Here is a 52,411-nt window from a genome sequence, read left to right as displayed (position 1 = left end):
CCGACGCGCGAAAGTGCGGTCGCCGAAAGCAGAAAGGCGCCTATCCCCGCGGCATGCGTGGTCCCCATTGTCGTCATTGCGAGGAGCGGACTGACGAAGCAGTCTCAAGCCATCGCCCTGCCGTTCCGATGGCTGGAGATTGCTTCGCTTCGCTCGCAATGACGCAATACGGATGCGAACGCGATAGGCGCCAAGCAGAAAAGGGTCGCCGGGGCTGGTCTCGCCCGGCGACCCTTTTTGCGGCCGGCGGGCCCCCGAGGCCCCGCCGATCCCCCCACCCGATCAGAAATTACTGATAATTGGCGGTGACGTTGAACGTCCCCGAATAGTCGCCCGACGCCTGGTTGGCACCGACGCTCAGCGTGCCGCCGACCTGGAAGCTGCCCCCCGTCGCGCCGAGCGTGACGCTCGTCACCGAATAGCTCAGGGATGACGTCATGGTGCCGCCGAGCGAGCCGTTGAGCGTGACGCTCGAATCGCCGCCGACAAGGACGACCGCGCCGTTGGTGCCCGCGATGTTGAAATTGGCCGCGCTCGTCGTCCCGGTACAAGTCAGCCCCGCCCCGCACGTCGCCGCACCCGCGGTCGACACCGCGACGGTCGACGCGGTCGCGCCGCTGATCACCGTCGCATATTGCAGGTCGCTGGTGTTGGTGAGCGTGATCTGGCGAAGGATCTTCGCCTTCGCGGTGCCCGTGGCCGACGCCGCATGCGCCGCCGAGGCGTTCATGGCGAAGGCGGCAAGTGCCACGCCCGTGAGGGCGCGCTTCATCAAGTCGATGCGCATATGATTTGGTCCCTTGGTCTGTACGGCAAACGGGAATCCCACCCCGTCCGCTGCCGCCCTTCTACCCACCACCCGTTCAGCTTTTGCCGACGTTCATGGTAAACGTCGCGTTAGCGATTGGCGCCGGAACCGATGCATTCACTTTCAAAATCAACATCTTGTGTCGATATCGCGCCGCCGTTTGCGGACCGGCTTTGCTCCCCTGCGGCCCGGATCGGCACAATTGCCGGCCTCCGGCCGAGCGATTCGATCAGATCGATTCGCCCGACAATCGCTGGCAGATCATGTCGAGCTGGTCGAGCGAGCCGAACTTGAGCGTCAGCGCCCCCTTGCCTTCGCCGGCATAGGTGATCGCAACCCCGATCCCCAGCAGTTCGGACAGGTGGCGTTCGACCGCGACGATATCGGGGTCGCGGTTGCCGTCGATGCTCTTGTACTCGAGCGGCGCCTTTTTTCCGCTGCCGCCCTTGCCGTCGCGCACCAGTGCCTCGACCGCGCGCACCGACAGCCCGTCCTTGACCACCTTGCGTGCGATCGCCTCGGCATCGGCCGCGCCGATCAGCGCGCGCGCATGCCCCATCGCGAGGCTGCCGTCGCCGACGAGCGCCTGCACGGTGTCAGGAAGGTCGAGCAGCCGCATCAGGTTCGCGACATGGCTGCGCGATTTGCCGACCAGCTTCGCCAGCGCTTCCTGGCTATGCCCGAAATCCTCGATCAGCTTGCGATACGCCCCCGCCTCTTCGATCGCGTTGAGGTCCTGGCGCTGGATATTTTCGACCAGCGCGATCTCGTAGGTCGCGGCGTCGTCGAGCACGCGCACCAGCGCGGGAATCTGGTGCAGCCCGGCACGCTGCGCGGCGCGCCAGCGCCGTTCGCCCGCGACGAGCTGATAGCCGTCGCCATCGGGCGCCGCGCGCACGATAATCGGCTGGAGCAGGCCCCTCGCGGCGATCGAATCGGCCAGCTCGGCGATCGCGCCTTCGTCGAAATGGCGTCGCGGCTGGCCGGGAAGCGGGCGGATCGACCCCACCGGCACATGCTGCACCGCGTCGCCCGCGGGTGCCGTCGCGGCCTTCGCCGCGCCGCCGGGGGTGGCAAGCACCGGCGCCTCGATCGCAACGTCGCCGAACAGCGCGTTCAGCCCGCGCCCCAGCCCCGATGGCCGCTTCTTCGCGGGAATCGCCGACCCGGCCCCGGTTTCATCTTCTTTATCAGTCATTTATGCAGCCTTGCGAATATTGGGCAGGCGGTCGATCAGCTCGCGTGCCAGCGCGATATACGCCATCGATCCCGTGCAGCGATGATCGTAGATCAGCGCCGGAAGCCCGTGGCTCGGCGCTTCGGACAGGCGGACGTTGCGCGGGATCACCGTCTGGAACACCACCGGGCCCAGCACCTCGCGGACATCGTCGGACACCTGGTCGGTCAACCGGTTGCGGCGGTCGAACATCGTCAGCGCGACGCCGAGGATCGTCAGCTTCTGGTTAAAACGCTCGCGCACGCGCTCGACCGTGGTGAGCAGCTGGCTCAGCCCCTCGAGCGCGAAAAATTCGCATTGCAGCGGCACGATCAGCGATTCGGCGGCGATCAGCGCGTTCAGGGTCAGCATGCCGAGCGACGGCGGGCAGTCGATCAGGCAGATGTCCCATTGCCCCGCCTCGGCGCCCGACAGTGCCTGCTGCAGACGGTGGAGGCGGTCCTGGAACTCGATCAGCTCGATCTCGGCGCCCGACAGATCGACCGTCGCGGGCACGATGTCGAGCCGCGGCACCGCGGTCGGGATCGCGCAATCGGCGATCCCGGCATCGCCGCGGAGCAGTTCGTAGCTCGAAAATTCGCGCTGCGCCTGCTTGATGCCCAGCCCGGTCGAAGCGTTGCCCTGCGGGTCGAGATCGATGATCAGCGTCCGCCACCCCGTCGCCGCGAGCGCCGTGGCCAGGTTGATCGCGGTCGTCGTCTTGCCGACCCCGCCTTTCTGGTTCGCCACGGCGATACGGATCATGCTTTTCCTCGCTTTTCGGGCGCGACGCGCCCCTTGCCGACCAGGATATGGCTGTCGCCATCGGTGCGGCTCTGTTCCACGTGGAACATTCTCTGCCATGGCTGCGGCAGCAACGCCAGTTCCTTAACCGCGTTTCGGCCCTTCGGCAGCAGCCAGCGCGTCGATTCGGTGGAAAAACGCGCGGACAAGTCGAGCAATTTGTCGAGCGGCGCAAAGGCGCGCGCGCTGATCGTCCCCGCCACCCGCGTCGCCACCGCCTCGAGCCGCGCCTCGGCGACCTCGACATGGCGCAGTTCCAGCGCGTCAGCGACCGCGCGCAAAAATTCGCAGCGCCGCCGCCGCGATTCGACGAGCAGCATCGGCCGATCGGACAGGATCGCGACGACCAGCCCCGGCAACCCGGGCCCGCTGCCCAGATCGATCCAGAGCCCCTCACCGTCCGGATCGAGCGCGAGCAACTGCGCGCTGTCGGCGATATGCCGCACCCAAAGCGACGGGATTGTCGAAGCCGCAATCAGATTCTGCTGCGCATTTTCGGCAACGAGCATCGTCGCAAAGCGTTCGAGAGCCGCCCATTGCAAGGCGGTCGGCGCAAACGCCTGTTTCAGCCAGTCGCGCGCAGCGCCTTCATTTTCCAATAGTTCGGCGTCCGCCACGTCGCTCTTTCACCTACCCCGCGAAGCGGGCTTGTTCTTCTTCGTGCCTTTGCGCCTTTGCGAGAGATTTTGAAAGCCTCACGCAATGGCATCGCTCGATTGCGAACCTCAACCCGTCCGTGCAATGTCCCGCCGATGAGCATTTCGGCTACGATAGCCCCAATATTCCTTTTGTGGTCTGGACCATTTGCCGATCCGCTGGAGACTCTCGCCTTTCCCAGCCCCGAATTGGCATCCCGGAACATCGTCCAGTGCGGCGCGGAGGCCGTTGAAATCCGCTACGACGACCTAGACAACTCCGACGGCTTTTCGCCGTCACCGATTCTCGTCGTTCATGGAGCGACCGAGGAGCAACTGCCGTGCATAGACAGGGCCGTTCGCTTTTACGATGTCGAGCTGCCACCCGAGCTGCAAAAGGGCTTCGATGCAATCAGGATGGCGCAATATATGGCGGCTTATCGCGCACGCGCCGCCGCGGCGCTGGCGGCGCGCGGTCTGCTGGACAAAGTGCCAAAATTTCGCGCCGGAGAAACAGATGCGATAGCATTCGCCCGGCAATTGGAAGCGATCTGTGGCCCTGCGGCTGCAGGAGCGCTGCAATCATCCTATGGTCCGCACGTCCTCAGTCCCGAATGGGTGAGCAGACTCACCCTACCATCCGGGCCCGAAGACGACGCGATATCCTGTCTGATGGCAGCCGCGTCCACCGCCGACTTCGAACTGAACCTCATCGGAAATGAAGCTATTTCCCAGTAGGATATGGGTCGATGAAGCGACCTCCCGGCTCCATCGACCTTCAGGCCGCCCGCCGCTTGCTATGCACCAGGATCACGGTCAGTGCCGCCGGGGTCACCCCGTCGATCCGACCCGCCTGCCCCAGCGTCTCGGGCCGCGCCTTGGTCAGCCGTTCGACCATCTCGCGCGACAGCCCGCCAATCGCGGCATAATCCATCGCAGGGTCGAGCAGGATCGCCTCGTTCGCCGCGAGCGAACGCAGCTCGGCCTCCTGTCGCGCGATATAGGGCGCGTAGTGCGCATCCTCGGCCAGCTCGGCGAGGATCGCGCCGTCGATCGCGGCGAGGTCGGGCGCGAGCGTCGCCAGCGCCGCCATCGTCACCCCGGGAAAGCGCAGCAGGTCGATCCGTCGCCGCGCCGCGCCGTCGCCGGGCAGCGCCAGTCCGATCGCGGCATAATCGGCGGTAGCCGCCGGCGCGGCGAGCAACGCCGCCGCGCGCGCGCGCTCGGCCATGCGTGCATCGAACAAAGCCGCGGTCGCCGGCCGCACCAGTCCCAGCGCGATCCCCTTCGGCGTCAGCCGCGTCGCGGCATTGTCGGCGCGCAGCCGCAACCGGTATTCGGCGCGCGCGGTGAGCATGCGGTACGGCTCGCTCACCCCCTGCAGCACCAGATCGTCGACCATCACCCCGATATAGCTTTCCGAGCGGTCGAGGATCAGCGGCTCGCGCCCCTGCACGCTGAGTGCCGCATTGGCCCCCGCGACCAGCCCCTGCGCCGCGGCTTCCTCATATCCGGTGGTGCCGTTGATCTGCCCCGCGCACCACAGCCCGCTTATCGCGCGCAGCTGCAAGGTCCGGTCGAGCGCGCGCGGGTCGATATGGTCATATTCGACCGCATAGCCCGGCACGACCATTTCGACCGTTTCGAGCCCCTCCATCGTGCGCAGCATTGCGAGCTGGACGTCGGCGGGCAGCGAGGTCGAAACTCCGTTCGGATAGACGAGATGCGTGTCGAGCCCCTCGGGCTCGAGAAAAATCTGGTGTCCGTCGCGATCGGCAAAGCGGTGGATTTTGTCCTCGATCGACGGGCAGTAGCGCGGGCCCGCCGCGCCGATCGCGCCGGTGAACAGCGGCGATCGGTCGAGATTGTCGGCGATGATGCGGTGCGAATCGGGGTTGGTGCGCGTGATCGCGCAGAAAATCTGCGGCACCGTGCGCGCATTGTTCCACGTGGAACAGGTCCAGGTCGCACCCTCGACGCCGTCCGACGGCTGCTCGGCGAGCCGCGCCCAGTCGATCGTGCGGCCATCGAGCCGCGGCGGCGTCCCCGTCTTGAGCCGCGCCATCGGCAGGTCGGCGGCGCGGAGCTGCTCCGCAAGCCGATGCGCCCCGGCCTCGCCGATGCGCCCACCGGCCATCCGCTCCTCGCCGCGGAACATCCGCCCGCCGAGGAAGGTTCCCGTCGCGAGCACCACCGCCGGCGCCGCCAGCGTCGTCCCGTCGCCGAGGATCAGCCCCGCGACGCGCGCGCTGTCGGCGGACAGGTCGAGTGCCGCCGCCTCGCCCGCAACGACGGTGATTCGCCCTTCGGCGGCGAGCAGCGCCTGGATCGCATTGCGATACAGGATCCGGTCGGCCTGGATACGCGGCCCCTGCACCGCCGCGCCCTTCGACGCGTTGAGCATCCGGTAATGGATCGCCGCGGCATCGGCGGCGCGCGCCATCCATCCGTCGAGCGCATCGACCTCGCGCATCAGATGCCCCTTGCCGAGCCCCCCGATCGCGGGGTTGCACGACATCGTGCCGATCAGCGCCGGGTCGAAACTGACGAGCGCGACGCGCGCACCGAGCCGCGCCGCCGCCGCGGCGGCCTCGGTCCCGGCGTGCCCGCCGCCGACGACGATGACATCGAAAGTTGCGCTGCTATGCATGATCGCGGGCGCGCATAGCTCAAAGCACCGCGCGAATCCATCCGGGGCGTGGCGCTGCATCCTTCAAATCTGCCGTCGCGCGATAAAATCTATCGTCGGCTTTCGACCGATTGCGGACGTTCCGTCCAGTAATCCCGTTCGTGTCGTTAGCCGTTGTCGCTGGATAGAATGACCGCCAACGACCGGTTGCGGTCAGTCGCTCCTCCCTGTCGCGCAGCGATGGGGAGGTGGCAGCGCGAAGCGCTGACGGAGGGGCTGATGGCGCAGCGTTACCGCCCCTCCACCACCGCCTGCGGCGGCGGTCCCCCTCCCCATGGCTTCGCCACAGGGAGGATTTAGATATCCGCTAATGACCGGTAGTTGCCGACAGAGTTGTGATCCCCGGCGAAAGCCGGGGCCCAGATTGCCGACGCGAAGCTTGCGTTTTCCCGCCATGGGCCCCGGCTTTCGCCGGGGTGCACAAGGGGCAGCTTCCCACCCCGAAACCACCCATCCCCGTCGCCCTTGCACCGCTCCCCGTTCCACGTGGAACATCATTTCCCGATGCAGAAACGCCCGAACAAGGCATCGAGCATATCCTCGACCCCGGCGCGCCCGGTGATGCGGTCGAGCGCGCCCGCCGCGAGCCGGAGGCGCTCGGCGAGCAGGATCAGGTCGTCCGCCTCGCGCGATCCCGCTTCGATGTCGAGCCACGCCCTCGCCTCGGCGAGCGCATCGCGCTGACGCCGGCGCAGCGCGGCCTCGCCCTCGCGCGGCAACAGCGTGCGCGCCATGTCGACGATATAGGCGTGGAGCCGGTCCATCCCCTCGCCCGTCGCCGCCGACAGGATCAGATCGCAACGAGCCGCTTCGGCCTCGGCGGCGGCGTCGCCCCGCCAGCGGTCGGCCTGCGCCGCGATCAGGATCGTCCGCGGGTGGTCGGGCGCCGCTTTCGGCGGACCCAGCCACAACAATATATCCGCCGCTTCGACCGCCGTCTTCGCACGGTCGATGCCGATCCTTTCGATCGCGTCGCCGCTTCCGCTCCGCAGTCCCGCGGTGTCCGAAAAGCGCATCGCGATCCCGTCGAGCGCCAGCGGGGTTTCGATCACGTCGCGCGTCGTCCCCGCCAGCGGCGACACGATGGCGAGTTCCTTTCGCGCTAATGCATTGATTAACGTCGATTTACCGGCATTCGGCGGCCCCGCGATGACAACCGAAAGCCCTTCGGCGATCACCTCCGCCGCGGGCCGTGCCAGCCATTCGCCGAGTTCGGCGGCAAGCGCTGCCATCCCCGCGACGACACGCTGCGCGACCCCATCGCCGGTTTCGACATCATCCTCGTCGGCAAAATTGAGCTCGGCCTCGACCCCCGCCATCAACGCGAGCAGCCGCTCCTGCCAGTCCGCCACCGCGCGCGATACATGCCCGCTCGCCATGCCCAGCGCCTGCACGCGCTGGCTCTCGGTCTCGGCCGCGAGCAGGTCGGCGAGACCCTCGGCTTCGGCGAGGTCGATCCGCCCGTTTTCGAACGCGCGCCGCGTGAACTCGCCCGCCTCGGCGCACCGCAGTCCCGGCATCGTGCCGAGCGCCGCCTCGACCGCAGCGACCACCGCACGGCCGCCGTGCAAATGGAGTTCGGCCAGATCCTCGCCCGTCGCGGTCGCCGGCCCCGGAAACCACAGAACCAGCGCGCGATCGAGCGGCGCGCCGGCCGCATCCTTCAATTCGGCCAGCACCGCACGCCGCGCTTCGGGCAAACGCCCGGCCAGCGCCGCCAGCGCCGCGCCCGCCTCCGGCCCGCTGACGCGCACGACGCCGATCGCCGCCGGCGGCATCCCGCTCGACAGCGCAAAGATCGTATCGCTTCGGCGCCCGGTTTCGGTCAGCTCTTGCGTCCCCGCGCGGGTTTGTCGCCCTCGCCAGCGTCAGCGGCCTTGGCGCCGCCGCCCATCAGCCCGCCGCCGAACTGGCCGAGCAGCGACTGGACCAGCCCCAGCCCGCTTTCGCCCATCGGCACCCAGCTCTTGACCATCGACTGGACCATGTCGGGGGTGATGCCCTTCGCCATCAATTCCTTGACGCGGTCGAGATAGATCGCGTGCAGCGGCTCGAGGTCGGGCAGACCGAACAGCCGCCGCGCTTCCTCGGGGGTGCAATCCACTTCGATATTGAACTTCATCGCCTGTCCTTGCCCCTTACGCGCTTGAGCCGCGCCGCCGCGGCCGCTAGCTTCGCGCTTTCACATCCAAGAAGCAAGAGTCAGGAGAACTCCCCCCATGTCCGCGACGAACACCACCATCCCCGCGCTCGACGGCGAAGGCATGATTCCCGCCTATGTCGCGCGCCCCGACGCCGATTCGTCGCGCGCGATCATCGTCATCCCCGAAATCTTCGGGGTGAACGCCGGCATCCGCAAGAAATGCGACGACTGGGCGGCCGAAGGCTATCTGGCGATCGCCCCCGACATCTTCTGGCGCTTCGCCCCCGGGGTCGAGCTCAGCCCCGATATCGAGGCCGAACTGCAGGAAGCCTTCGGCTATTTCGGCCAGTATGACGCCGACGACGGGGTCAAGGACATCGAGGCGAGCATCCGCTGGCTGCGCGGCGAAGGCGCCGAAAAGATCGGCGCGGTCGGCTTCTGTCTCGGCGGCCGCCTCGCCTATATGGCCGCGACGCGCACCGACATCGACGCCTCGGTCGGCTATTATGGCGTCATGATCGACCAGATGCTGAACGAAAGCCACGCGATCGCCCACCCGCTGATGCTCCATATCCCGACCGAAGATCATCTCGTCGACCACGCGGCGCAGAAGGTCATCCACGATGGGCTCGATCCGCATCCCAAGGTCACGCTCCACGATTATCAGGGGCTCGACCACGGCTTCGCCGCGACGATGGGCAATCGCCGCAACGAAGACGGCGCACAACTCGCCGACGGCCGCACGCGCGCCTTTTTCGCCGAGCATCTCGCATGAGCGGGCATGCGGGTCTCGCCGCCTGGCACGCCTATATGGCGGGTGGCGGCGACCCGCAGGCCTTGCGGGGCCTGCTCGCCGAGGATGCGGTGTTCCATTCGCCCGTCGTCCACACCCCGCAGGCGGGCGCCGACAAGGTCTTCGCCTATCTCCACGCTGCGAGCCATGTGCTCGGCGGCGAAAATTTCCGCTATCTGCGCGAAATCGTCGACGGCGATCAGGCAATGCTCGAATTCCAGAGTGAACTCGACGGCATCCAGATCAACGGCGTCGACATCATCACCTGGAACACCGACGGAAAAATAATTGATTTCAAGGTGATGGTGCGCCCGCTCAAGGCGATCAACAAGGTTTGGGAGAAAATGGCCGCGATGCTCGCCGCGCAGGCGGGCTGACGGACGTGCTTCGCGTCCCGCGCTGGATCGCCATCCCGGTCCTGATCGCCGCGATCGCGGCGGCGGGCTGGTGGGGGTCCGCGCGCTGGACGCTGATCCTGTCGGTCCCGCTGCTCGGCCTTGCACTTTACGACGCGCTCCAGCGTCACCATTCGCTCCGCCGCAACTATCCGCTGATCGCGCGCGTGCGCTGGCTGTTCGAGGCGCTGCGCCCCTTCCTCTACGCCTATGTCGTCGAAAGCCCGCTCGACGGGCGGCCCTTCGCACGCACCGAACGCGATCTCGTCTATGCGCGCGCCAAGGGCGATCTCGATTCGCATCCCTTCGGTACCGAACTCGACGTCTATTCGGACGAATATGAGTGGATGAGCCATAGCATGGCGCCGACGATGACGACCGACCGCGCCCGGCGCGTCACCGTCGGCAACAGCCAGTGCGCCCGGCCCTACGAGGCTGCGCTGCTCAACATCTCGGCGATGAGCTTCGGTTCGCTCGGTGCCAACGCGATTCAGGCGCTCAATCGCGGTGCGCGGCTCGGCGGCTTCTACCATGATACCGGCGAGGGCGGCTTCAGCCCCTATCACCGCATCCACGGCGGCGACATCGTGTGGGAGCTGGGCAGCGGCTATTTCGGTTGCCGCGACGAGGCCGGACGCTTCGACCCCGGACGCTTCGCCGCCACGGCGCAAGACGACCAGGTCCGGATGATCGAAATCAAGCTCAGCCAGGGCGCCAAGCCAGGCCATGGCGGGGTGTTGCCCGGACCCAAGGTCAGCGCCGAAATCGCCGCGACGCGCGGTGTCCCCGCGGGCATGGACTGCATCTCGCCCGCCGCGCATTCGGCCTTTTCCACTCCCGTCGAACTCGTCGAATGGGCGGCAAAGCTGCGCGACCTGGCGGGCGGCAAGCCCGTCGGAATCAAGCTTTGCGTCGGCCAGCCCCACGAAATCTACGCCGTGATGAAGGCGATGATCGAGACCGGCATCCGCCTCGACTATATCGTCGTCGATGGTGCCGAGGGCGGGACCGGCGCCGCGCCGGTCGAATTTTCGAACCGCGTCGGCATGCCGCTGCGCGAAGGGCTGATCTTCGTGCGCAACGCGCTCGTCGGGTGCGGGCTCAAGGAAGAGGTGCGCCTCGCCGCGTCGGGCAAGGTCCATTCGGGTGCTGGCCTCGCGGTCAATTGCGCGCTCGGTGCCGACTGGTCGAACGCCGCGCGCGCCTTCATGTTCTCGCTGGGCTGCGTCCAGTCGCTGCAATGCCACACCGACCGCTGCCCGACCGGGGTCGCGACGCAGCACCCCGGGCGCCAGCGCGGACTGGTGGTCGAGGACAAGGCCGAACGCGTCCGCCGCTTCCAGGCCGCGACCGTCGGCGCGCTGTGGGATATCACCTGCGCGATGGGGCTCGAAACCCCGTGGCAGATCATGCCGCACCATTTGCACGAACGGCTCAATTCGGCACGCTCGGATTCGATCGACCGCATCTACAAATTCTACGAACGCGGCGTGCTGCTCGACGATCCCGGCTCGGTGGCCAGCGCACGCTACTGGGCGATGGCGCGCGCCGACAGTTTCCGCGCAGCGCTCTAGATCAGGCTGAGCCCGGCAAGCTCGCGATAGAGCTCGGGCGGCAGATCGCCGATCCCACCGCCTTCGTCGAGGCCCTTCGGGGCATCGGCATCGGCCAGGTAACGCCAGCCCTGATGCGCGCGCTTCGGCTGCGGATGGATGCGCTCGAGGTTCGCGACGCAGACGATGTCGATCCGCCCGTCGGCACGCTCGTCGAAGCGGAGGATTTCGACGCGTCCGACGAGCATGTGCTTGACGATGAAGTGCAGCCTGCCGCCGATCAGCTCGTCGGCGCGCTTGGGTTTGAACCGCGTCGTGAAACGCACCTCGCCGCCCTCGGCGCGCATCGCAATCCGCTGTTCGAGGCTCGCATAGTCGGGGCAGCCGACGGCGACGCGGGTCATGTGGAGCGGCGACATGGCGTCCAGATGGGAAGCCGGCACGAAAAAGCCAGCCCCTCGCAGGGCTGGCCTTTCCTTGCCGTCAGAAAAACCTGTCAGCCGAACAGCGTGCCGATGCCGACGCTCGGGTCGATCCAGCCTTCGTAGATCATCTTGACCGCGACGTAGAGGATCACGGCAAGCCCGACATAGGCGATCCAGCGGTAACGCTCGATATATTTGGCGATGATGTTCGCCGCGACGCCCATCAGCGCCACCGCGACGATCAGGCCGACGATCATGATTCCCGGGTGGTCGCGCGCCGCACCGGCGACCGCGAGGACATTGTCGAGGCTCATGCTGACGTCGGCGACCGCGACCGCCCAGGCGGCGGCGGCGAAGCTCTTCGCGGGCTTCAGGCCCGAATGCTCGTCGCCCTCGATTTCGGGCGAGCCGGCCGAATGGGCACCCTCGCGCAGTTCGCGCCACATTTTCCAGGCCACCCACACCAGCAGCAGCCCGCCGACGAAGATCAGCCCGACGATGCCCATCAGCTGCTGGACGACCAGCGCAAAGGCGACGCGCAGGACCAGCGCGGCGAGCACCCCGATCACGATCACCTTGCGACGCTGGTCGGCGGGAAGTCCCGCCGCGAGCGCGCCGACGACGATCGCATTGTCGCCCGCCAGCACGATATCGATCATCAGCACCTGGAGGAATGCCGACAAAGCGGCGGGCGAACCGATATTGCTGAAGTCGTTGACGATATGTTGCCACATTTCGGCGGGCGAACCAAAGCTCGGCGCGGCGGCGGCCGCTTGCGTCAGAATATCCAATATCACAGCATGTCCCCGAAATAGCTGACCTCTGGAATAGGGTCATAAAAGCGATGCAGCAATGCCCGCCATTGTTGGTAACTATCCGACCGGCGGAACCCGTCGCGATGATCCGCGACCGACCGCCATTCCACTAAAAGCAGATAGGGCTGTCCGGTTCCTGTCGGGCGGCGAATCTGAAGCGACAAAAAGCCCGGCGACGCTTCGATCAGCGGCCGGGCCTCGGCCATGGCCGCCTCGAATTCCGCTTCGTTTCCCGCACGTACGGGCAGCAGCGCATGTTCGAGCACGGCCATGATGCCGGATTACTGGTTCATGCTGTCGAAGAAATCCTCGTTGGTCTTCGAATCCTTGATCTTGTCGAGCAGGAATTCCATCGCGTCGACGGTGCCCATCTGCATGAGGATGCGGCGCAGCACCCACATCTTGCTGAGCTTGTCCTTCTCGACGAGCAATTCTTCCTTGCGCGTCCCCGACTTGCCGACGTCGAGGCTCGGGAAGATGCGCTTGTCGGCGACCTTGCGGTCGAGCACGATTTCCGAGTTGCCGGTGCCCTTGAATTCCTCGAAGATCACCTCGTCCATGCGGCTGCCGGTATCGATCAGCGCGGTCGCGATGATCGACAGCGAACCGCCTTCCTCGATGTTGCGCGCGGCGCCGAAGAAACGCTTCGGGCGCTGGAGGGCATTGGCATCGACACCGCCCGTGAGCACCTTGCCCGAGCTCGGAACAACGGTGTTGTAGGCGCGGCCGAGGCGCGTGATCGAGTCGAGCAGGATGACGACATCCTTCTTGTGCTCGACGAGGCGCTTGGCCTTTTCGATCACCATTTCGGCGACCTGGACGTGGCGCGTCGCGGGTTCGTCGAAGGTCGAGGACACGACCTCGCCCTTCACGCTGCGCTGCATGTCGGTGACTTCCTCGGGGCGTTCGTCGACCAGCAGGACGATCAGGTAGACCTCGGGGTGGTTGTCGGTGATCGCCTTGGCGATATTCTGGAGCAGCACCGTCTTGCCGGTGCGCGGCGGCGCGACGATCAGCGCGCGCTGGCCCTTGCCCTGCGGGCTGACCAGGTCGATGACGCGCGCCGACTTGTCCTTGACCGTCGGGTCGACGGTGTCGAGCGACAGCTTCTGGTTCGGATAGAGCGGCGTCAGATTGTCGAAATTGACGCGGTGGCGCACGACGTCGGGGTCGTCGAAATTGACGCTGATCAGCCTGGTGAGCGCGAAATAGCGCTCGCCGTCGCGCGGCGCGCGGATTTCGCCTTCGACGGTATCGCCGGTGCGCAGGCCGTGCTTGCGGACCTGGTTCGGCGAGACATAGATGTCGTCGGGACCCGCCAGATAATTGGCGTCGGGCGAGCGCAGGAATCCGAAGCTGTCGGGCAGGACCTCGATCGTCCCCGATCCGATGATTTCCTCGCCCTCTTCGGCGAGTTCCTTGAGGATCGAGAACATCAGATCCTGCTTGCGCAGGGTCGAGGCGCCCTCGACGCCCAGCTCTTCCGCCATTTCGACGAGTTGTGCGGGCGATTTGGTCTTGAGTTCTTTGAGATGCATGGATGGAGTCCAGGTAGAAAATCGGGAGAAATTAATCGGTTGTCGGCGCACCGCGGCGGGTGCCTATCCGGCCGGGGGACGACCGTTCGCGATAGTCTCGGCGCAGGACGCACCGCCCGCGTGCGCGGGGTTGAATCGGCCCCTATCCCTCGCTCGCCGCCAAGTCAATCGCGTGCGCGACGCGGCGCGTTCAGGGCCGGACGACCGCCAATATCACGATGATCGCCGCGGCGACGCCGGGAACCTCGTTGAGCATGCGCAGCCGCTTTTCGGTCATCGGCCGCTCGCCCTTCGCGAGCTTCTTGTAGTGGCCGATCATCCAGCCGTGATAGCCCGACAGCGCGAGCACGACGGCGAATTTCGCAAGGAACCAGCCCTGCGTCCAGTAACCGCCGTTGAACGCGAGCATCAACCCCAGGATCCAGACGATGATGATCGACGGGTTGAGGATGATCCGTCGCAGCCGGTCCTCGCGCTCGATCCACTTCCTGTCCTCGTCGGACCCGACCGGGCACTGGCTGTGATAGATGAAGAAGCGCGGCATCATGAACAGGCCGGCCATGAAGAAGATCACGAAGATGATATGCGCCGCTTTGACCCAAAGCATCGTCGCCCCCAGAAAGCCTGCCAGTTCCATGCCTATCCCCGCACGCGCCGGATCAGATGCTCGACATGGGCGATCGGTGTGTCGGGCACGATGCCATGGCCGAGATTGAAGATATGGGGGCGCGTCGGGAAAGCCGCAAGGATGCGATCGATCGCGGCATCGAGCGCCGCACCGCCCGCGACGAGCGCGAGCGGGTCGAGATTGCCCTGCACGGGCAGATGCGCAGGCAGCATGGCGTCGGCCCAGGCGGGATCGACCGTCTCGTCCAGCCCGATCGCATCGACCCCGGTTTCGCCGGCATAGGCGCGAAGCTTGCCCCCCGCCCCCTTCGGAAAGCCGATGACCGGCGTGTCGGGATGCAGCGCCTTCAGCCGGCCGACGATTTCGGCGTTGGGCGCGATCACCCATTGCTCGAACTGCGCCGGCGACAGGCTGCCCGCCCAGCTGTCGAACAGCTGGACCGCCTCGACGCCGCTTTCGATCTGCCCCGACAGATAGGTGACGGTCAGGTCGATGATCGCGTCGATGATTGCCTGGAACGCCTGCGGGTCGCCGAACGCCATGCGCCGCGCCGCGGCCTGGTCCTTTGATCCCTGCCCCGCCACCATATAGGTCGCGACAGTCCACGGGCTGCCCGCAAAGCCGAGAAAGGTGGTCTCGGGCGGCAGCGCGCCCGCAACGCGCGTGACGGTTTCATAGACGGGGTCGAGCCGCTGCGGCATTGCCGCGAGCGCGGACAGCGCGCTGTCGACCAGCGGCGGCGCGAGCCGGGGGCCCTCGCCTGCCTCGAACCACAGATCCTGACCCAGCGCGTGCGGGATGACGAGGATGTCGGAAAAAAGGATCGATCCGTCGAAACCGAAGCGCCGGATCGGCTGCAGCGTCACCTCGGCCGCGGCTTCCGGATCGTAGCACAGCTCGAGGAATCCGCCCTTGGTCTCCCGGAGCGCCCGATATTCGGGAAGATAGCGTCCCGCCTGGCGCATCAGCCACAATGCGGGCCGTTCCTGCCGTGCCCCGCGCAACGTCGCGAGCAAGCTCTTCACTGGCGCCATGGCGCAGACCCTCTTTCTTTCTACCCAATCAATATATTGAAAAGATGGTGGTGGTTTGTTGGGGGGCGAATAACGCGGCTTTAGGCAGCGCCGCCGCCTTTGCCAACAGCTTGACTCCATCCCGGCCGATCTTTGCCGCGGAGTCGCGAACGCTTGTCCTCCTAATCCACAGCCTGTGGATAAAAAGGCGATGCTGTGGACAAGCGGCGGAACGGAATCGGCAGCGTCGGGGATGAAACCACTCCCCCCTTTTGCTCCCCCCGCTTGTCCCGGACTTATCCACAGCCGGTGCCGCGCGCTTCGCCGCTTGCCTTTTTCCGCGGCCTTGCGCCATGTGCGGCTATGGGCCGGCTCCACCTTCACCTCATATCCGATTCCACGGGCGAGACGCTCGAGAATATTGCCAAGGCGGCGATTGCCCAGTTCGACGATGTCGAGGTGGTGCGGCATTTCTGGCCGATGGTGCGCTCCGAATCGCATCTCGACCGAATCATGGCCGAAGTCGAGGCGAGCCCGGGCATGATCCTCTTCACGCTGGTCAACGGCGAGCTGCGATCCAGCCTCGAACGGCGTGCGCGAGCACAGGGACTGCCGACGGTCGCCGCGCTCGACGCCGTCACCGACGCGCTGTCGCGCATGCTCGGGCAGGAAGCCAAGGCGCGACCCGGCCGCCAGCACGCGCTCGACGCCGCCTATTTCGCGCGCGTCGAGGCGATCCAGTTCACCGTCGCGCACGACGACGGCATCGGCTGGGAAAATTGGGAACAGGCCGACATCGTCCTCGCGGGCGTGTCGCGCACCTCCAAAACCCCGACGAGCATCTATCTCGCCAACCGCGGTTTCAAGACCGCGAACATCCCGATCGTTCCCGAATCGCCGCCGCCCGACGCGCTGTTCAATCTCCGCCGCCCGATGGTGGTCGGGCTCACCACGGGGCTCGACCGGCTGGTGCAGGTTCGCCGCAACCGCCTGCTTGCGCTCAACCAGGCGCCCGAAACCCCCTATGTCGACGACGAACGCGTGAAGGCCGAACTTGCCTATGCGCGCCGCATGTTCGCCGACAATGGCTGGCCGGTGATCGACGTGACGCGCCGCTCGATCGAGGAAACCGCCGCGGCGGTGATCAAGCTCGTCGAGGATCGCAGCGCGGCATGACGCTGCTTCTCGCCTCGCAGAGCAGTGGCCGCGCCGCGATGCTGCGCGCCGCCGGGCTGACCTTCGAAACCAGCGCCGCGCATCTCGATGAAGAGGCGCTGACCGCGTCGCTCCTCGCCGCCGGCCAGACCGCGCGCAACATCGCCGACGCGCTCGCCGAGGCCAAGGCGGTCAAGATTTCGTCGCGGCTTCCCGGGGTGACGGTGCTCGGGGCCGATTCGACGCTGGCGCTCGACGACGGCGCGATGCTGTCGAAACCCGAAAGCCCCGAAGAGGCGGCAAATCATCTTCGCCGCATGGCGGGCGCCCGCCACCGCCTGTTCAGCGCGGTTGTCGCGGCGCGCGACGGTGCGCCCGTCTGGCGCGCGATCGGCGAGGCGAAGCTGTGGATGCGCCCCTTGTCGGACGCCTTCATCGCCGACTATGTCGCGCAAAACTGGGACAGCATCCGCTGGACCGTCGGCTGTTACGAAATCGAGGGAGCAGGCGTGCAATTGTTCGACCGGGTCGAAGGCGACCCCTGGACCATCATCGGCATGCCGATGCTCCCGCTGCTCGCCTGGCTGCGCGCGACCGGGCTCGCCCAAAAATGACTGAAAACATCATGAGTGCGCCCTCTGCCCCCCCTTATGCCGAAGTGATCGGGGACCCGATCGCCCAGTCGAAATCGCCGCTGATCCACGGCTTCTGGCTCGAAGCGCTCGGCATTGCCGGCGATTATCGCCGCGCGCATGTCAAATCCGACGGCCTCGCGGCCTATGTCGCGGAGCGCCGCGACGATCCCGACTGGCGCGGATGCAACGTCACCATGCCGCACAAGGCGGCGATCATGGACCTCGTCGACGATCCCGGCGCCGTGCGCGGCACGATCGGCGCGATGAACACGGTGGTGCGCCAGCCCGACGGGACGCTGATCGGGACCAACACCGACGCCGCGGGCTTCTATGCGCCGCTTGCCGAGCTCGACCTCGAAGGCGCGCCGGTCGTCGTGATCGGCGCCGGCGGTGCGGCGCGCGCGGTGCTGTTCGCGCTCGCCCGCGCCAATGTCGGGCCTGTGACCATCCTCAACCGCTCGCCGCTGAAGGCGATGGGGCTGCTCGCGACCTTCGGGCTCAAGGGCGATGTGGTGGCGCTCGACGCGCCGCTCCCGCCCGCCGTGCTGCTCGTCAACAGCAGCAGTCTCGGCATGACCGGCCAGCCGCCGCTCGACCTTGACCTGTCGCCGCTCCCTGCGGGGGCGATCGTCTATGATCTTGTCTATTCGCCGCTCCGGACCGGGCTTTTGCAGGCGGCCGAAGCGCGCGGGCTCGACACCGTCGACGGACTCGACATGCTCATCGGGCAGGCCGCGCTCGCCTTCGAGCTCTTCTTCGGCGCCGCGCCGCCCGAGGGGCGCGACGATGAATTGCGCGCTTTGCTGACCGCCGGGTGACCGCGACATGAGCCACTTCAAGCGACCCGCCTCGCGGCTGCGCCGCCCCTTTCTGCTCGGGCTCACCGGTTCGATCGGCATGGGCAAGTCGACCGCCGCGACGATGTTCGAGCGCGAGGGCATTCCGGTGTTCGACGCCGACGCCGAGGTGCACCGGTTGCAGGGCCCCGGCGGCGCGCTCGTCGCGGCGATCGAGTCCCGCTTTCCCGGCACCACCGGCCCCGGCGGCGTCGATCGGCAGAAACTCGGCGCGCGCGTGCTCGGCAACACGCACGAGCTCGCCGCGCTCGAGGCGATCGTCCACCCCGCGGTCGGCCGGGCGCAGAAACGCTTCCTCGCCAGGCATCGCGCGCGCGATCTGGTCGTGCTCGATGTGCCGCTCCTGTTCGAAAAGGGCGGCTGGCGGCGCGTCGGCGCGATCGCCGTCGTCTCGGCGCCGCTGTGGATGCAGACGAAGCGCGTGCTGCGCCGCCCGGGGATGACCCGCGCCAAGCTCAAGGCGATCCGCCGTCTCCAGGTCCCCGACCGCGTCAAGCGCGCGCGCGCCGATTTCGTGATCGAAACCGGCCGCCCCAAAAGCGAGACGCATCGCCAGATTCGCGCCATCGCCTCTTGTTTCCGCGCCCGATAGGGTCCAGATTGAAGCTTCAATGCGCGAGATTATCTTCGATACCGAAACGACGGGGCTCGATCCCAGGACCGGGGACAGGCTGGTTGAAATCGGGTGCATCGAACTGGTCGACCGCCGCGAAACGGGGCGCAGCTTCCACGCCTATTACAACCCCGAACGCGACATGCCCGCCGCTGCCGAGGCGGTGCACGGCCTCTCGATCCAGTTCCTGTCCGACAAGCCGCTCTTCGCCGACCGGATCGACGAACTGCTCGAATTTCTCGGCGACGCGCCTCTGATCGCGCACAATGCCGTCTTCGACTTCGGCTTCGTCAACGCCGAACTCGCGCGTGCCAAGCGCCCCATTCTCGACATGGCGCGCATGTGCTGCACCGTGCAGATGGCGCGCAAGCTCCACCCCGGCGCCAAGCACAGCCTCGACGCGCTCTGCACGCGCTACGGCATCGACCGCAGCCACCGCGTCAAGCACGGCGCGCTGCTCGACGCCGAACTGCTCGCGCACCTCTATATCGAAATGACCGGCGGACGGCAGATCGGCCTCGGTCTCGCATCCGAAGCGCCCGCGCCTGCTGCGGCCGCGGCGTCGGGCCACGCCCCCGCGGCCGCCCCGCGCGCGTTTCGCGAACCCCGTCCGCATGCCGCAACCCCCGCCGAACTGGCGCGTCATGCCGAATTCGTCGCCACGCTGAATCAACCGCTGTGGCACGATAGCCCGTGACGGCGGCTCCGGCCGCCGTCGCTGAGACCCTGGAAGGAGAAGAAAAATGGAAATCCGCGTCTCTGGCCACCAGATCGAAACCGGCGAAGCGCTGCAGGCGCATGTCGCGGACCGGATGAACGCGATCGCCGACAAATATTTCTCGCGCGCGATCGGCGCGCACGCGACCTTCGGCAAGGGACCGCACGACAGTTTCCAGTGCGACATCGTCGCGCATGTGATGCAGGGGCTGGTGCTCAAGGGGCACGGCCAGGCGCAGGACGCGCATGTCGCCTTCGAGGGCGCGGCCGAGCGGATCGAAAAACAGCTCCGACGCTATATGCGACGCCTCAAGGACCGGAGCGGCGGCGCGGCGCCGTCGCCGACGATCGACGAGATACAGGATAACGCCGGCTACACCGTGTTCGACGCCGGCGGCGACGAGGATGAAGCGGGCGATGCGCCGGCGATCATCGCCGAAACGCGCGTCGATATTCCGAGCAGCAGCGTGTCCGACGCGGTGATGATGCTCGACCTTCGCAACACCAACGCGCTGCTGTTCGTCAACAGCAAGACCGGCGCGCACAATATGGTCTATCGGCGCACCGACGGGACCATCGGATGGGTCGAACCGCAATAAGACTGGATTTTCTCCGCCATTCCGCCTAAGGGCCGCGCCCAACGATATCCCCGAAGCCGCTCGGGGCCGGGATGGCGGGGGACGCCAGACGATCCGTGATCGATGCCCGCAGGGGCGAACCGGCCGTGGGGCCGGGCTGTTTGAGATTTGACCAGACGCATGAACCTATCTTCTCTCCTCTATCCGGCGACCGTGCGTGCGCATGTTCAGCTCGATTCGAAAAAGGCGCTGTTTCCGTTCGTCGGCGACCTCGCGGCGCGCTCGCTCGGGCTCGACTCGGGCGAAGTGAGCGAGGCGCTGCTCGAACGCGAACGGCTCGGGTCGACGGGGTTCGGGCGCGGCATCGCGCTGCCGCACGCCAAGATGGCCGACCTCGGCGGGGTGCGCGGACTATTCCTCCAGCTCGCGCGGCCGATCGATTTCCAGGCGGTCGACGGGCTGCCCGTCGACCTGCTCTTCGTCCTGTTGTCGCCGCTCGACGCCGGCGCCGATCATTTGAAGGCGCTCGCGGGCGTGTCGCGCATGCTGCGGAACGAAAGCATCGCCGACCGGCTGCGCGGCGCGAAGAGCGACGAAGCGCTCTATGCGCTGCTCGTCGACAGCGAAGCGCGTGACGCGGCGTAGCGCGTTTCCCGGCCGCCCGTCGGGCAAGGCCGGATCTCATCGTCCGTGACGCGGCTCGCCAGCCGCTTCCTCGTCGACCTGCTGCTGCGCCGGACCGAAGCGGCGGGCGGTTTTGCGGCGATTCTCGCCGCGGGCGACGAGCGCGCCGGGGTGATCCTCGTCCAGTGCAGCGAACGCGGCGCGCCGGGGCCGCTGCTCGAACGGCGCTTTGCCGCCAACGGCGGCTATGTCTGGGAAGCCGTCGGACCCGGTGACGGCGACGAAAGCGCGCTTTCGGCCTATCGCGATCGCCGGAAAAAGGCCGATCCCGACCTCTGGATCGTCGAACTGGATATCGCGGATGCGCCACGACTCGTCGCCGAATGGGGCGAATTGAGTTGACATTGTTGCGGCGCACAATAGGTGGCGCGCACCAATAACGCGTAGGTCGTTCCGCGGGTTGCAGCGAATCTCTTTCGCATGGCGCCCGGCTCCACGGTTCGGACACGCAGTCGGATGATGACCGCAGGCGGACCGTGAACCAGTCTTCCGCCTGTCTTTTCCGGGTCCATCAGCCGCCCTTTTGACGGACCTCATGAGTCGCATTTTGACCACAGCCAGCATGGCTGCCGTTGGCATGACCGTTGCCGCCATGCTGCTGATCGCGGAACCCGGTTTCGCGAATGATCTGGGCGTCGATGCCCCGATCCCCGCCATTACCCTGCCGGGCGCCGATGCGCCGCAGACCGGGACGGTGGCCCCTTCGACCGACACCCCGGCACCGGTCGCCACGCCCGATCCCGTCACCGCCGAACCCGCCGCGCCGCAGCCGGTGCCGGTGACCGCCGAATCGCTCGCCGAACTCGTCGCCGAAACGCCCCGCCCGGCCAAGCTCGACGCCGAACTGCGCTGCCTTGCCGGCGCGGTCTATTTCGAATCGCGCGGCGAATCGCTCGTCGGCCAGCTCGCGGTCGCGCATGTCGTGATCAACCGCGCCAAGTCGGGGCGCTTCCCGTCCAGCCTGTGCGGGGTCGTCCATCAGAAGAGCCAGTTCAGCTTCGTGCGCGGCGGCAAGATGCCGAAAATCCGCGAATCGGGCGCGCTGTGGTCGAACGCGGTCGCCATCGCCCAGATCGCCCGCGACGGCAGCTGGAAGAATCACGCCCCCGGCGCGCTCTTCTTCCACGCACGCTATGTCTCGCCCGGCTGGCGCAAGACGCGCATCGCGCAGATCGACAACCACATCTTCTATCGCTGACCGGGCGCTGCGCGGAGCGCGCCGCACGCCGTCCCCGCGCCGCCGCGATCCGGGCCCGCAAAACGGGGCCATCCCGTTCATTGCCAAGCCATAATATGTGGCGCATGATGCGGGCATGAAGCTTCATTTTCCTGCCGCCCTGCTCTGCGCAGCGGCGCTGGCGCTCGGCGGCTGCGCGACGGCTGTCCCGCCGGTCGAGGTCACCCGTTTCCACGGCAATGCGGTTGCCGGCTGGGCGCCGGGCACGCGCTATGCCGTCGACACCGCGCCGCTCGGCGACGCCGCGGCGATGGTCGGCGCGGCGCAGCCATCGCTCGAATGGAACAGCTATCGCACCGCGGTCGAGCGCCAGCTTCAGCTCCAGGGGCTCGTCGCGGCGGAAAATGGCGCGTCGGCGCCGCTCAGGGTGCGCATCGGCTTCGATCGCAGCGAGCGTGTCGGCGGCGGCGGCAATTCGCCGGTCTCGGTCGGCGTCGGCGGCTCGACCGGCGGCTGGCGCTCCGGCGTCGGGCTCGGCGTCGGCTTCAGCTTCGGCGGCGGTCCGCGCAAGGTGCAGGATCTCCAGTTGTCGGTGCGCATCGACGATGCCGCCTCGGGCAATGCGCTGTGGGAGGGGCGTGCGATCGCCGCGGTGCCGGCCAAGGCACCCGCCGCACAGCCGTCGCTTGCCGCCGCCAAATTGGCCGAAGCCCTATTCAAGGACTTTCCCGGCGAATCGGGACGCACTATCAGCGTCCCATGACCATCAGCATCGACGCCGCCTTCGACAGCGGCAATATCGTCGTGGACTCGCTCGCCGGGACCACCGCCCGGCTCTCGATCCGCAAGGACCGCGAATCCGATTTCTTCCAGTGGTTCCACTTTCGCGTCGCGTGCAACGTTGGCGACGCGCTGGACCTCCGCATCACCGGGCTCGCCGATTCGGCCTATCCCGACGGCTGGTCCGATTATGCGGTGTGCGCCAGCACCGACCGCGAAAACTGGTTCCGTCTCGACACCGATTATGACGCGGGCACCGACGGCGGATCGCTGATCGTCCGCCACACCGCCGAAAGCCCCATCCTGTGGGTCGCCTATTTCGCGCCTTACTCGATGGAACGTCACCACGACCTCGTCGCGTCGGTCGCCGAATGCGAGGGCGTGACCTATCGCCGCCTCGGTCACAGCCTCGAAGGCCAGCCGATCGACTGCCTCGAAATGGGGACGGGCACGACGCAGGTGTGGCTCTATGCGCGCCAGCATCCGGGCGAGAGCATGGCCGAATGGTGGATGGAAGGCGCGCTCGAAAAGCTGACCGATCCCGCCGACCCGCACGCGCGGTCGCTGCTCCGGAAATGCCGCTTCCACATCGTGCCCAACATGAATCCCGACGGCTCGCGCCGCGGCCACCTGCGCACCAATTTCGCCGGGGTGAACCTCAACCGCGAATGGCACGAACCGACCGCCGAACGCAGCCCCGAAGTGCTCTGCGTCCGCAATGCGATGGACGAAAGCGGCGTCGACTGGGCGATCGACGTCCATGGTGACGAGGCGATCCCCGCGGTCTTCCTCGCGGGGTTCGAGGGCATTCCGTCGCTGAAGCCCGAACAGATGGAAAAATACAAGGCGTATGAAGCGACGCTCGCCGCGACGACGCCCGACTTCCAGGTCGATCTCGGCTATGCCGAAACCGCGCCGGGCCAGGCGAACCTCAGCATGTCGACGACGCAGCTCGCCGAACGCTTCGGCGCGGTGTCGATGACGCTCGAAATGCCGTTCAAGGACAATCGCGACCTGCCCGACCCTGTCGCGGGCTGGTCGCCCGAGCGTTCGAAGCTGCTCGCGCACGCGTGCCTCGCGACGCTCGACCGGATGCTCTGATGCCCGATACCGGGGGCGCCTGGCATATCGTCGAGGACGATCTGTCGGGCGCTGCCATCCGCGCGCTGCTCGAGGTGCATTTTGCCGGCCTGCTCGCTAATTCACCGGCGGACAGCTGTCATTTCCTCGATTTCGCCGGCCTGCGCGCGGACGATGTCACCTTCTGGTCGATCCATCGCGGCGACGCGCTCGCGGGCTGCGGGGCGCTCAGGATGCTCGACCCCGCGCATGGCGAGATCAAGTCGATGCGCACGCACGAGGCCTTCCTGCGCCAGGGCGTCGCCGCCCGCATGCTCGACCATATCATCACCGAAGCGCGCCGCCGCGGCGTCGCCCGGCTCAGCCTCGAAACCGGATCGGGGCCCGCCTTCGAACCCGCGCTCGCGCTCTACCGGCGCCACGGCTTCGACGATTGCGAACCCTTCGCCGACTACAAGGCCGACCCGTTCAGCCGCTTCATGACGCGCATTGTCTGAACCGCCGCGCGCGGTTTGCGGTGCCATGGAATCGGACGTTCGCCAAAAGAAACGGGGTCCGGAAGGGACTCCGGACCCCGCTCTTTCCGCCCCTCGGGGCAATGTGTCAGGTCTCAGGCTGCTTTCTTGCCGCCTTCGACCGGTGCCGGGCCGGCTTCGACCAATGTCGGCGTGGTGCCGCCGATCGCGATCTTGTGCGGCTTCATCGCCTCGGGCACTTCGCGCACCAGATCGATGACGAGCAGCCCGTCGGCCAGGTCGGCCGCGCTCACCCGCACGAAATCGGCGAGCTGGAAGCGGCGCTCGAAGGCGCGCGTCGCGATGCCGCTATAGAGGAGCTGGCGGCCCTCGCCTTCGGGCGCGGGGGCCTTGCGGCCGCTGACGGTCAGCATGTTCTGCTGCGCGGTGATATCGATCTCGTCGCTCTTGAATCCCGCAACCGCCACGGTGATGCGGAAATGGTCGTCGGCGACCTTCTCGATGTCGAAGGGCGGATAATTTTCGGCAGCCGAACCGCCGGTCTCGAGGAAATCGAACAGCCGGTCGAAACCGACGGTCGAACGGCGATAGGGGGTCCAATCGAAGCTGTTGCGCATGGGTCATTCTTCCTTTCAAAGCGAAGTCTGGGACCGCGGCGGCGCGCCGCGATCGCCACCCGGCCCCGTTGCGGCGACCGGATGAGGCGAATCTGGGTGCGGGCGAAACCATTTCAAGAGGGGCGTTGGCCTTCTGCGAAAAGCCGCGCTATGGCGCGCGCGATCATCCCCTCCGGAAGGACCGAAAATGCCGCAGCTCATCCTCATCCGTCACGGCCAGTCGCAGTGGAATCTCGAAAATCGCTTCACCGGCTGGTGGGACGTCGACGTCACTGAAAAGGGCGCGGCCGAGGCGTGGGCCGCGGGCGAACTGATGAAGGCAAAGGGGATCGCCCCCGACACCGCCTTCACCTCGGTCCAGACGCGCGCGATCAAGACGCTCAACCTCGCGCTCGAGGCGATGGGGCGGCTGTGGTTGCCCGTCATCAAGGACTGGCGCCTCAACGAGCGCCACTATGGCGGGCTCACCGGGCTCGACAAGGCCGAGACCGCGGCGAAGCATGGCGACGAACAGGTCAAGGTCTGGCGCCGCAGCTTCGACATTCCGCCGCCGCCGCTCGAGGCCGGTTCGCCCTACGACCTTGCGAGCGACCCGCGCTACGCCGGCATCGCGATTCCGTCGACCGAAAGCCTCAAGGACACGATCGCGCGCGTGCTGCCCTATTATCAGGCGGCGATCGAACCCCAGCTCGCGGCGGGCAAGACGGTGCTGATCTCGGCGCACGGCAACAGCCTGCGCGCGCTGGTCAAGCATCTGTCGGGCATTTCGGACGCCGACATCACCGGGCTCGAAATCCCGACCGGCCAGCCGATCGTCTACGAGCTGAACGACGATCTGACGGCGCGCGAACGCTATTATCTCAGCGAACGCTGAATATCTGTTCCACTGATGTGGAACGCGGCACCGGCCCGCTCCCCCACCCGGCCTCCCACAGTGTATCCTGAAATGGGAGGCCGGGTGGGGGAGCGGGCCGGTGCCGCACGCTTCCGCAAAGCGGAAGCAAACATTTACAGCGTCCCCGTCACCGTCAGCTGGAAAAATTGCCCGAACCGGCGCTGGCGCGTTTCCCGGAACGCGATCGGCCCGTCGCGCCGGTCGACGAACACGGTGCGGTCGAATCCGTCCTGCATCCCCGCGAGGTTGCGATACGACAGCTTTACCGTGAAGCCCGCGACGTCCTTGTGCTCGATAAAAGCGGTGACGAACGGACCGACGGTATATTCCGTCTCGATCGCATCGAGCCGAAGGTTCGGGCTGAAGCGTTCGTCGAAATAGCCCCCGCCCCAGGCGAAATTGCTCCCCGGCACGTCGTGGCGCAGGCTGAGGTCGGCGACATATTCCTGCCCCCCGCTCTGGTGGCGCCACCGATCGGTCAGCGGGTCGCGCACGCGGTTCCGCCGCCAGGTGACGTCGGCGTTGATCCGCGCGCCCTTCCACCCCAACGGGTCGAGCAGCAGCGTGCCCTTGCTCGTGACGCGATAGAGATGCGCGGGCGGCAGGTTGCCGCGCCCTTCGGTGGTCGGCGAAAGCGGGATCTGGTCGACCAGATCCTGCGCATAGCCATAGGCGAACGCGACGGACGCGTTGCCCCAGCGGCCCATGTCCTGCACGAACTCCAGTTCGCTGCGGTTGACGACCGGCGGGACGAGCAGGCCGTTGCCGCCATTGCCCTGCCCGTTCGCGACGTCGACCGAACTTGCGAAGTCGAAGAAGTCGAGCTGGTCGACGCGGCGCTGGACGAACCAGTTGATCGTCGTCTTCGGCCCGGCCTTCCAGGCGAGCGCGACCTTGCCCTTCGGCCGGATGAAGCGGCGCCTCAGCCCGCCGGGCCCCGACGAGCTCAGCTCGCTATATTCGGCGGCAAGGTTGATCTGCGCGGTGAGGTTCGGCGCGAGCGCGCGGCCCCAGGTCAAGGACGCCTCGCCGCGCTTCTCCTCGACCTTGGTCCTTTCGCCGCCAAAGGCCACTGGCACGAACCGGCCGTTCGCCTGCAGGACCGCGAATTCGGCATCGACGTCGAGCGTGTTGTACGCGCCCTCCATTGCGACCTGCCAGTCGGTGCCCCCCGCGGTGCGCCAGCTATATTCGCCGCGCAGGATCGATTCGCTTTCATCGGCGGTCTGGCTGAAGCGCTCGCCCCTGCGTCCGCCGATCTCGCGGTCGATGACGAACGTATCGACGAAGGGGCTGTGCTCGAAACGGTAGAGCGAGATCAGCTTCAGCCGCCCCTTGCCCAGCCCCATCTCGTAATCGCCGCCGATGTCGAAATTATATTCGTCCTCGGTGAAGCGGAATTCTTCGTTCACGCGTCCATGGCCTGGCTGCACCGAGGTGCCGGTTACGCGCTCGCGCAGATTCTGCAGCTGCCCGCCGAGATTGAAATTCCATTTGTTGCCGTTGGCGGCGGTGCGCGCGAGCGCTGCCGACAGCCGCGGCCGGTCGCCGTCATAGGCGCCGAACTCGTCGCGCACGAACAGCAACTCGCCGGCGCTGTCGAAGCGTTGCTCGGGTCCCCAATGGCCGTTGCGACTGGCCTCGTTCTTCAGGCTCAGCGTGACCTGCGTGCCTCCCAGCTTGCCCGTGGTCGAAATCTCGCCGTTCAGCCAATTGTCTTCGATCCGCGGGCGCCATTCGGGTTGCCAGCGGAACGTCGTCTGGAACCCGCTGCCGGCGCTCGCGCCGGCGACCAGCACGACATTGGCGACCTGCCCGGTCAGCCCGGGGACGTTCAGGCTCGCGCCGTCGACGATGTCGATATAGGCGACTTGGGTTGCGGTGATCCGCGCCAGCGCGGTGCGCGCGTCGGTGGTCTTGCTTGCGATGCGCTCGCCGCCAATCAGCACATTTTCGGTCGCCTGCCCCAGTCCGCGGGCGCCGCCGTTGGTGCCGGTGACGATCAGGAAGCCGGGCACCTTCTCGACCATGTCGAGCGCGGTGCGCGGCGCAAAGCGCGCGAAATCGTCGGGGGTATAGCGTTCGGCACCGTCCGCCGGCGCGGGAATGGCGGGCGGCGCGTCGCCGGTCGGCACCTGCGCCCACACCGGCGCCGCCGACGTCAACAGCATTGCCGCGAACGACGTCCGACAGATAAAGACCGGCATGACTTTCCCCCCTCGCGCCGCGATCGAGGTGCAGCCCGTCTTTATGCGAATAGTTCGCAATAAAGAATTATCGCCTGCTTGTCTACCAACGGCCGACAGCGCTCGACGAGCGTCGCCGCGGCCGCCGGCTCAGTCGCGCAGCAGCTCGTTGATTCCGGTCTTCGCGCGCGTCTGCGCGTCGACGCGCTTGACGATCACCGCGCAGTAGAGCGACGGCCCCGGCGTGCCGTCGGGCAGCGGCTTGCCCGGCAGCGACCCCGGCACGACGACCGAATAGGCCGGCACTTCGCCGACGAACACCTCGCCCGTCGCGCGGTCGATGATCTTGGTCGACGCGCCCAGATAGACGCCCATCGACAGCACCGCGCCCTCGCGCACGATCACGCCCTCGGCGACCTCGGCGCGCGCGCCGATGAAGGCGCCGTCCTCGATCACCACCGGACCCGCCTGCAGCGGTTCGAGCACGCCGCCGATCCCCGCGCCGCCCGACAGGTGGACGTTGGCGCCGATCTGCGCGCAGCTTCCCACGGTGGCCCAGGCGTCGACCATCGACCCCTCGCCGACATAGGCGCCGATATTGACGAAGCTCGGCATCAGCACCGCGCCCTTGCTGATGAAGGCGCCGCGGCGGACGATCGACCCGGGGACCGCGCGAAAGCCCGCGTCGCGGAAGCGGTTTTCGCCCCATCCGGCGAATTTCGACGGCACCTTGTCCCACCAGGTCGCGCCGCCCGGCCCGTTTTCAATGAGCTCCATGTCGTAAAGCCGGAACGACAGCAGCACGGCCTTCTTCAACCACTGGTTGACCCGCCACGTCCCGCCGGCATCGCGCTCGGCGACGCGATAGCTGCCGTCGTCGAGCCCCGCGAGCGCGGTCTCGACCGCCTCGCGCACCGCGCCCTGCGTGGTCAGCCCCAGCGTGTCGCGCGCATCCCAAGCGGCTTCGATCGTGGCTTGCAGGTCGGTGCTCATGAAATTCCCCAAGGTTGCGGCAGATTGTCGAGCCAGTCGGCGATGTCGCTGACGTGAAAGTCGACATGCTCCGGCAGGTGGTCGCGATGGCCGCTTTCGCTGCCATTGTCCAGCCACACGGTCGTCATCCCCAGCGCCTTCGCGGGTGTCAGGTTACGCGCCATATCCTCGACGAACAGGCTACGCGCCGGATCGACGCCCAGATGATCGACCATCATGCGATAGGCAGCCGGGTCGGGCTTGGGGGTGTAGCCGGTGAGGCGGATGTCGCAGACGCCGTCGAACAGGTCGGCGATCCCGCGCGCTTCGAGCACCCGCGCCGCATAATCGGCGTCGGCGTTGGTGAAGACCAGCCGGCGGCCGGGCAGTCGTTCGAGACCGCTGCGCAGCCGCGCATCGGGGCCGATGCGGTCGAGCGCGATGGCATGGACGTCGACCAGGAAATCTTCGGGCGCGACGCCGTGGTGCCGCATCAGCCCCGCCATCGTCGTGCCATGGTCGTGGAAATAGCGCTTCTGCACGCGCCGCGCCTCGGCGGCGTCGACGTCCAGCAGCCGCATGATGAAGGCGCCCATGCGCTCGTCGATCAGGTCGAACAATTGCGCCGACGGCGGATACAGCGTGTTGTCGAGATCGAAGATCCAGGTATCGATATCGGTCAGGCGCCGGAACATGGGACGGCGCTTACCGGCGGCATGATGGATGGGCAAGCTGCATACATATGGCCCGCTCATATGGTCCGCCGTCACCGCAGGCTTGACCCGGGCGCCGCCTTCCCGTTCAAAACGGACAGCCCCGGGTCAAGTCCGGGGTGACGAAACAGGGGACACCTCCATGAAACCGACGACTTTCCTCCCGCTTCTTCTTCTCGGCACCATGCTTGTGGCACCCGCAGTCGCGCAGACCGCGCGCACCGTCATCCATGTCGGCCATCTGATCGCCGAGCCCGGCAAGCCTGCTCGCGGTGCCTCGACGATCGTCGTCGAGGGCGGAAAGATCATCGCGATCGCCGACGGGCACCAGCCGGCCGATGCCGGCGCGACGCTGATCGACCTTGGCGACAAATATGTCCTTCCCGGGCTGATCGACAGCCACGTCCACCTGACCAGCGACGCGGGCGGCCTCGCCGGCCAGCTCGAGGATGTGACGCTGAGCCCCGCGGCGCAGGCCTTCAATGCCGAGGTCAACGGGATGAAGACGCTGCGCGCGGGTTTCACCACGGTGCGTAACCTCGGCGACGGCGACGGCGCGACACTGGCGCTGCGCGACGCGATCCTCGCCGGCAAGGTGCAGGGCCCGCGCATCGTCGATGCCGCGGCCAGCATTTCGGGTAGCGCGGGGCATATGGACGGCTCGCTTGGCTATCGCGACGAACTCCATCCCTTTTTCGCGGGCGCTGGCAACACCTGCAACGGCGCCGACGACTGCCGTCGCGCGGTGCGCCGCCAGATCGGGCGCGGCGCCGACGTGATCAAATTCGCCTCGACGGGAGGCGTGAACAGCCGCATCGGTGCCGGACTAGGTCGCCAGATGTTCGACGACGAGGCGCAGGCGATCGTCGATACCGCGCATATGTTCGGCAAGAAGGTCGCGGTACACGCGCATGGCGCCGACGGCATCCGCCTAGCGCTGCAGGCTGGTGCCGATTCGATCGAGCATGGCACGATCCTCGACGATGCGACGATCGCCGCGTGGGCGAAGTCGAAAACCTATTATGTCCCGACGCTGTCGACCGTGAACGGCTATAAGGAACGCATCGCCGCCAATGCCAACGCCTATGAACCCGACGTGCTCGCCAAGATCCAGTGGCGCATCGGAATTACCGGCAAGAGCCTCGAGGCGCTCGTTCCACGCGGCGTGCGCATCGCCTTCGGTACCGACGCGGGCGTCTCGAAGCACGGCCGCAACGGCGATGAATTCGAACTGATGGTCCGGCACGGCATGACCCCGGTCGAGGCGCTCAAGGCCGCGACCGTGAACGCCGCCGACCTGCTCGGCCTGTCGGATCAGATCGGCATGATCGCCCCGGGCAAGAGCGCCGACATCATCGCCGTCGCTAGCGACCCGCTCGCCGATGTGACGGTGCTGAAAAAGGTCGATTTCGTGATGGCGCGGGGCGAGGTGGTCGACTGACCATTGGTCCTCCCTGCGGCGCAGCCGTGGGGAGGGGGACCGCTCGCGCAGCGAGTGGTGGAGGGGCGGCGCCATGGCCCCTCCGTCAGCCCTGCGGGCTGCCACCTCCCCATCGCTGCGCGACAGGGAGGATTTCAGTTTGCCAGCGCCGTGCGCAGATGCTGCCACAACGGGAGTTTGGCGGCATAGCCGATCGTGTTCGCAGCGCTGCTCGACGGCAGGTCGACTACCGCGCTGGCGCCGAGCGGCGGCAATTGCTTCCGCCCGATCGCCGCGGCCTTGCCGCCGTTGAACGCGATCATCCGCAACTCGGGCAATGTCTCGACCAGCGCTGCCAGATCATGCGCCTCGACTCCGCGAATCTCGCCGTCGCTGCTCGACCGCCGCTCGGCGCTGCGGATCACGTCCCACAGCCCGATCTTCGCCTTGCGCAGTGCGGCGAGGCGGTCATCATAGGACATGTCTGCCAGCGGCCGGTCGATTACCGCCCCCAGCAGCCGCCAGAACTGGTTCGTCGGATGCGCATAATAGCGTTGTTCGGCAAGCGATCTGGCGCCGGGCAGGCTGCCGAGGATGAGCAGCCGCGTGTCGGCGTCGACGTGCGGTGCGAAACTGGCGTGGCGGACGGGCGGCATGCCCGAACCGATAGCCTGCGCGGCACGGCGCAACAATATTACCGACCCCTTGACCGCGGCGGGAATCGCCGCTAGGGGCGCCCGGTTCGAAAGCGGCGGACAACCGTCATTTTCGGGCCACAACAGCGCTTGAACATTGCTGGCGCGGATGGAGCCTCTGGACAATCCTTGCGATTGACCGGGGTCTTTTGCTGTTACAAGGTCGCCCGTTTTTCGCGGTTTTCCGTGGGGTTCGGACCGGTGCTTCATCCACCGCGGTACAGTAACCGTTCGCCTTGATGGGCGGACATTTGAAGGTGAAGCATTCATGCCCACGATCAACCAGCTGGTCCGCAAGGGCCGGACTCCCCAGAAGGTGAAGTCCAAGGTCCCGGCGATGGACGCAAACCCGCAGAAGCGCGGCGTTTGCACCCGTGTCTACACGACGACCCCGAAAAAGCCGAACTCGGCGCTCCGCAAGGTTGCGAAGGTCCGCCTGACCAACAGCCGCGAAGTCATCACCTACATCCCCGGCGAAGGCCACAACCTCCAGGAACACAGCGTCGTGCTGATCCGCGGCGGCCGTGTGCGCGACCTTCCCGGTGTGCGTTACCACGTCCTGCGCGGCGTGCTCGATACGCAGGGTGTGAAGGACCGCAAGCAGAGCCGTTCGAAGTACGGCGCGAAGCGTCCGAAGTAAGGACCGCTTTTTCGGCTATTTGATCATCCCGCTGCGCCTTGCGCCGGGATGCTGTTGTAAAAGGAATTACCCATGGCTCGTCGTCGTCGTCCTGAACGCCGCGAAATCCTGCCCGATCCCCGTTTCGGGGATGTCGTGCTGTCGAAGTTCATGAACAGCGTCATGCTGGACGGGAAGAAATCCGTCGCCGAAAGCATCGTCTATGGTGCGCTCGAATCGGTCGAAGCCCGTGCCAAGAAGGAACCGCTCGGCGTGTTCCACGAAGCGCTGGCGAACATCCGCCCGAACATCGAAGTGCGCAGCCGCCGCGTCGGCGGTGCGACCTACCAGGTCCCCGTCGAAGTCCGTCCGGACCGTGCGCAGGCGCTCGCGATCCGCTGGCTGATCACCGCTGCGCGCAACCGCAGCGAGACCACGATGGCCGCGCGTCTGTCGGGCGAACTGCTCGACGCGTCGAACAACCGCGGCAACGCGGTCAAGAAGCGCGAAGACACGCACCGCATGGCCGAAGCGAACCGCGCTTTCAGCCACTACCGCTGGTAATTGCGCGGACGCCCCGGCGTCTCGCAATCGCAACAAATCTTCCTATATCGGGGGTGGTCACGCTGACCGCCCCCCAAATCCAAGGAAAAGACCATGGCACGCAGCCATCCGCTCGAACGCTATCGCAATTTCGGTATCATGGCGCACATCGACGCCGGCAAGACCACGACGACCGAGCGCATCCTTTTCTACACCGGCAAGTCCTACAAGATCGGCGAAGTCCATGACGGCGCCGCGACGATGGACTGGATGGAGCAGGAACAGGAGCGCGGCATCACGATCACGTCGGCCGCGACGACCTGCCTGTGGAAGGCCGATGAGGGCAAGGGTCCCGAACACCGCCTGAACATCATCGATACCCCCGGACACGTCGACTTCACGATCGAGGTCGAGCGCAGCCTCCGCGTCCTCGACGGCGCGATCACCGCGTTCGACGGCGTGGCGGGCGTGGAGCCGCAGTCGGAAACCGTGTGGCGCCAGGCGGACAAGTACAAGGTTCCGCGGATGTGCTACGTCAACAAGCTCGACCGCACTGGCGCCAATTTCTATTATTGCGTCCAGACGATCATCGATCGTCTCGGAGCGACCCCGGCCGTCCTCTATCTCCCCATCGGGGCGGAATCGGACTTCGTGGGCCTCGTCGACCTCGTCAACGAGCGCGCGATCATCTGGAAGGATGAGAGCCTCGGCGCGGAATTCTTCTACGAAGAGATTCCGGCGGACATGAAGGACAAGGCCGCCGAATATCGCGAAAAGCTTGTCGAGCTCGCCGTCGAGCAGGACGATGCCGCGATGGAGGCCTATCTCGAAGGCACGCTGCCCAGCGTTCCCGAACTGAAGGCGCTGATCCGCAAGGGCACGCTCGCGCAGGCGTTCGTCCCCGTGCTGTGCGGCTCGTCGTTCAAGAACAAGGGCGTCCAGGCGCTGCTCGACGCGGTCGTCGACTATCTGCCCTCGCCGCTCGACATTCCCGACGTTCAGGGCATCAACCCGGCGAACGACGAACCCGACACGCGTGCGACGTCGGATTCGGCGCCGCTCTCGCTGCTCGCGTTCAAGATCATGAACGACCCGTTCGTCGGTTCGCTCACCTTCGCCCGCATCTATTCGGGTACGCTGACCAAGGGTACCTATCTGAACTCGGTCAAGGACAAGAAGGAAAAGATCGGCCGCATGCTGCTGATGCATGCGAACAGCCGCGAGGACATCGACGAGGCCTATGCAGGCGACATCGTCGCGCTCGCGGGCCTCAAGGAAACCACCACCGGGGACACGCTCTGCGCCACCAACGCGCCGATCATCCTCGAGCGGATGGAATTCCCCGAGCCGGTTATCGAGCTGTCGGTCGAACCCAAGACCAAGGCCGACCAGGAAAAGATGGGCATCGCGCTCAACCGCCTCGCGGCCGAGGATCCCTCGTTCCGCGTGTCGACCGACCATGAATCGGGCCAGACGATCATCAAGGGCATGGGCGAGCTTCACCTCGACATTCTCGTCGATCGCATGAAGCGCGAGTTCAAGGTCGAGGCGAACGTCGGCGCGCCGCAGGTGGCGTACCGCGAATCGCTCGCGAAGCCGGTCGACATCGACTACACCCACAAGAAGCAGTCGGGCGGCTCGGGCCAGTTCGGCCGCGTCAAGGTCAGCGTCGCCCCCGGCGAGCGCGGCTCGGGCATCACCTTCATCGACGAGATCAAGGGCGGTAACATTCCGCGCGAATATATCCCGTCGGTCGAAAAGGGCATGCGCGAGAGCGCCGAGAACGGCCACATGATCGGCTTCCCGATCATCGACTTCGAAATCCGTCTGACCGACGGTGCGTACCACGACGTCGACTCGTCGGCGCTGGCGTTCGAAATCGCGGGCCGTGCGGCGATGCGCGAAGTGGCGGCGAAGGCCGGCATCAAGCTGCTTGAGCCGGTGATGAAGGTCGAGGTCGTGACTCCCGAGGAGTTCATGGGCGACGTGATCGGCGATCTCAACAGCCGCCGCGGACAGATCCAGGGCACCGACAGCCGCGGCAATGCCCAGGTCGTCGAGGCGATGGTGCCGCTGGCGAACATGTTCGGTTACGTCAACCAGCTGCGCTCGTTCACGCAGGGCCGCGCGCAATACTCGATGCAATTCTCGCATTATGAGGAAGTGCCGACCAACGTGGCGGAAGAAGTGAAGGCCAAGATGGCCTGATGGGTCCGGGCCGCGCGGGCTTGCACCGCGCGGCAAGACCTACTAAGGGCGGCGCCTGATTCAGCAGGCTCGTCCAAACTGATCAACCCAACATCGAACAAGAAGGTTCAATATCATGGCCAAGGCTAAATTTGAGCGGACGAAGCCGCACTGCAACATCGGCACCATCGGTCACGTCGACCATGGCAAGACCTCGCTGACCGCAGCGATCTCGAAGGTCCTGTCGGAACGTGGCGGCGGCGCGGCCGTCGACTTCGCGAACATCGACAAGGCGCCCGAAGAGCGCGAGCGCGGCATCACCATTTCGACCTCGCACATCGAATATGAAACCGATGCGCGCCACTATGCGCACGTCGACTGCCCGGGTCACGCCGACTATGTGAAGAACATGATCACCGGTGCCGCCCAGATGGACGGCGCGATCCTCGTCGTGTCGGCCGCTGACGGCCCGATGCCGCAGACCAAGGAGCACATCCTGCTCGCCAAGCAGGTCGGCGTTCCCACCATGGTCGTCTTCCTCAACAAGGTCGACCAGCTCGACGATCCCGAGCTGCTCGAGCTCGTCGAACTCGAAATCCGCGAAGAGCTCTCGAAGCGCGACTTCGACGGCGACAATATTCCGATCATCGCGGGTTCGGCGCTTGCCGCCCTCGAAGGCCGCGACGACAACATCGGCAAGGAAGCCATCCTGAAGCTGATGGAAGCCGTCGACAGCTGGATCCCGCAGCCGGAACGTCCGGTCGACCAGCCCTTCCTGATGCCGATCGAAGACGTGTTCTCGATCTCGGGCCGCGGTACGGTCGTCACCGGTCGTGTCGAAACCGGCATCGTCAAGGTTGGCGAAGAAGTCGAAATCGTCGGCATCAAGGACACCAAGAAGACCGTCGTCACCGGCGTGGAAATGTTCCGCAAGCTGCTCGACCAGGGCCAGGCCGGCGACAACATCGGTGCGCTGATCCGCGGCGTCGGCCGTGAAGAAGTCGAGCGTGGCCAGGTTCTGGCCAAGCCCGGCTCGATCACCCCGCACACCGAATTCACCTCGGAAGTGTACGTCCTGTCGAAGGACGAAGGCGGCCGTCACACGCCGTTCTTTGCGAACTATCGTCCGCAGTTCTACTTCCGCACCACCGACGTCACCGGCGAGGTCATTCTCCCCGAGGGCACCGAGATGGTGATGCCGGGCGACAACGTCCAGCTGTCGGTCAAGCTGATCGCTCCGATCGCCATGGACCCGGGTCTGCGCTTCGCGATTCGCGAAGGCGGCCGCACGGTCGGCGCAGGGGTTGTGGCGACCGTCACAAAGTAATATAGGGCCGCGAGCCGCGCGATTCGGACTGATTCGCGCGGCTCGTAGCTTAAAGGTTTTTGATGGCCGGGCCGGCTTCCAACAGGGGGCCGGAGCAGGCCATTTCGGCTCTTTCGCATCGTCAGACGGGATTCGACTGGAACAGTCATGGAAACGCAGAATATTCGCATTCGCCTGAAGGCCTTTGATCACCGCGTGCTCGATCAGGCCACCACCGACATCGCCGACACGGCACGTCGCACGGGCGCTCTCATTCGCGGTCCTATCCCGCTGCCGACGCGCATCGAAAAATTCACCGTGAACCGCGGTCCGCATGTCGACAAGAAGTCGCGCGAGCAGTTTGAGGTGCGTACCCACAAGCGGCTGCTCGACATCGTGCAGCCCACCCCGCAGACGGTCGACGCGCTGATGAAGCTCGACCTCGCTGCTGGCGTGAACGTCGAGATCAAGCTGGCGTAAGCCAGCGCAGCCCCGGACCTGATCCGGGGCCTCTATCGGCCAGCCGCTTCGGCGATGGCACAAGTCCGGAGCGATCCGGACCGACGATAGGGTGGATACCGCCGGACCGCCTTCTCCGGAAGGCAGCATGGTCCGGGCCGCGTCCCCCGTCTCGCCGCGCCTCTCAACGGAGGACGGCACCTCAGCCCGGACGGGGCGATGCATCAAATTTCGGGCTGGGAGGGTTCTCGTCGGGCGATGTCCGGCGAGGTCCCGCAAGCCGTGCGGAATGGTCCGCCCGGCCTCTGTTGAGGAGTATGATCATGCGGACTGGCGTGATCGCGAAGAAAATGGGGATGACCCGCCTGTTTCAGGACGACGGACGCCACGTGCCCGTCACCGTCCTGAGCCTCGAAGGCTGCCAGGTCATCTCTGTGCGCGATAAGGAACGCGACGGCTATGTGGCCGTCCAGCTCGGTGCAGGCTCGGCCAAGGCGAAGAACGTTGCCAAGCCGCAGCGCGGCGCTTTCGGCAAGGCCGAAGTCGAACCCAAGGCGAAGGTCGTCGAATTCCGCGTGGCCGACGACGCCACGCTCGATGTCGGCGCCGAACTGTCGGCCGACCATTTCGTCGCCGGCCAGATCGTCGACATCCAGGGCGTCACGCAGGGCAAGGGCTTTGCCGGTGCGATGAAGCGCTGGGGTTTCGGAGGCATGCGCGCCAGCCACGGCGTGTCGATCAGCCACCGCGCGCATGGTTCGACCGGTAACCGCCAGGATCCGGGCCGCGTCTTCAAGAACAAGAAGATGGCCGGCCACATGGGCGCGCGCAACCGCACCCAGCAGAATCTCGAAATCGTTCGCACCGACGTCGAGCGCGGTCTTCTCTTCGTCAAGGGTTCGGTCCCGGGCTCGAAGGGCGGCTGGCTGATGGTCCGCGATGCGGTCAAGCTGCCGCGCCATCCCGAAGCTCCCTATCCGGCGGGCATCAAGAGCGCGGCGAACAGCAACACTGCCCCGGCTGACGCGCCGGTTGAAACGCCGGCCGAGGACGCCGTCGTCGACACCGCCGGCACCGACGGCGCACAGGAGTCCTGATCATGAAGGTCAAGGTTCAGACCCTCGATGGCAAGGCTGGCGCCGACATCGACCTTAACGACGACGTCTTCGGCGTTGACGCGCGTGCGGACATCCTGCACCGCGTCGTTGCCTGGCAGCTCGAAAAGCGCCGCGGCCCCGCCCGCGCCGCCCGCGAGCGCAGCGACGTTGCCCGCACCGGCAAGAAGTTCGGTCGCCAGAAGGGCGGCGGTACCGCGCGTCACGGCGATCGTGCAGCCCCGATCTTCATCGGCGGTGGCAAGGCGCATGGCCCCCGGGCCCGCACTTTCGGCCACTCGCTGAACAAGAAGATTCGCACGCTCGGCCTCAAGATGGCGCTCAGCGACAAGGCGAAGGGCGGCAAGCTTGTCGTTCTCGACACGCTCGAGCTCAAGGATGCCAAGACCAAGGCGCTCGCCGGCCAGCTCGGCAAGCTCGACCTCGGCAACCGCGCGCTCTTCATCGACGGCGATGCGGTGCATGCGAGCTTCGCCCAGGCGTCGGCCAACCTCATCGGCGTCGACGCGCTGCCGGCGATCGGTGCCAACGTCTACGACATCATCCGTGCCGACACGCTGGTCCTGACCCGCGCGGCGGTCGAACAGCTGGAGGCCCGCTGCAATGGCTAAGGCAAAGACCATCGACGCGCGTCACTACGACGTGATCCTCGCTCCGGTGATCACCGAGAAGTCGACGCTGCTCAGCGAAAACAACGCGGTGGTGTTCAAGGTTGCAAACGACGCGACCAAGCCCGCCATCAAGGCCGCCGTCGAGGCGCTGTTCGATGTCAAGGTGATCGGCGTCAACACGCTCGTCACCAAGGGCAAGACCAAGCGCTGGAAGGGCAAGCCCTACACCCGCAGCGACGTGAAAAAGGCGATCGTTCGTCTGGCCGAAGGCCAGTCGATCGACGTCACCACGGGCGTCTGAGCGTAGGGAAAGGCAGAGAAAATGGCACTCAAATCCTACAATCCGACCAGCCCCGCCCAGCGCGGCCTGATCCTTGTCGACAAGTCGCACCTGTGGAAGGGCAAGCCCGTCAAGGCGCTGACCGAAGGCAAGCGCAAGACCGGCGGCCGCAACAACAAGGGCCATGTCACTTCGCGCGGCATCGCCGGCGGCCACAAGCAGAAGTACCGCTTCATCGACTTCAAGCGTCGCAAGTGGGACATGCCGGCCACCGTCGAGCGGCTGGAATATGACCCCAACCGTACCGCCTTCATCGCGCTGGTGAAGTATGAAGACGGCGAGCTCGCCTATATCCTCGCGCCGCAGCGCCTGGGCGTGGGCGACACGATTGTCGCGGGCAAGAAGACCGACGTGAAGCCGGGCAATGCGATGGAACTGTCGCAGATGCCGGTCGGCACGATCGTCCACAATATCGAGATGAAGCCGGGCAAGGGTGGCCAGATCGCCCGTTCGGCTGGCACCTATGCACAGGTCGTCGGTCGTGATCGCGGTCTCGTGATCGTGCGTCTCGGTTCGGGCGAACAGCGTTATATCCGCGGCGAGTGCATGGGCACGGTCGGCGCGGTGTCGAACCCCGACAACCAGAACACCAACCTGGGCAAGGCCGGCCGCAACCGCTGGCTGGGCAAGCGTCCGCTGACCCGCGGCGTCGCCAAGAACCCGGTCGACCACCCGCACGGTGGTGGTGAGGGCCGCACCTCGGGTGGCCGTCATCCGGTTACCCCGTGGGGCAAGCCGACCAAGGGTGCTCGCACGCGCCATAACAAGTCGACCGACAAGATGATCATCCGGTCGCGTCACGCGAAGAAGAAGAGGTAAGCCATGGCTCGCTCGGTCTGGAAGGGTCCGTTCGTCGACCTTCATCTCCTCAAGAAAGCCGAAACGGCCCAGGACGGCGGCAGCTCTGCCCCGATCAAGACCTGGTCGCGCCGGTCCACCATCCTCCCGCAGTTCGTGGGGCTGACCTTCAACGTCTACAACGGTCGCAAGTTCGTGCCGGTGTCGGTCAACGAAGACATGGTCGGCATGAAGCTGGGCGAATTCGCCCCGACGCGCTTCTTCCCCGGCCACGCGGCTGACAAGAAGGGCAAACGCTAATGGGCAAGGAAAAGTCCCCCCGCCGCGTTGCGGATAACGAGGCGCTGTCGGTCGGCACCCAGATTCGCGGTTCGGCTCAGAAGCTCAACCTCGTTGCCGCGCTGATCCGCGGTCGCAAGGTCGAAGACGCGATGAACGTCCTCGCTTTCTCGAAGAAGGCGATGGCCGTCGACGTGCGCAAGGTTCTCGCCAGCGCTGTCGCCAACGCGGAAAACAACCACAACCTCGACGTCGACGCACTGGTCGTCAAGGAAGCGAGCGTCGGCAAGTCGATCTCGATGAAGCGCTGGCACGCTCGTGGCCGCGGCAAGTCGACCCGGATCGTCAAGCCGTTCAGCCGCATCCGCATCGTCGTCCGCGAACAGGAAGAAGAGGCGTAAGATGGGCCAGAAGAGCAATCCGATCGGCCTGCGCCTGCAGGTCAACCGCACCTGGGACAGTCGCTGGTTCGCCGAAGGGCAGGACTATGGGCGCATGCTCATCGAGGATCTGAAGATCCGCAACTTCATCTTCAAGACGCTGCCGCAGGCCGCGATCTCGAAGGTGGTGATCGAGCGTCCCGCGAAGCTTTGCCGCGTGTCGATCTATGCCGCCCGTCCGGGCGTCATCATCGGCAAGAAGGGCGCCGACATCGAAAAGCTGCGCAAGCAGCTCGGCGAACTGACCGGCAGCGACGTGTCGCTGAACATCGTCGAAATCCGCAAGCCCGAGGTCGACGCCAAGCTCGTCGGCCAGGGCATTGCCGACCAGCTCGAGCGCCGCGTGGCGTTCCGCCGCGCCATGAAGCGCGCCGTGCAGTCGGCGATGCGTCTCGGCGCCGAGGGCATCCGCATCAACTGCGCCGGCCGTCTCGGCGGTGCCGAGATCGCCCGCACCGAATGGTATCGCGAAGGTCGCGTGCCGCTGCACACGCTGCGCGCCAATGTCGACTATGCCGAAGCCGAAGCGCACACTGCCTATGGCGTGTGCGGGATCAAGGTGTGGATCTTCAAGGGCGAGATCCTGGGTCATGACCCGATGGCGACCGACCGTCTGATGCTCGACGCACAGACGACCGGTGTCCGTCCGGCTCGTGAAGATCGCCGCTAAGGACTGCTGACATGCTGCAACCGAAAAAGACCAAGTTCCGCAAGGCGTTCAAGGGCCGTATCCACGGCAACGCCAAGGGCGGCACCGCGCTGAACTTCGGCTCCTACGGGCTGAAGGCGATGGAACCCGAGCGCATCACCGCGCGCCAGATCGAAGCGGCGCGCCGCGCGATCAGCCGTGCGATCAAGCGTCAGGGCCGCCTCTGGATCCGCGTGTTTCCCGACGTCCCCGTGTCGTCGAAGCCCGCCGAAGTCCGCATGGGCAAGGGCAAGGGTTCGCCGGAATTCTGGGCCGCGCGCGTGAAGCCGGGCCGCATCCTGTTCGAACTCGACGGCGTTCCGGGCCCCGTGGCCGCGCTGGCGTTCGAGCGCGCGGCGATGAAGCTGCCGATCAAGACGAAGGTCGTTGCCCGCCTCGGCGACACCTCGCACCTGGAGGGTTAAGGACATGGCCAAGACCGAAGATTTCAAGGCCAAGACCGACGACCAGCTCGCCGAACAGCTTGGCGAACTGAAGCGCGAGGCGTTCAACCTCCGCTTCCAGGCGGCCACCGGCCAGCTTGAAAAGGCATCGCGCGTCAAGGAAGTGCGGCGTTCGATCGCTCGCATCAAGACGCAGCAGACCGAGCGTTCGCGCTCGGCTGCGAAGTAAGGAGACTGACCATGCCGAAGCGCATTCTGACCGGCACGGTGGTGTCCGACAAGGGCGACAAGACCGTCGTGGTGAAGGTGGAGCGGAAGGTGAAGCACCCGCTCTACGGCAAGATCATCCGTCGTTCGAAAAAGTATCACGCCCATGATGAGGACAACAGCGTCAAGGCTGGCGAAACCGTCCGCATCGAGGAAACGAAGCCGATTTCGAAGCTGAAGACGTGGAAGGTGCTCGACAAGGTCGAAACCTCCGCCAAGCCGAAAGCGGCCGAAGCCTGAGGCTTCGCGCTTATTTTCACGGAACCGCCGGGACGACCCGGTAGGCCAGGTAAGAAGGAAATGCATCGATGATCCAGATGCAGTCACAATTGGAAGTCGCCGACAACAGCGGCGCCAAGCGCGTCCAGTGCATCAAGGTGCTGGGCGGGTCGAAGCGTCGCACCGCCGGCGTCGGCGACGTCATCGTCGTGTCGATCAAGGAAGCGCAGCCGCGCGGCAAGGTGAAGAAGGGTGACGTCCATCGCGCCGTCATCGTCCGCACCGCCAAGGACGTGCGCCGCGCCGACGGTTCGGTGATCCGTTTCGACAGCAACGCCGCCGTGCTCGTCAACAAGAACGAGGAGCCGATTGGCACCCGTATCTTCGGCCCCGTCGTCCGCGAGCTGCGCGGCAAGGGCTATATGAAGATCATCAGCCTGGCGCCGGAGGTGCTCTGACCATGGCGAACAAGATCAAGAAGGGCGACACGGTCGTCATCCTGTCCGGCAAGGACAAGGGCAAGACGGGCGAAGTGACGCAGAGCCTGCCGAAGGACGGCAAGGTCGTCGTCGCGGGCGTCAACATCATCACGCGCCACAAGAAGCCGAGCCAGCAGGATCCGCAGGGCGGCCTCGAGCGCAAGGAAGCACCGCTCTACGCGAGCAAGGTGGCGCTCGCCGATCCCAAGACCGGCAAGCCGACGCGCGTGCGCTTCGAAACCAAGGACGGCAAGAAGGTCCGCGTGGCCGTGAAGTCCGGGGAGACCATCAATGGCTGACAACTACACCCCGCGCATGCGCAAGCGCTATGACGATGTGATCGTCAAGGCGATGACCGAGAAATTCGGTTACAAGAATGTGATGGAAGTGCCGAAGATCGAGAAGATCACGCTCAACATGGGCGTCGGCGAAGCCACGCAGGACAAGAAGAAGGTCGAATCGGCAGCTGCCGAGATGGAACTCATCGCCGGCCAGAAGCCCGTCGTGACCAAGGCCAAGAAGTCGATCGCCCAGTTCAAGCTGCGCGAAGGCATGCCGATCGGTTGCAAGGTCACCCTGCGCCGCGAACGCATGTACGAGTTCCTCGATCGCCTGATCACGATCGCGATGCCGCGTATCCGCGACTTCCGCGGCGTGTCGGCGACCAGCTTCGACGGCCGTGGCAACTATGCCATGGGCCTCAAGGAACAGATCATCTTCCCCGAGATCAACTATGACCGCATCGACCAGGTGCGCGGCATGGACGTGATCGTCACCACCACCGCTCGCACCGACGAGGAAGCCCGCGAACTGCTCAAGCTGTTCGGCTTCCCCTTCCCGATCGAAGCGCAGGAAAAGGAAGCCGCCTGATCCCCCGGGATCTGGCAGGCTCTTTCAAGAAGGAAAGAGAACTTAAGTCATGGCGAAACTGAGTTCGACGAACAAGAATGAGCGTCGCAAGAAGCTGGTGAAGAAATATGCCGGCCGTTATGCGAAGCTGAAGGCCATTGCGGCCGACACCTCGCTCGACGATGGCGAGCGTCTGATCGCGCGCCTCAAGATGGCGGAAATCCCGCGCAACGGCAATCCGACCCGTATCCGCAACCGCTGCGAGATGACCGGGCGTCCGCGCGCTTATTATCGCAAGTTCCGGCTGTGCCGTATTCAGCTCCGCGATCTGGCCAACAAGGGCCTGATCCCCGGCGTTGTGAAGTCGAGCTGGTAAGGAAGACGCAAGATGGCAATGACCGATCCTCTGGGTGACATGCTCACCCGCATCCGCAACGGCCAGCAGGCGAAGAAGGACAGCGTCCTCACTCCCGCCTCGACCCTGCGCGTCCGCGTTCTCGATGTGCTCCAGCGCGAAGGCTATATCCGCGGCTACAGCGAAGAAGCGCTGGGCACGAAGGGCCAGCACAAGGGCATCCGCATCGAGCTGAAATATTTCGAAGGCCAGCCGGCGATCCGCCACGTGGCCCGCGTCTCGAAGCCGGGCCGCCGCGTCTATTCGGGCTCGAAAGAGCTGCCGATCGTGCGCAACGGCCTGGGCATCACCATCGTGTCGACCCCGCGCGGCGTTCTCTCGGACGCCGAGGCTCGCGAGCATAATGTCGGCGGCGAAGTGCTGGCGGAGGTGTTCTGATGTCGCGCATTGGTAAAAAGGCAGTAGCGATCCCCGGCGGTGTCACCGCCGCGATCGACGGCGGCCAGCTGTCGGTGAAGGGGCCGAAGGGCACCCTCGCGATGCCGCTGTCCGACCTCATCACCTACGAAGTCGGCGAAGGCAGCATTTCGGTGCAGCCCGCGAACTCGACCCGCGAAGCTCGCGCTTTCTGGGGCATGCAGCGCACGCTGGTCCAGAACCTGATCACCGGTGTGACCGAGGGTTTCACCAAGGTTCTCGAGATCACCGGCGTTGGCTACCGCGCCAACTCGCAGGGCAAGACGCTCAAGCTGCAGCTCGGCTACAGCCATGATGTCGATTTCGCGGTGCCCGAAGGCATCGAGATCAAGACGCCGGACAACACGACGATCGAGATCACCGGTATCGACAAGCAGAAGGTCGGTCAGGTCGCGGCGGAAATCCGTCGTTGGCGCAAGCCGGAGCCCTACAAGGGCAAGGGCATCAAGTATCGCGGCGAGTACATCTTCCGCAAAGAAGGCAAGAAGAAGTAAGCCATGGCACATCTTACCCCTTTCCAAAAACGCCGCCAGCGCGTCCGTACCGCTCTTCGTCAGCGCGCCGCCGGACGTCCGCGCCTTTCGGTGCACCGCTCGGGCCGTCACATCTATGCGCAGCTCATCGACGACGCCGCCGGCAAGACGCTGGCTTCGGCTTCGACGCTCGACAAGGATGTCCGCGGCAAGACCGGCGCGACCACGGCAGCTGCGGCTGACGTTGGCAAGCGCCTCGCCGACGCCGCCAAGAAGGCGGGCGTGACGCAGGTCGTGTTCGACCGCGGCGGCTTCCTGTTCCACGGGCGCATCAAGGCGCTGGCCGACGCGGCTCGCGAAGGCGGATTGGAGTTCTAATCATGGCAGACGAAATTCAGAACGCCGAAGGCGCCCCCGAGGCGACCCCGACCGAGGGCCAGGCTCCGCGCCGCGGCCGTGGCGGCGGCCGCGATGGCGGTCGTGGCGGCCGTGACGGTGGCCGTGGCCGCCGCGACGATCGTCGTCCGCGCGACGAGGATGGCGGTGAAGAGCTGATTGAAAAGCTCGTCCACATCAACCGCGTCTCGAAGACCGTGAAGGGCGGCAAGCGCTTCGGTTTCGCCGCGCTCGTCGTCGTCGGCGACGGCAAGGGCCGCGCCGGTTTCGGTCACGGCAAGGCGCGCGAAGTGCCCGAAGCGATTTCGAAGGCGACCGCTGCCGCGAAGAAGGCGATGATTCGCGTTCCGCTGCGCGACGGTCGTACGCTGCACCATGACGGTCGCGGCCACTTCGGCGCCGGCAATGTGACGCTGCGCTCGGCGCCTGCCGGGACCGGCATCATCGCCGGCGGCCCGATGCGCGCCGTGTTCGAATCGCTGGGCGTTGCCGACGTGGTGACCAAGTCGGTCGGCACCTCGAACCCCTACAACATGATCCGCGCGACCTTCGAAGCGCTGGGCGAACAGACCAGCCCGAAGTCGGTCGCGCAGCGTCGCGGCAAGAAGGTTTCGGACCTGATCAAGCGTGGCGGCGTGTCCGACCGCGCAGCCGAGGCCGAAGCCGCGGCGGTGACGGAGTAAGACCATGGCCGACAAGAAGATCAAGATTCGCCAGATCGGCTCGCCGATCCGTCGTCCCAAGGGCCAGCGCGCCATCCTGACCGGCCTCGGCCTGGGCAAGATGCACCGCGAGGTCGAACTGGTCGATACCCCCGAAGTGCGCGGCATGATTCGCAAGCTGCCGCACATGGTGGAAGTCGTCGAGGGCTGAACGCCATGAAGCTCTACCGCCTGTTGACCGGTCCCGACGATGCCGCCTTCTGCGCGCGCGTCGAGGGGCTGCTCAACCGGGGGTGGCAGCTTCACGGCAGCCCGTCGATCACCAGTGTCGATGGCCGCGGCTATGTCGCCCAGGCCATCGTGATGGAAAAGGCCGGACCCTATTCCGGCTTTCAGCCGTCGAGCGAAATCGAACCCGACTGATCCCGCCGCAGGCGGTACGGTCCCAGCGCGAACACAGCGAAAGCGAGTGCATTATAATGACTATCAAGCTCAACGATCTTCGTGACAACAACGGCGCCCGCAAGGGCCGCATGCGCGTCGGACGCGGCATCGGCTCGGGCAAGGGCAAGACCGCCGGCCGCGGTCAGAAGGGCCAGAAGGCCCGCAGCGGCGTCGCGATCAACGGCTTCGAGGGCGGCCAGATGCCGCTCCACATGCGCATCCCGAAGCGCGGCTTCAACAACATCTTCGCCAAGGATTTCGCGATCGTGAACCTCGGCCAGGTGCAGAAGCTCGTCGACGAGAAGAAGCTCGACGCCAAGGCCGTCGTCGACCATGCCGCGCTCAAGGCGGCGGGTGTTGCCCGCGGCGGCAAGGACGGCGTCCGCCTCCTCGCCAAGGGCGAACTGACGGCGAAGCTGAGCTTCGCGGTCGCCGGCGCGTCGAAGGGCGCGATCGCGGCGGTCGAAAAGGCCGGCGGCAAGGTCGAACTGCCTGCCGCGGCGGCTGAAGAAGCCAAGGCTGAATAATGATCGAAGGGGCGGTCCGGAAGGATCGCCCCTCGGCATATGACGCGCCCGTTCCTGCTGGCGCCCATCCGCCGCCTGCCTTGCAGGCACAGCGGACAGGCCGGCGGGCCGGGGCATCTTCCGGAACAATGCCCGGTTGCGGGTGCATCCCGGTTTCGCACGATGCGAACGGATATTCAAAGCGGCACAGGAGCGTCGGCTCACCGCTAAATGGGCCTTTCCCCTTGCGCTTCGTGACCTTCGAACGCACATAGGCGCCGGGTCGCGGGGGGCGCGGTCCGCCACTCGAGGAAAGATACCATGGCCTCTCGCGCCGACCAGCTTGCTTCCAACCTGAACTTCTCGAAGTTCGGCAAGGCGACCGAACTCAAGAACCGCATCTGGTTCACGATCGGCGCGCTGATCGTCTTCCGCTTCCTGTCCTTCGTGCCGCTGCCGGGGATCGATCCCGTCGCGCTGGCGCAGGCCTATCAGCAGGCGGCTTCGGGCGGCGTCCTCGACATCTTCAACACCTTCTCGGGCGGCAGCCTCGAGCGCCTCAGCATCATCGCGCTCGGCGTCATGCCCTACATCACCGCGTCGATCGTGGTTCAGCTCGCCTCGGCGCTCGCGCCGAGCCTCGCCGCGCTCAAGAAAGAGGGCGAGAGCGGGCGCAAGAAGCTCAACCAGTATACGCGCTACGGCACGGTCTTCCTCACCGCGATTCAGGCCTATTTCCTCGCGATGACCGCCGAGGCGTCGACCGGCGCACAGGGTATCGCGATCGTCGTCGATCCGGGCATGCTGTTCCGCATTTCGGCGGTGATCAGCATCGTCGGCGGCACGCTGTTCCTGATGTGGCTTGGCGAACAGATCACCAGCCGTGGCATTGGCAACGGCGTTTCGCTGATCATCATGGCGGGCATTCTCGCGCAGCTGCCGCGCAGCTTTGCGCAGATGTTCAGCCAGGTCCGCGAAGGCTCGATGGGCGGCGGCACCGTGTTCGCGGTGATCATCGGCGCGGTCGTGCTGATCGCCTTCATCAGCTTCATGGAGCGTGCGCAGCGGCGCGTGCTCGTACAATATCCGAAGCGCGCGACGCAGCGCGGTGTGATGCAGGCGGACCGCAGCCACCTGCCGCTCAAGGTCAACACCGCGGGCGTCATCCCGCCGATCTTCGCCTCGTCGCTGCTGCTGATGCCGCTCACGATCACCCAGTTCATGGGCAATAATGTCCAGGGCGACACCGCGTCGGGCGATTTCCTGATCACGCTCAACCAGTATCTCGCGCACGGCCAGCCGCTTTACATGGCGCTCTATGCCGCGGGCATCATCTTTTTCTGCTTCTTCTACGTCGCGGTGGTCTTCAATCCGGAGGAAACCGCCGACAATCTGAAGCGCCAGAACGGCTTCATTCCCGGCATCCGCCCGGGCAAGAACACCGCCGCCTATCTCGATCATGTGCTGACGCGCATCACCGTGATCGGCGCCGCCTATCTCGCGCTCATCTGTCTGGTGCCCGAATATTTCATCGCCCAGTCGGGCCTGCCGTTCCAGCTCGGCGGCACCAGCCTGCTCATCATCGTCAACGTGACGATCGATACGATCACCCAGATCCAGAGCCACATGCTTGCGCATCAATATGGCGACCTGATCAAGAAAGCCAAATTGAAGGGCGGCGTTGCACGGCGCTGAAGCGCCCGCTAGGCCAATCCCGACTCAAGCAATGGGGAAACAGGGGCTTCCATGACGCTCAATATCATTTTGCTGGGACCGCCGGGGGCGGGCAAGGGAACGCAGGCGGTCAGGCTCGAGGACGAGCATGGCATGGTGCAGCTGTCGACCGGTGACATGCTGCGCGCTGCGGTCAAGGCGGGGACGCCGGTCGGCGTCCAGGCAAAGGCGGTGATGGACGCCGGCGAACTCGTCTCGGACGCGATCGTCTCGGGGCTGATCGGCGAACGGCTCGACGAACTTGGCGGGGACGTCTCGGTGATCTTCGACGGCTATCCGCGCACCGCCGCGCAGGCCGCGTCGCTCGACGAGATTCTCGCCGCGCGCGGGCGCAAGCTCGACCATGTGATCGAACTGGTGGTCGAGGAAGACGCGCTCGTCGACCGCATCACCGGCCGCTTCAGCTGCGCAAAATGCGGCGCGGGCTATCATGATCGCTACAAGCTGCCCAAGGTGGCCAATGTTTGCGACGTTTGCGGCAGCGACGAATTCAAGCGCCGTCCCGACGATAATGAGGAAACGGTGCGCACGCGCATGGCCGAATATCGCGCCAAGACCGCGCCGATCCTGCCGATCTACGACGCGCGCGGCATCGTGACCCGCGTCGACGGCATGGCCGACATCGACGTCGTCAACGATGCGATCGAGACGATCCTCAGCGCCGCGACGACCGGCTAGCCAGCCTTCACATCGTCATTGCGAGGGGCGCAGCCCCGTGGCAATCCAGCGCGGTGCAAGGCCGCCCTGGATTGCTTCGCTTCGCTCGCAATGACGAAGCCCTGTGGCGGTGGGGGATGGGCGATGAATCTGAAAATCATGCTGGCGACGGCGCTTTTGCCGGTTGCCGTACTCACCGGGACTCAGGCGCAGGCCAAGGTCGTCGACCAGGGGGCACTCGGTTTCACCGTCGCGCATACTGCGCAGGTCGCCGCGACCCCCGAGGATGTCTGGAAAATGCTCCGCATGCCCCAGAAATGGTGGTCGAAAGCGCACAGCTGGTCGGGCGACGCAGCCAATTTCTGGCTCGATTCGCAGGCGGGGGGCTGCTTTTGCGAAAAGCTGCCCGACACCGGCAAGGGGCTCGGCAGCGTCCAGCATGCGCGCATCCTTTTTGCCAAACCCAATGAAATCCTGCGCCTGTCGGGCGCCTTCGGCCCGCTGCAGGGCGAGGCGCTGACCGGCACGCTGACGATCCAGATCAAGGAGACGCCGACCGGCGCGGCGATCCGCTTCGACTATGTCGTCGGCGGCTATATGCGCTTCAAGATCGACGAGATCGCGCCCGCGGTCGATACGGTGATCGGCGAACAGCTCGTCGGTCTCACCGCTGCGCTCGGTGGTGCGCTGCCGCCCAGCCGTGCCGAAAAGGCGGCGGCAGAGGAAGCCGGCGAGGCCGCGCTCCCCGCGAAGAAGGCTCCAAAGAAGGCCGAACCCGAAAAAAACGATCCCGAAAAGGCCGAACCGAGCCTCGACGACGCGATGGCTGACCTGCTCGCCGACCCGCCGGCCGCCGCCGAAGGCGACAAGGAGGACGACGCGACCGCGCCGCCCGAAGCGTCGCCGGGGCTGTCTGTCCTCGATTGAACGGCAGGCGACGCACGCCTGACGGAGCTTAGCCGCCTTTTTTCCCCTTGAGCGCCGCGAGCGCGGCGAACGGACCCGCCTGTTCTTCGCTCAGCACGCCCTTTTCGGCGAGGATGCGGTCGGCGTCGGGGTGGCGCGGATAGGGATCGAGCGCGAGCGACAGCGTCTGCACCGCAACTTCGCCGACATCGACGCGGTCGTGTTCGAGCGGCAGCGTGTCGATCTCCTCCTCGCCGAGCTCGATCTCGTCTTCGGGCTCGACCGGGCCGATGTCGCGCAGATAGCGAAGGTCGAAGGCTTCGCTGACCGCTGCCGCGACCGGCAGGTCGGTTGCCGCGCACGGCTGAACCAGCGCGGCGCGCACCGTGCCGCGCACGCCCATCCCGCCCGCGACCGCGCGGACCTCGACGTCGGTCTCGAACATGTCGAGCGACACAAGGCCGAGCCGGCGTGCGATCGCCGCGCGCGCCGCGGGGTCGGCGACGAGCGCGAGACTGCGCCCCTGCGCTGCTTCGGCGAGCGTCACGACGTGCGAAAATTCGGGGAGCGTCATCATGCGTGGTCCACGGGCAACCGGTCAGCCGCGACGAGGTCGGCGACGGGCATCGCCGTGAGTGCACGGCGCAGCGCGCCAATTTCGGCCACGACATGATCCAGATGCGCATCGGCGGGGGCCTTGCCGCGCCACAGGTTGCGCACCAGCGCCTCGCGCAGCTCCTCCGATCCGTCGGGTGCGCGATAGGCGCCGAGCCGTCCGCCGAGCGCGCCGACCATCCGGCCGATCTGCTTGCCGACGACCATGTCGCCGAACCCGATCTGGCGCATCTGGCCGTCCATGTCGCTCACGAACAATTCGGTGAACTGGACGCCGGCCAGCGCCTGCGCCGGATCCTCGTCGATGCGGTGAAGCACCAGCGCCATCACCAGGCTGACCATGTCGAACCGGCCGTCGAGCGTGTCGGGAACCCCGCCCTCGACGTACCAGTGCGGCCGGCGGGCGGCGGCGATCACCGCGTCCCACAGCGGGCGCATGGCCTCGCGCGGGTCGGGGCCGGGCTTGAAAAATTTGCGAAGCGAAATCATCCGCACCGCTTAGGCCGTTTCGGGACGCGACGAAAGGGGGCGCCGGTCAGGCTCCAGCAAGCTTTGCCGCGCCACAAGCGGCTTGTGCGTCGCGCCCGCTTGGCGCTAAGAGGCGCGGGCGAAAGAAGCGCAGTCGCGGGGGCGAGCGGCACAGACGCGCAACGGAGACCATTGATGCCGCATATCACGACCCATTTGTCCGGACCGCGCGCGCGCCTCCTGCTCGTCGGCCTCGCGCTGGCGCTCGGCACCAGCGGCTGCACCCAGCTCAAGGGACGCCAGGGCTATGTCGCCGACCCGGTGCTCACCGACGCGATCACCCCCGGCGTCGACAACCGCGAATCGGTGGAAAAGACGCTCGGACGCCCGACCTTCGTCGGCCAGTTCAGCAACAATGAATATTATTATTTGTCGCGCGAAACGCGCGCGCTCGCCTTTGCCAATCCGCGCGCGGTCAACCAGCAGGTGCTGCGCGTCCGGTTCGACGCCGCGGGGAACGTCGCTGCGGTCGACCGCACCGGGATCGAGCTGGTGAGCCGGCTCAATCCCGAAGGCGACAAGACCCCGACGCTTGGCCGCGAGCGCAGCTTCTTCGAGGATATCTTCGGCAATATCGGCGCCGTGGGTGCGCCCGGCATGGGCGGCGGCGGCGGCCCGGGGAGCCAGTAGCAGCGGGTCCCAACTGCGACCGGACTACGCCGCACCGGCCCGCTCCCCGCCTGGCTCTTCTGATCGGCATGCCCGGTCGAAGGCCAGGACGGGGAGGCGGGCCGGCGCCGTTTCGGGCACCGGCTGCTTGGCGCGCTCGGAGTGTTTTCAAATCAGCCGGACTCACCCGACGACCTGAAAACCCGCACTCTAGCCCGCGATTCCGCCCGCCGCGAGCACCGCGAGCGTCACCAGGTCCGATGCCGGCGACGCCATCGTCGCGACCTGCACCGGCTGTTCCATCCCGATCAGCATCGGCCCGATCACCGCGCTGCCACCGAGTTCGCGCAGCAGCTTCGCCGACAGATTGCCCGACTGCAGCCCCGGCATGACCAGCACGTTCGCCGGACCCGACAGGCGGCAGAAGGGGTAATTCTTCATCAGCTTCTCGTTGAGCGCGACGTCGGGCGCCATCTCGCCTTCATATTCGAAGCCCGGCTGGCGCCGGTCGAGGATCGACACCGCGTCGCGGATATTGTCGAGCCACGATCCCGGCGGGTTGCCGAAGGTCGAATAGGAGAGGAAGGCGACGCGCGGTTCGTGCCCCATGCGTCGCGCGACCTGTGCGGTGCGTTCGGCGATATCGGCGAGCTGCTCGGCGGTCGGGCGTTCGTTGACCGTCGTGTCGGCCATGAAGATCGTGTGGTGCTGGCCGACCAGCACGTGGATGCCGAACGCGGT

69 protein-coding genes (1 of these 69 running past the window's edge) are annotated in these 52,411 nt (G+C 66.1%); 48 read left to right on the top strand and 21 right to left on the bottom strand.

Translation table 11 applies throughout. The features are described 5' to 3' along the window. Window positions 1–289: 289 nt before the first annotated feature. The 4 genes from EAO27_RS18290 to rsmG all read right to left on the bottom strand — a co-directional run bounded on the left by EAO27_RS18290 (window position 290) and on the right by rsmG (window position 3,445). Window positions 290–787: a DUF4402 domain-containing protein gene (locus EAO27_RS18290; RefSeq protein ID WP_242773063.1), complete on the bottom strand. Its 498-nt coding sequence runs from the start codon at window positions 785–787 to the stop codon at window positions 290–292. 250 nt (window positions 788–1,037) lie between these two features. Then, window positions 1,038–2,006 carry a ParB/RepB/Spo0J family partition protein gene (locus tag EAO27_RS18285; RefSeq protein ID WP_242773061.1) on the bottom strand — a complete coding sequence of 323 codons (969 nt, stop codon included), beginning with the start codon at window positions 2,004–2,006 and terminating at the stop codon, window positions 1,038–1,040. Further along, window positions 2,007–2,789 (bottom strand): ParA family protein, encoded by a 783-nt coding sequence (locus EAO27_RS18280; RefSeq protein ID WP_242773059.1) that lies wholly within the window; start codon window positions 2,787–2,789, stop codon window positions 2,007–2,009. Next, entirely contained in the window at window positions 2,786–3,445 is a 660-nt protein-coding gene (rsmG, locus tag EAO27_RS18275; protein WP_242773057.1) for a 16S rRNA (guanine(527)-N(7))-methyltransferase RsmG, read from the bottom strand. The genes EAO27_RS18280 and rsmG overlap by 4 nt, the downstream gene beginning before the upstream one ends. Window positions 3,446–3,580: 135 nt before the next feature. On the opposite strand from rsmG, the gene EAO27_RS18270 reads away from it, so the two are divergent. After that, the gene (locus tag EAO27_RS18270; protein ID WP_242773054.1) at window positions 3,581–4,201 is read left to right on the top strand and encodes a hypothetical protein; all 621 of its coding nucleotides are present in this window, start codon (window positions 3,581–3,583) and stop codon (window positions 4,199–4,201) included. A 40-nt stretch (window positions 4,202–4,241) separates the two neighbouring features. Here the strand turns inward: EAO27_RS18270 and mnmG are convergent, their stop codons facing one another. The 3 genes from mnmG to EAO27_RS18255 all read right to left on the bottom strand — a co-directional run bounded on the left by mnmG (window position 4,242) and on the right by EAO27_RS18255 (window position 8,274). Beyond that, on the bottom strand, window positions 4,242–6,113 hold the full coding sequence (gene mnmG, locus EAO27_RS18265; RefSeq protein ID WP_242773051.1) for a tRNA uridine-5-carboxymethylaminomethyl(34) synthesis enzyme MnmG: 1,872 nt from the start codon (window positions 6,111–6,113) through the stop codon (window positions 4,242–4,244). A 533-nt stretch (window positions 6,114–6,646) separates the two neighbouring features. Next, entirely contained in the window at window positions 6,647–7,951 is a 1,305-nt protein-coding gene (mnmE, locus tag EAO27_RS18260) for a tRNA uridine-5-carboxymethylaminomethyl(34) synthesis GTPase MnmE (RefSeq protein WP_278190169.1), read from the bottom strand. 26 nt (window positions 7,952–7,977) lie between these two features. Continuing rightward, entirely contained in the window at window positions 7,978–8,274 is a 297-nt protein-coding gene (locus EAO27_RS18255) for a DUF6489 family protein (RefSeq protein WP_242773045.1), read from the bottom strand. A 97-nt stretch (window positions 8,275–8,371) separates the two neighbouring features. Between EAO27_RS18255 and EAO27_RS18250 the strand changes: the two genes are divergently transcribed. From EAO27_RS18250 to EAO27_RS18240, 3 genes are read left to right on the top strand one after another with little or no spacing between them, the layout of a single operon-like run. After that, complete coding sequence (locus EAO27_RS18250) at window positions 8,372–9,070, top strand: dienelactone hydrolase family protein (RefSeq protein ID WP_242773042.1); 699 nt, start codon at window positions 8,372–8,374, stop codon at window positions 9,068–9,070. Beyond that, the gene (locus tag EAO27_RS18245; RefSeq protein WP_242773033.1) at window positions 9,067–9,465 is read left to right on the top strand and encodes a nuclear transport factor 2 family protein; all 399 of its coding nucleotides are present in this window, start codon (window positions 9,067–9,069) and stop codon (window positions 9,463–9,465) included. Before EAO27_RS18250 ends, EAO27_RS18245 begins: the two co-directional genes overlap by 4 nt. 41 nt (window positions 9,466–9,506) lie before the next feature. After that, window positions 9,507–11,057 (top strand): FMN-binding glutamate synthase family protein, encoded by a 1,551-nt coding sequence (locus EAO27_RS18240; protein ID WP_242780642.1) that lies wholly within the window; start codon window positions 9,507–9,509, stop codon window positions 11,055–11,057. Here the strand turns inward: EAO27_RS18240 and EAO27_RS18235 are convergent. The 6 genes from EAO27_RS18235 to hemE all read right to left on the bottom strand — a co-directional run bounded on the left by EAO27_RS18235 (window position 11,054) and on the right by hemE (window position 15,476). After that, window positions 11,054–11,440, bottom strand: coding sequence for a DUF1489 domain-containing protein (locus EAO27_RS18235; protein WP_242773030.1), 387 nt, complete (start codon window positions 11,438–11,440; stop codon window positions 11,054–11,056). The two genes, EAO27_RS18240 and EAO27_RS18235, sit on opposite strands and share 4 nt — an antisense overlap. A gap of 92 nt (window positions 11,441–11,532) precedes the next feature. Continuing rightward, a complete protein-coding gene (locus EAO27_RS18230) occupies window positions 11,533–12,195 on the bottom strand; it encodes a TerC family protein (protein ID WP_242780640.1) in 663 nt (220 codons plus the stop codon). 59 nt (window positions 12,196–12,254) lie between these two features. Continuing rightward, window positions 12,255–12,548, bottom strand: a complete 294-nt coding sequence (locus EAO27_RS18225; RefSeq protein ID WP_242773026.1) for an antibiotic biosynthesis monooxygenase — start codon at window positions 12,546–12,548, stop codon at window positions 12,255–12,257. Between the two features lie 9 nt (window positions 12,549–12,557). Next, window positions 12,558–13,814, bottom strand: a complete 1,257-nt coding sequence (gene rho, locus EAO27_RS18220) for a transcription termination factor Rho (protein ID WP_242773008.1) — start codon at window positions 13,812–13,814, stop codon at window positions 12,558–12,560. Between the two features lie 190 nt (window positions 13,815–14,004). Beyond that, window positions 14,005–14,451 (bottom strand): CopD family protein, encoded by a 447-nt coding sequence (locus EAO27_RS18215; protein WP_242773004.1) that lies wholly within the window; start codon window positions 14,449–14,451, stop codon window positions 14,005–14,007. A 2-nt stretch (window positions 14,452–14,453) separates the two neighbouring features. After that, window positions 14,454–15,476 (bottom strand): uroporphyrinogen decarboxylase, encoded by a 1,023-nt coding sequence (gene hemE / locus EAO27_RS18210; protein ID WP_242773001.1) that lies wholly within the window; start codon window positions 15,474–15,476, stop codon window positions 14,454–14,456. Between the two features lie 342 nt (window positions 15,477–15,818). Between hemE and EAO27_RS18205 the strand changes: the two genes are divergently transcribed. From EAO27_RS18205 to EAO27_RS18150, 12 genes are all read left to right on the top strand, one after another. Continuing rightward, window positions 15,819–16,631 (top strand): pyruvate, water dikinase regulatory protein, encoded by an 813-nt coding sequence (locus EAO27_RS18205; RefSeq protein ID WP_242772999.1) that lies wholly within the window; start codon window positions 15,819–15,821, stop codon window positions 16,629–16,631. Next, entirely contained in the window at window positions 16,628–17,224 is a 597-nt protein-coding gene (locus tag EAO27_RS18200; RefSeq protein ID WP_242772995.1) for a Maf family protein, read from the top strand. Before EAO27_RS18205 ends, EAO27_RS18200 begins: the two co-directional genes overlap by 4 nt. Window positions 17,225–17,235: 11 nt before the next feature. Beyond that, window positions 17,236–18,063, top strand: coding sequence for a shikimate dehydrogenase (locus tag EAO27_RS18195; RefSeq protein ID WP_242772992.1), 828 nt, complete (start codon window positions 17,236–17,238; stop codon window positions 18,061–18,063). Between the two features lie 7 nt (window positions 18,064–18,070). Next, window positions 18,071–18,694, top strand: a complete 624-nt coding sequence (gene coaE, locus EAO27_RS18190) for a dephospho-CoA kinase (protein ID WP_242772989.1) — start codon at window positions 18,071–18,073, stop codon at window positions 18,692–18,694. Between the two features lie 19 nt (window positions 18,695–18,713). After that, the gene (gene dnaQ, locus EAO27_RS18185) at window positions 18,714–19,412 is read left to right on the top strand and encodes a DNA polymerase III subunit epsilon (RefSeq protein WP_242772986.1); all 699 of its coding nucleotides are present in this window, start codon (window positions 18,714–18,716) and stop codon (window positions 19,410–19,412) included. Window positions 19,413–19,458: 46 nt separating this feature from the next. Then, window positions 19,459–20,031, top strand: a complete 573-nt coding sequence (gene raiA, locus EAO27_RS18180) for a ribosome-associated translation inhibitor RaiA (protein ID WP_242772983.1) — start codon at window positions 19,459–19,461, stop codon at window positions 20,029–20,031. Window positions 20,032–20,190: 159 nt separating this feature from the next. Then, a complete protein-coding gene (locus EAO27_RS18175) occupies window positions 20,191–20,655 on the top strand; it encodes a PTS sugar transporter subunit IIA (RefSeq protein ID WP_242772980.1) in 465 nt (154 codons plus the stop codon). A 45-nt stretch (window positions 20,656–20,700) separates the two neighbouring features. Further along, complete coding sequence (locus EAO27_RS18170; protein WP_242772977.1) at window positions 20,701–21,036, top strand: DUF1491 family protein; 336 nt, start codon at window positions 20,701–20,703, stop codon at window positions 21,034–21,036. A 235-nt stretch (window positions 21,037–21,271) separates the two neighbouring features. After that, window positions 21,272–21,892 (top strand): cell wall hydrolase, encoded by a 621-nt coding sequence (locus EAO27_RS18165; RefSeq protein WP_242772974.1) that lies wholly within the window; start codon window positions 21,272–21,274, stop codon window positions 21,890–21,892. A 115-nt stretch (window positions 21,893–22,007) separates the two neighbouring features. Further along, window positions 22,008–22,634, top strand: a complete 627-nt coding sequence (locus EAO27_RS18160) for a DUF4136 domain-containing protein (RefSeq protein ID WP_242772973.1) — start codon at window positions 22,008–22,010, stop codon at window positions 22,632–22,634. After that, window positions 22,631–23,752, top strand: coding sequence for a M14-type cytosolic carboxypeptidase (locus EAO27_RS18155; protein ID WP_242772971.1), 1,122 nt, complete (start codon window positions 22,631–22,633; stop codon window positions 23,750–23,752). Before EAO27_RS18160 ends, EAO27_RS18155 begins: the two co-directional genes overlap by 4 nt. Next, entirely contained in the window at window positions 23,752–24,228 is a 477-nt protein-coding gene (locus tag EAO27_RS18150) for a GNAT family N-acetyltransferase (protein WP_242772961.1), read from the top strand. The genes EAO27_RS18155 and EAO27_RS18150 overlap by 1 nt, the downstream gene beginning before the upstream one ends. Before the next feature lie 113 nt (window positions 24,229–24,341). On the opposite strand, the gene EAO27_RS18145 is transcribed toward EAO27_RS18150, so the two are convergent. Continuing rightward, window positions 24,342–24,824, bottom strand: a complete 483-nt coding sequence (locus EAO27_RS18145) for an Hsp20 family protein (protein WP_242772958.1) — start codon at window positions 24,822–24,824, stop codon at window positions 24,342–24,344. Between the two features lie 187 nt (window positions 24,825–25,011). On the opposite strand from EAO27_RS18145, the gene gpmA reads away from it, so the two are divergent. Next, window positions 25,012–25,698, top strand: a complete 687-nt coding sequence (gpmA, locus tag EAO27_RS18140; RefSeq protein WP_242772956.1) for a 2,3-diphosphoglycerate-dependent phosphoglycerate mutase — start codon at window positions 25,012–25,014, stop codon at window positions 25,696–25,698. Window positions 25,699–25,832: 134 nt separating this feature from the next. On the opposite strand, the gene EAO27_RS18135 is transcribed toward gpmA, so the two are convergent. From EAO27_RS18135 to EAO27_RS18125, 3 genes are all read right to left on the bottom strand, one after another. Continuing rightward, on the bottom strand, window positions 25,833–27,890 hold the full coding sequence (locus tag EAO27_RS18135) for a TonB-dependent receptor (protein WP_242772953.1): 2,058 nt from the start codon (window positions 27,888–27,890) through the stop codon (window positions 25,833–25,835). A gap of 165 nt (window positions 27,891–28,055) precedes the next feature. Next, window positions 28,056–28,898 (bottom strand): 2,3,4,5-tetrahydropyridine-2,6-dicarboxylate N-succinyltransferase, encoded by an 843-nt coding sequence (dapD, locus tag EAO27_RS18130; RefSeq protein ID WP_242772950.1) that lies wholly within the window; start codon window positions 28,896–28,898, stop codon window positions 28,056–28,058. After that, the gene (locus EAO27_RS18125; protein ID WP_242772946.1) at window positions 28,895–29,572 is read right to left on the bottom strand and encodes a pyrimidine 5'-nucleotidase; all 678 of its coding nucleotides are present in this window, start codon (window positions 29,570–29,572) and stop codon (window positions 28,895–28,897) included. Before EAO27_RS18125 ends, dapD begins: the two co-directional genes overlap by 4 nt. A gap of 160 nt (window positions 29,573–29,732) precedes the next feature. Between EAO27_RS18125 and EAO27_RS18120 the strand changes: the two genes are divergently transcribed. Further along, window positions 29,733–31,031: an amidohydrolase family protein gene (locus EAO27_RS18120; protein WP_242772944.1), complete on the top strand. Its 1,299-nt coding sequence runs from the start codon at window positions 29,733–29,735 to the stop codon at window positions 31,029–31,031. A gap of 134 nt (window positions 31,032–31,165) precedes the next feature. Here the strand turns inward: EAO27_RS18120 and EAO27_RS18115 are convergent, their stop codons facing one another. Continuing rightward, the gene (locus tag EAO27_RS18115) at window positions 31,166–31,702 is read right to left on the bottom strand and encodes a DNA-deoxyinosine glycosylase (RefSeq protein WP_242772942.1); all 537 of its coding nucleotides are present in this window, start codon (window positions 31,700–31,702) and stop codon (window positions 31,166–31,168) included. 271 nt (window positions 31,703–31,973) lie between these two features. Here EAO27_RS18115 and rpsL point away from each other — a divergent pair, with 271 nt between their 5' ends. The 29 genes from rpsL (at window position 31,974) to EAO27_RS17970 (ending at window position 49,939) form a co-directional block, all read left to right on the top strand. Next, a complete protein-coding gene (rpsL, locus tag EAO27_RS18110; protein ID WP_058805196.1) occupies window positions 31,974–32,345 on the top strand; it encodes a 30S ribosomal protein S12 in 372 nt (123 codons plus the stop codon). 72 nt (window positions 32,346–32,417) lie between these two features. Next, a complete protein-coding gene (gene rpsG / locus EAO27_RS18105; RefSeq protein WP_033074359.1) occupies window positions 32,418–32,888 on the top strand; it encodes a 30S ribosomal protein S7 in 471 nt (156 codons plus the stop codon). A gap of 93 nt (window positions 32,889–32,981) precedes the next feature. Next, window positions 32,982–35,075, top strand: coding sequence for an elongation factor G (gene fusA / locus EAO27_RS18100; protein ID WP_242772940.1), 2,094 nt, complete (start codon window positions 32,982–32,984; stop codon window positions 35,073–35,075). Window positions 35,076–35,190: 115 nt separating this feature from the next. Next, the gene (tuf, locus tag EAO27_RS18095) at window positions 35,191–36,381 is read left to right on the top strand and encodes an elongation factor Tu (RefSeq protein ID WP_242772938.1); all 1,191 of its coding nucleotides are present in this window, start codon (window positions 35,191–35,193) and stop codon (window positions 36,379–36,381) included. A gap of 147 nt (window positions 36,382–36,528) precedes the next feature. After that, window positions 36,529–36,840 carry a 30S ribosomal protein S10 gene (rpsJ, locus tag EAO27_RS18090; protein ID WP_003042199.1) on the top strand — a complete coding sequence of 104 codons (312 nt, stop codon included), beginning with the start codon at window positions 36,529–36,531 and terminating at the stop codon, window positions 36,838–36,840. Between the two features lie 302 nt (window positions 36,841–37,142). After that, entirely contained in the window at window positions 37,143–37,916 is a 774-nt protein-coding gene (gene rplC / locus EAO27_RS18085) for a 50S ribosomal protein L3 (protein WP_242772936.1), read from the top strand. A 2-nt stretch (window positions 37,917–37,918) separates the two neighbouring features. Beyond that, window positions 37,919–38,545 (top strand): 50S ribosomal protein L4, encoded by a 627-nt coding sequence (rplD, locus tag EAO27_RS18080; protein WP_242772933.1) that lies wholly within the window; start codon window positions 37,919–37,921, stop codon window positions 38,543–38,545. Next, window positions 38,538–38,846 carry a 50S ribosomal protein L23 gene (locus tag EAO27_RS18075; RefSeq protein ID WP_242772916.1) on the top strand — a complete coding sequence of 103 codons (309 nt, stop codon included), beginning with the start codon at window positions 38,538–38,540 and terminating at the stop codon, window positions 38,844–38,846. Before rplD ends, EAO27_RS18075 begins: the two co-directional genes overlap by 8 nt. A gap of 21 nt (window positions 38,847–38,867) precedes the next feature. After that, window positions 38,868–39,704 (top strand): 50S ribosomal protein L2, encoded by an 837-nt coding sequence (gene rplB / locus EAO27_RS18070; protein WP_242772913.1) that lies wholly within the window; start codon window positions 38,868–38,870, stop codon window positions 39,702–39,704. A gap of 3 nt (window positions 39,705–39,707) precedes the next feature. Further along, window positions 39,708–39,983 carry a 30S ribosomal protein S19 gene (gene rpsS, locus EAO27_RS18065; protein ID WP_037556370.1) on the top strand — a complete coding sequence of 92 codons (276 nt, stop codon included), beginning with the start codon at window positions 39,708–39,710 and terminating at the stop codon, window positions 39,981–39,983. Next, entirely contained in the window at window positions 39,983–40,363 is a 381-nt protein-coding gene (rplV, locus tag EAO27_RS18060) for a 50S ribosomal protein L22 (protein WP_054589690.1), read from the top strand. The genes rpsS and rplV overlap by 1 nt, the downstream gene beginning before the upstream one ends. Window position 40,364: 1 nt before the next feature. Next, window positions 40,365–41,072: a 30S ribosomal protein S3 gene (gene rpsC / locus EAO27_RS18055; protein ID WP_242772902.1), complete on the top strand. Its 708-nt coding sequence runs from the start codon at window positions 40,365–40,367 to the stop codon at window positions 41,070–41,072. Between the two features lie 11 nt (window positions 41,073–41,083). Then, window positions 41,084–41,515 (top strand): 50S ribosomal protein L16, encoded by a 432-nt coding sequence (gene rplP / locus EAO27_RS18050; RefSeq protein WP_058805191.1) that lies wholly within the window; start codon window positions 41,084–41,086, stop codon window positions 41,513–41,515. Between the two features lie 4 nt (window positions 41,516–41,519). Further along, complete coding sequence (gene rpmC, locus EAO27_RS18045) at window positions 41,520–41,723, top strand: 50S ribosomal protein L29 (RefSeq protein WP_054589693.1); 204 nt, start codon at window positions 41,520–41,522, stop codon at window positions 41,721–41,723. An 11-nt stretch (window positions 41,724–41,734) separates the two neighbouring features. Then, entirely contained in the window at window positions 41,735–42,001 is a 267-nt protein-coding gene (gene rpsQ / locus EAO27_RS18040) for a 30S ribosomal protein S17 (RefSeq protein ID WP_242772900.1), read from the top strand. Window positions 42,002–42,069: 68 nt separating this feature from the next. Beyond that, window positions 42,070–42,438 carry a 50S ribosomal protein L14 gene (rplN, locus tag EAO27_RS18035; RefSeq protein ID WP_053555865.1) on the top strand — a complete coding sequence of 123 codons (369 nt, stop codon included), beginning with the start codon at window positions 42,070–42,072 and terminating at the stop codon, window positions 42,436–42,438. A gap of 2 nt (window positions 42,439–42,440) precedes the next feature. Further along, window positions 42,441–42,758, top strand: coding sequence for a 50S ribosomal protein L24 (rplX, locus tag EAO27_RS18030; RefSeq protein WP_242772898.1), 318 nt, complete (start codon window positions 42,441–42,443; stop codon window positions 42,756–42,758). Beyond that, window positions 42,751–43,329 carry a 50S ribosomal protein L5 gene (gene rplE, locus EAO27_RS18025; protein WP_242772896.1) on the top strand — a complete coding sequence of 193 codons (579 nt, stop codon included), beginning with the start codon at window positions 42,751–42,753 and terminating at the stop codon, window positions 43,327–43,329. Before rplX ends, rplE begins: the two co-directional genes overlap by 8 nt. A 49-nt stretch (window positions 43,330–43,378) precedes the next feature. Continuing rightward, on the top strand, window positions 43,379–43,684 hold the full coding sequence (gene rpsN, locus EAO27_RS18020) for a 30S ribosomal protein S14 (RefSeq protein ID WP_242772880.1): 306 nt from the start codon (window positions 43,379–43,381) through the stop codon (window positions 43,682–43,684). A gap of 12 nt (window positions 43,685–43,696) precedes the next feature. Next, a complete protein-coding gene (gene rpsH, locus EAO27_RS18015) occupies window positions 43,697–44,101 on the top strand; it encodes a 30S ribosomal protein S8 (RefSeq protein ID WP_242772878.1) in 405 nt (134 codons plus the stop codon). Then, window positions 44,101–44,634 (top strand): 50S ribosomal protein L6, encoded by a 534-nt coding sequence (rplF, locus tag EAO27_RS18010; protein ID WP_242772876.1) that lies wholly within the window; start codon window positions 44,101–44,103, stop codon window positions 44,632–44,634. The genes rpsH and rplF overlap by 1 nt, the downstream gene beginning before the upstream one ends. A 3-nt stretch (window positions 44,635–44,637) precedes the next feature. Next, complete coding sequence (gene rplR / locus EAO27_RS18005) at window positions 44,638–44,991, top strand: 50S ribosomal protein L18 (RefSeq protein WP_242772874.1); 354 nt, start codon at window positions 44,638–44,640, stop codon at window positions 44,989–44,991. 2 nt (window positions 44,992–44,993) lie between these two features. Next, window positions 44,994–45,692 (top strand): 30S ribosomal protein S5, encoded by a 699-nt coding sequence (rpsE, locus tag EAO27_RS18000; RefSeq protein WP_242772871.1) that lies wholly within the window; start codon window positions 44,994–44,996, stop codon window positions 45,690–45,692. A gap of 4 nt (window positions 45,693–45,696) precedes the next feature. Continuing rightward, window positions 45,697–45,882 carry a 50S ribosomal protein L30 gene (gene rpmD / locus EAO27_RS17995; protein ID WP_120217707.1) on the top strand — a complete coding sequence of 62 codons (186 nt, stop codon included), beginning with the start codon at window positions 45,697–45,699 and terminating at the stop codon, window positions 45,880–45,882. Window positions 45,883–45,887: 5 nt separating this feature from the next. After that, window positions 45,888–46,094 (top strand): DUF1737 domain-containing protein, encoded by a 207-nt coding sequence (locus EAO27_RS17990; RefSeq protein ID WP_242772867.1) that lies wholly within the window; start codon window positions 45,888–45,890, stop codon window positions 46,092–46,094. A 56-nt stretch (window positions 46,095–46,150) separates the two neighbouring features. Next, window positions 46,151–46,642 (top strand): 50S ribosomal protein L15, encoded by a 492-nt coding sequence (gene rplO / locus EAO27_RS17985; RefSeq protein ID WP_242772865.1) that lies wholly within the window; start codon window positions 46,151–46,153, stop codon window positions 46,640–46,642. Window positions 46,643–46,942: 300 nt separating this feature from the next. Beyond that, window positions 46,943–48,316 (top strand): preprotein translocase subunit SecY, encoded by a 1,374-nt coding sequence (gene secY / locus EAO27_RS17980; protein WP_242772863.1) that lies wholly within the window; start codon window positions 46,943–46,945, stop codon window positions 48,314–48,316. A 51-nt stretch (window positions 48,317–48,367) separates the two neighbouring features. After that, on the top strand, window positions 48,368–49,033 hold the full coding sequence (locus EAO27_RS17975; RefSeq protein WP_242772861.1) for an adenylate kinase: 666 nt from the start codon (window positions 48,368–48,370) through the stop codon (window positions 49,031–49,033). 123 nt (window positions 49,034–49,156) lie between these two features. Next, on the top strand, window positions 49,157–49,939 hold the full coding sequence (locus EAO27_RS17970; protein ID WP_242772850.1) for a hypothetical protein: 783 nt from the start codon (window positions 49,157–49,159) through the stop codon (window positions 49,937–49,939). 28 nt (window positions 49,940–49,967) lie between these two features. Here the strand turns inward: EAO27_RS17970 and EAO27_RS17965 are convergent, their stop codons facing one another. Together EAO27_RS17965 and EAO27_RS17960 are read right to left on the bottom strand one after the other, a co-directional pair. Further along, window positions 49,968–50,495, bottom strand: a complete 528-nt coding sequence (locus tag EAO27_RS17965; RefSeq protein WP_242772847.1) for a DUF177 domain-containing protein — start codon at window positions 50,493–50,495, stop codon at window positions 49,968–49,970. Further along, on the bottom strand, window positions 50,492–51,022 hold the full coding sequence (locus EAO27_RS17960) for a ubiquinol-cytochrome C chaperone family protein (protein WP_242772844.1): 531 nt from the start codon (window positions 51,020–51,022) through the stop codon (window positions 50,492–50,494). The genes EAO27_RS17965 and EAO27_RS17960 overlap by 4 nt, the downstream gene beginning before the upstream one ends. A gap of 174 nt (window positions 51,023–51,196) precedes the next feature. Here EAO27_RS17960 and bamE point away from each other — a divergent pair, with 174 nt between their 5' ends. Continuing rightward, a complete protein-coding gene (gene bamE, locus EAO27_RS17955) occupies window positions 51,197–51,691 on the top strand; it encodes an outer membrane protein assembly factor BamE (RefSeq protein ID WP_242772841.1) in 495 nt (164 codons plus the stop codon). Window positions 51,692–51,880: 189 nt separating this feature from the next. Here the strand turns inward: bamE and EAO27_RS17950 are convergent, their stop codons facing one another. Then, window positions 51,881–52,411, bottom strand: the end of a protein-coding gene (locus EAO27_RS17950; protein WP_242772837.1) for an NADP-dependent malic enzyme. Its footprint extends 1,734 nt past the window's final position; the window shows 531 of its 2,265 coding nt (coding positions 1,735–2,265); the start codon falls outside the window, past its right edge; the stop codon is at window positions 51,881–51,883.

It is taken from the genome of Sphingopyxis sp. YF1 (genome assembly GCF_022701295.1).
Taxonomy (GTDB): domain Bacteria; phylum Pseudomonadota; class Alphaproteobacteria; order Sphingomonadales; family Sphingomonadaceae; genus Sphingopyxis.
This window is presented reverse-complemented; position numbering and strand designations above follow the sequence as displayed.

Excerpts from the sequence above, each read along its gene's own strand:
- EAO27_RS18290 (WP_242773063.1), bottom strand. The coding sequence starts at position 787 with ATGCGCATCGACTTGATGAAGCGCGCCCTCACGGGCGTGGCACTTGCC.
- EAO27_RS18285 (WP_242773061.1), bottom strand. The coding sequence starts at position 2,006 with ATGACTGATAAAGAAGATGAAACCGGGGCCGGGTCGGCGATTCCCGCG.
- EAO27_RS18280 (WP_242773059.1), bottom strand. The coding sequence starts at position 2,789 with ATGATCCGTATCGCCGTGGCGAACCAGAAAGGCGGGGTCGGCAAGACG.
- EAO27_RS18270 (WP_242773054.1), top strand. The coding sequence starts at position 3,581 with ATGAGCATTTCGGCTACGATAGCCCCAATATTCCTTTTGTGGTCTGGA.
- mnmG (WP_242773051.1), bottom strand. The coding sequence starts at position 6,113 with ATGCATAGCAGCGCAACTTTCGATGTCATCGTCGTCGGCGGCGGGCAC.
- EAO27_RS18255 (WP_242773045.1), bottom strand. The coding sequence starts at position 8,274 with ATGAAGTTCAATATCGAAGTGGATTGCACCCCCGAGGAAGCGCGGCGG.
- EAO27_RS18250 (WP_242773042.1), top strand. The coding sequence starts at position 8,372 with ATGTCCGCGACGAACACCACCATCCCCGCGCTCGACGGCGAAGGCATG.
- EAO27_RS18245 (WP_242773033.1), top strand. The coding sequence starts at position 9,067 with ATGAGCGGGCATGCGGGTCTCGCCGCCTGGCACGCCTATATGGCGGGT.
- EAO27_RS18235 (WP_242773030.1), bottom strand. The coding sequence starts at position 11,440 with ATGACCCGCGTCGCCGTCGGCTGCCCCGACTATGCGAGCCTCGAACAG.
- EAO27_RS18230 (WP_242780640.1), bottom strand. The coding sequence starts at position 12,195 with ATGTGGCAACATATCGTCAACGACTTCAGCAATATCGGTTCGCCCGCC.
- EAO27_RS18225 (WP_242773026.1), bottom strand. The coding sequence starts at position 12,548 with ATGGCCGTGCTCGAACATGCGCTGCTGCCCGTACGTGCGGGAAACGAA.
- rho (WP_242773008.1), bottom strand. The coding sequence starts at position 13,814 with ATGCATCTCAAAGAACTCAAGACCAAATCGCCCGCACAACTCGTCGAA.
- EAO27_RS18215 (WP_242773004.1), bottom strand. The coding sequence starts at position 14,451 with ATGGAACTGGCAGGCTTTCTGGGGGCGACGATGCTTTGGGTCAAAGCG.
- hemE (WP_242773001.1), bottom strand. The coding sequence starts at position 15,476 with ATGGCGCCAGTGAAGAGCTTGCTCGCGACGTTGCGCGGGGCACGGCAG.
- EAO27_RS18205 (WP_242772999.1), top strand. The coding sequence starts at position 15,819 with ATGGGCCGGCTCCACCTTCACCTCATATCCGATTCCACGGGCGAGACG.
- EAO27_RS18200 (WP_242772995.1), top strand. The coding sequence starts at position 16,628 with ATGACGCTGCTTCTCGCCTCGCAGAGCAGTGGCCGCGCCGCGATGCTG.
- EAO27_RS18195 (WP_242772992.1), top strand. The coding sequence starts at position 17,236 with ATGAGTGCGCCCTCTGCCCCCCCTTATGCCGAAGTGATCGGGGACCCG.
- coaE (WP_242772989.1), top strand. The coding sequence starts at position 18,071 with ATGAGCCACTTCAAGCGACCCGCCTCGCGGCTGCGCCGCCCCTTTCTG.
- dnaQ (WP_242772986.1), top strand. The coding sequence starts at position 18,714 with ATGCGCGAGATTATCTTCGATACCGAAACGACGGGGCTCGATCCCAGG.
- raiA (WP_242772983.1), top strand. The coding sequence starts at position 19,459 with ATGGAAATCCGCGTCTCTGGCCACCAGATCGAAACCGGCGAAGCGCTG.
- EAO27_RS18175 (WP_242772980.1), top strand. The coding sequence starts at position 20,191 with ATGAACCTATCTTCTCTCCTCTATCCGGCGACCGTGCGTGCGCATGTT.
- EAO27_RS18165 (WP_242772974.1), top strand. The coding sequence starts at position 21,272 with ATGACCGTTGCCGCCATGCTGCTGATCGCGGAACCCGGTTTCGCGAAT.
- EAO27_RS18160 (WP_242772973.1), top strand. The coding sequence starts at position 22,008 with ATGAAGCTTCATTTTCCTGCCGCCCTGCTCTGCGCAGCGGCGCTGGCG.
- EAO27_RS18155 (WP_242772971.1), top strand. The coding sequence starts at position 22,631 with ATGACCATCAGCATCGACGCCGCCTTCGACAGCGGCAATATCGTCGTG.
- EAO27_RS18150 (WP_242772961.1), top strand. The coding sequence starts at position 23,752 with ATGCCCGATACCGGGGGCGCCTGGCATATCGTCGAGGACGATCTGTCG.
- EAO27_RS18145 (WP_242772958.1), bottom strand. The coding sequence starts at position 24,824 with ATGCGCAACAGCTTCGATTGGACCCCCTATCGCCGTTCGACCGTCGGT.
- gpmA (WP_242772956.1), top strand. The coding sequence starts at position 25,012 with ATGCCGCAGCTCATCCTCATCCGTCACGGCCAGTCGCAGTGGAATCTC.
- EAO27_RS18135 (WP_242772953.1), bottom strand. The coding sequence starts at position 27,890 with ATGCTGTTGACGTCGGCGGCGCCGGTGTGGGCGCAGGTGCCGACCGGC.
- dapD (WP_242772950.1), bottom strand. The coding sequence starts at position 28,898 with ATGAGCACCGACCTGCAAGCCACGATCGAAGCCGCTTGGGATGCGCGC.
- EAO27_RS18125 (WP_242772946.1), bottom strand. The coding sequence starts at position 29,572 with ATGTTCCGGCGCCTGACCGATATCGATACCTGGATCTTCGATCTCGAC.
- EAO27_RS18120 (WP_242772944.1), top strand. The coding sequence starts at position 29,733 with ATGAAACCGACGACTTTCCTCCCGCTTCTTCTTCTCGGCACCATGCTT.
- rpsL (WP_058805196.1), top strand. The coding sequence starts at position 31,974 with ATGCCCACGATCAACCAGCTGGTCCGCAAGGGCCGGACTCCCCAGAAG.
- rpsG (WP_033074359.1), top strand. The coding sequence starts at position 32,418 with ATGGCTCGTCGTCGTCGTCCTGAACGCCGCGAAATCCTGCCCGATCCC.
- fusA (WP_242772940.1), top strand. The coding sequence starts at position 32,982 with ATGGCACGCAGCCATCCGCTCGAACGCTATCGCAATTTCGGTATCATG.
- tuf (WP_242772938.1), top strand. The coding sequence starts at position 35,191 with ATGGCCAAGGCTAAATTTGAGCGGACGAAGCCGCACTGCAACATCGGC.
- rpsJ (WP_003042199.1), top strand. The coding sequence starts at position 36,529 with ATGGAAACGCAGAATATTCGCATTCGCCTGAAGGCCTTTGATCACCGC.
- rplC (WP_242772936.1), top strand. The coding sequence starts at position 37,143 with ATGCGGACTGGCGTGATCGCGAAGAAAATGGGGATGACCCGCCTGTTT.
- rplD (WP_242772933.1), top strand. The coding sequence starts at position 37,919 with ATGAAGGTCAAGGTTCAGACCCTCGATGGCAAGGCTGGCGCCGACATC.
- EAO27_RS18075 (WP_242772916.1), top strand. The coding sequence starts at position 38,538 with ATGGCTAAGGCAAAGACCATCGACGCGCGTCACTACGACGTGATCCTC.
- rplB (WP_242772913.1), top strand. The coding sequence starts at position 38,868 with ATGGCACTCAAATCCTACAATCCGACCAGCCCCGCCCAGCGCGGCCTG.
- rpsS (WP_037556370.1), top strand. The coding sequence starts at position 39,708 with ATGGCTCGCTCGGTCTGGAAGGGTCCGTTCGTCGACCTTCATCTCCTC.
- rplV (WP_054589690.1), top strand. The coding sequence starts at position 39,983 with ATGGGCAAGGAAAAGTCCCCCCGCCGCGTTGCGGATAACGAGGCGCTG.
- rpsC (WP_242772902.1), top strand. The coding sequence starts at position 40,365 with ATGGGCCAGAAGAGCAATCCGATCGGCCTGCGCCTGCAGGTCAACCGC.
- rplP (WP_058805191.1), top strand. The coding sequence starts at position 41,084 with ATGCTGCAACCGAAAAAGACCAAGTTCCGCAAGGCGTTCAAGGGCCGT.
- rpmC (WP_054589693.1), top strand. The coding sequence starts at position 41,520 with ATGGCCAAGACCGAAGATTTCAAGGCCAAGACCGACGACCAGCTCGCC.
- rpsQ (WP_242772900.1), top strand. The coding sequence starts at position 41,735 with ATGCCGAAGCGCATTCTGACCGGCACGGTGGTGTCCGACAAGGGCGAC.
- rplN (WP_053555865.1), top strand. The coding sequence starts at position 42,070 with ATGATCCAGATGCAGTCACAATTGGAAGTCGCCGACAACAGCGGCGCC.
- rplX (WP_242772898.1), top strand. The coding sequence starts at position 42,441 with ATGGCGAACAAGATCAAGAAGGGCGACACGGTCGTCATCCTGTCCGGC.
- rplE (WP_242772896.1), top strand. The coding sequence starts at position 42,751 with ATGGCTGACAACTACACCCCGCGCATGCGCAAGCGCTATGACGATGTG.
- rpsN (WP_242772880.1), top strand. The coding sequence starts at position 43,379 with ATGGCGAAACTGAGTTCGACGAACAAGAATGAGCGTCGCAAGAAGCTG.
- rpsH (WP_242772878.1), top strand. The coding sequence starts at position 43,697 with ATGGCAATGACCGATCCTCTGGGTGACATGCTCACCCGCATCCGCAAC.
- rplF (WP_242772876.1), top strand. The coding sequence starts at position 44,101 with ATGTCGCGCATTGGTAAAAAGGCAGTAGCGATCCCCGGCGGTGTCACC.
- rplR (WP_242772874.1), top strand. The coding sequence starts at position 44,638 with ATGGCACATCTTACCCCTTTCCAAAAACGCCGCCAGCGCGTCCGTACC.
- rpsE (WP_242772871.1), top strand. The coding sequence starts at position 44,994 with ATGGCAGACGAAATTCAGAACGCCGAAGGCGCCCCCGAGGCGACCCCG.
- rpmD (WP_120217707.1), top strand. The coding sequence starts at position 45,697 with ATGGCCGACAAGAAGATCAAGATTCGCCAGATCGGCTCGCCGATCCGT.
- EAO27_RS17990 (WP_242772867.1), top strand. The coding sequence starts at position 45,888 with ATGAAGCTCTACCGCCTGTTGACCGGTCCCGACGATGCCGCCTTCTGC.
- rplO (WP_242772865.1), top strand. The coding sequence starts at position 46,151 with ATGACTATCAAGCTCAACGATCTTCGTGACAACAACGGCGCCCGCAAG.
- secY (WP_242772863.1), top strand. The coding sequence starts at position 46,943 with ATGGCCTCTCGCGCCGACCAGCTTGCTTCCAACCTGAACTTCTCGAAG.
- EAO27_RS17975 (WP_242772861.1), top strand. The coding sequence starts at position 48,368 with ATGACGCTCAATATCATTTTGCTGGGACCGCCGGGGGCGGGCAAGGGA.
- EAO27_RS17970 (WP_242772850.1), top strand. The coding sequence starts at position 49,157 with ATGAATCTGAAAATCATGCTGGCGACGGCGCTTTTGCCGGTTGCCGTA.
- EAO27_RS17965 (WP_242772847.1), bottom strand. The coding sequence starts at position 50,495 with ATGATGACGCTCCCCGAATTTTCGCACGTCGTGACGCTCGCCGAAGCA.
- EAO27_RS17960 (WP_242772844.1), bottom strand. The coding sequence starts at position 51,022 with ATGATTTCGCTTCGCAAATTTTTCAAGCCCGGCCCCGACCCGCGCGAG.
- bamE (WP_242772841.1), top strand. The coding sequence starts at position 51,197 with ATGCCGCATATCACGACCCATTTGTCCGGACCGCGCGCGCGCCTCCTG.